Origin of the sequence: Enterobacter sp. GER_MD16_1505_Eko_090 (genome assembly GCF_003331015.1) — a bacterium.
Taxonomy (GTDB): Bacteria; Pseudomonadota; Gammaproteobacteria; order Enterobacterales; family Enterobacteriaceae; genus Enterobacter; species Enterobacter roggenkampii.
Map to the genome: position 1 here is coordinate 1 of NZ_PUQF01000018.1, position 57,671 is coordinate 57,671.

Sequence of the window (57,671 nt, forward strand, 5' to 3'; positions counted from 1 at the left end):
CAGAGTGTGGTGCGGATAGACTAAAAGTGTTACCTATGTTCCCGGTCTGATCTGTCACCTATGTATCCGGTCATACAGAAACGCCACCCGGCTTTTTTACACCTCAAAATCCAGTTCTTCCTCTTCCCGCAGCGGTATCAGCTGAACCTTCTGCACGCGATGGTTTTCAATCTGGAGCGTTTTAAGCCGATAGTCGCCGACCTGAACCTCTTCCCCCGGCTGTGGGATACGCTGCAAATACTCCATCAGCAGACCGGCAATGGTGTGGTATTCCCGTTTATCATCCAGCGGCAGCGGCACATACTGCACCAGGTCTTCCAGCGGCATATGGCCGTTAGCCGTCCACGAGCCGTCGGCGTTTTTCTGAATGTCGTGGCGGGCGTCTATCTCATCCACCTCGTTTGGCAGATTACCGGCAATGGTTTCCATCACGTCGCTGAGCGTGACCAGCCCTTCCACCGAACCAAACTCATCCACCACAAAGGCAAAGTGGGTGCGCGCGTTACGGAATTGCTCAAGGGCAGAAAGCAACGGCAGCCCCTCCGGGAAGACCAGCGGCTGGCGAACCAGGGCGCGGAGATTGAGCGGCTCACCGTGGAGCTGCTGCTGGAGCAGATCAATGACGTGTACCACGCCCAGCAGCTCCTCTTCCGCTTCCCCGCCGGTCACCACCACGCGGGTGTGCTGGTTTTTATCCAGCAGGGCGCGAATGTGCGCTTCCGGGGCCGTCAGGTCAATATGCTCAATGTCATGCCGCGACGTCATAATGCTGCTGACCGTACGCTGGTTCAGATTGAGCACTCGCTCAATCATCCGTCGTTCCTGCGGGTCAAAGATCTGCCCGTCGCTGTGGTCGGCCAGCATGGCGGAGGATTCGGCGTCCAGCTCCGCATCCTCTTTCTTGCCGCTTAACAGACGCATGACCGTGTCGGCTGTGCGCTGACGCAGAGTCTGATTGGCGGAAAGGAAACGACGGCGGTTGAATATCGCCAGCTGGTTAAGCGCTTCAATCATGACGGAGAACCCGATGGCGGCATACAGGTAGCCTTTCGGAATATGGAAGCCAAAACCGTCGGCCACCAGGCTGAAGCCAATCATCAGCAGGAAGCTCAGGCAAAGAATAACGATGGTCGGGTGACTGTTCACGAAGCGGGTCAGTGCCTTGCTGGCCATGACCATCAGCGTGATGGCAATAATGACCGCGGCCATCATCACCGCAAGGTGGTCCACCATCCCGACGGCGGTGATCACCGAGTCCAGGGAGAAGACCGCATCCAGCACCACGATTTGCGCGACCACCGGCCAGAATTTTGCTCCGCGGCGCTGGGTCGGGTTCTCGCTGTCTTTGCCTTCCAGCCGCTCGTTGAGCTCCACGGTGGCTTTGAACAGCAGGAATAGCCCGCCGAAGAGCATGATCAGATCGCGGGCGCTAAAGCTCAGACCGTGAATGGAGAACAGAGGCTGAGTGAGCGTGACCAGCCAGGAAATAGAGGCCAGCAGCAGTAAGCGCATCACCATCGCCAGCAGCAGCCCCGTTACGCGCGCGCGATCGCGCTGGGAAGGGGGCAGTTTTTCAGCGAGGATGGCGATAAAAACCAGATTATCAATCCCGAGCACCAGCTCGATGACAACCAGCGTAACCAGCCCGGCCCAGATTGAGGGATCGGCAATCCATTCCATAGTAGTAGCAATACCTTCTGTAACATGACTAATGACACAATTCGATCATGGATAAAGCTGTGGGAAAATGCAATGTCAGTATGAGATTTCTCTCAATAATCATTAAATTAAAACTGGCGGGTATAATAGTTTTAATTTATCCAGGAAATCTGTATTTATCCGAAATAACAAAATTAAGAAATATCGCATTAAAAGATGTTCAATCATAACGCTGTCAACATAAAGAAATTCTTAAAAATAAAGTGCATTTCTAAATAAATTCTTAAAAGTTGACGTTCGGAACCCGTTTTCTTGCCTGTTTTGGGATTAACTGTTACAAGATTATTAGCCTAAAAAAGGATATCTCCCGTTAAAGATTGATGTTTTTTTTGGGCGATTAACGAAATAGTGCCTGCGTATTTTGAATGCTTCATTTATTTCACCAGCAAAAAATTCTTGCGGTTTTTTTGCCTGTAATTCATTGTGTTATAGCGTATTGGTAGCTGGAAGCCAAGGGCGGTAGCGTGCCTGAATGTGTGTGGGTGGGCCATGATTACGTTGTCAACAGTGACTGGCCAAATAGCGTTTTTTTTAGGAATGATGCCACTTATATTTTTATTTAATTAGCTACATTCTTAATGCATTTTAGATTCACACGTATTTAAATTGCACAGGATAATTACTCTGCCAAAGTGATAAATAATCAATGATGAACTCCAAAATGAAATTGATGCCATTATTGGTGTCTGTGACCTTGATGAGCGGTTGCACGGTCTTTCCCGGAAGCAATATGTCTACAATGGGCAAGGATGTGATCAAGCAACAGGATGCCGATTTTGATCTCGACAAAATGGTGAATGTTTATCCACTTACGCCTCGTCTGGTCGAACAATTACGCCCACGTCCAAACGTTGCCCAGCCAAATATGTCACTGGACCAGGAAATTGCTTCCTACCAGTATCGCGTAGGGCCTGGAGACGTCATTAACGTGACCGTCTGGGATCACCCCGAACTGACCACGCCAGCGGGCCAGTACCGTAGCTCAAGCGACACCGGTAACTGGGTGCAGTCAGATGGCACCATGTTCTATCCCTACATTGGTAAAGTCCATGTAGCAGGGAAAACGCTTGCCGAGATCCGCAGTGATATTACCGGCCGCTTAGCGCAGTACATCGCCGATCCGCAGGTGGACGTTAATATCGCCGCATTCCGCTCGCAAAAAGCCTATATCTCCGGCCAGGTGAACAAATCTGGTCAGCAGGCCATCACCAACGTTCCTCTGACCGTGCTGGACGCCATTAACGCCGCAGGCGGGTTAACCGACGGCGCCGACTGGCGCAACGTGGTACTGACCCACAACGGGAAAGAGCAGCGCATTTCGCTGCAGGCGCTGATGCAAAACGGCGATCTGACCCAGAACCGCCTGCTTTATCCGGGCGACATCCTCTATGTACCACGCAATGACGATCTTAAAGTCTTCGTGATGGGTGAAGTGAAGAAACAGAGCACCCTCAAGATGGACTTCAGCGGTATGACGCTGACCGAAGCGCTGGGCAATGCTGAGGGTATCGATCTGACGACCTCTAACGCGACCGGTATCTTCGTGATCCGTCCGCTGAAAGGTGAGGGCAGCGCGAAAGGCAAGATTGCCAACATCTACCAGCTGGATATGTCCGATGCGACCTCTCTGGTGATGGCGACGGAGTTCCGTCTCCAGCCATACGACGTGGTGTATGTCACTACCGCACCGGTTGCCCGCTGGAACCGTCTGATCAACCAGTTGCTGCCAACCATCAGTGGCGTTCGCTACATGACGGATACGGCGCGCGACATTCATACCTGGTAATCCGCGATGTTTAACAAAATTCTGGTGGTATGCGTGGGGAACATTTGCCGTTCCCCTACGGCTGAACGGTTGTTGAAACACTACCAGCCCGAACTGACCGTTGATTCGGCAGGGCTGGGTGCACTGGTCGGTAAAGGTGCCGATGAGCGCGCAATGAGCGTGGCGCGGGACCATCACCTCTCTCTCGACGGGCATGTTGCCCGCCAGGTCACTGGCCGCATGTGCCGTGAGTATGACCTGATTCTGGCGATGGAAAAACGCCATATTCAAGCGCTGTGCGATATCGCTCCGGAGATGCGCGGTAAGGTGATGCTGTTTGGACACTGGGACAATGAGCGTGAAATTCCCGATCCATATCGCAAAAGCCATGAGGCTTTCGAGGCGGTTTACACCTTACTTGACCAGTCTGCCCAACAGTGGGCGCAGGCACTGAAAGCTCAGCAGGGATAACAATGACAGAAAAAACAAAACCTTCTGCCGCCCCGACTTCGGGCAGTGATGAAATTGATATTGGGCGCCTGGTTGGCACGGTTATCGAGGCAAAGTGGTGGGTGCTGGGCATTACCGCCGTGTTTGCCGCGGCGGCCGTCGTCTATACGCTGTTCGCCACCCCTATCTACAGCGCCGATGCGCTGGTGCAGATCGAGCAGAATACCGGTAACTCGCTGGTGCAGGACATTGGCTCTGCGCTGGCGAACAAGCCGCCGGCCTCTGACGCTGAAATCCAGCTCATCCAGTCACGTCTGGTGCTGGGTAAAACGGTTCACGACCTTGGGCTCGATATCTCCGTCACCAAAAATACCTTCCCAATCTTTGGTGCGGGCTGGGATCGGCTGATGGGCAGAAGCAACGACACGGTGAAGGTCACTGACTTCGTGCTGCCAAAAGGGGCAGCCGATCAGACCTTTACCCTGACGGTGCTTGGCCCGAAACAGTATCAGTTGACCAGCGACGCGGGCTTTAGTGCGCGCGGTGAAGTCGGACAGATGCTGAGCAAAGACGGCGTCAGCATGATGGTCAGTGCGATCAACGCCCAGGAGGGTGGGGAGTTTACCGTCACCAAATTCTCCACGCTGGGGATGATCAACAACCTGCAAAACAACCTGACCGTCACCGAAAACGGTAAGGACACCGGCGTGCTGAGCATGACCTTTACCGGGGAAGATAAGGATCAGATCCGCGACATCCTGAACAGCATTACCCGCAACTACCTTGAGCAGAACGTTGAGCGTAAGTCGGCTGAAGCGGCGAAAAGCCTGGCGTTCCTGTCGAAACAGCTCCCGGAAGTGCGCGCCCGCCTGGATGATGCCGAGAACAAGCTGAACGCCTACCGCCAGGATAAAGACTCTGTCGACCTGCCGCTGGAGGCGAAATCGGTCCTCGATTCGATGGTCAACATTGACGCTCAGCTCAACGAGCTGACCTTCAAAGAGGCGGAGATCTCCAAGCTTTACACCAAACGTCACCCGGCTTACCGCACGCTGCTGGAGAAACGCCGCACGCTGGAAGAGGAGAAGGCGAAGCTCAATGACCGTGTGACCGCGATGCCGAAAACGCAGCAGGAGATCGTGCGTCTGACCCGCGACGTGGAGTCAGGACAGCAGGTTTACATGCAGCTGCTGAACAAGCAGCAGGAGCTGAAAATCACCGAGGCAAGCACCGTGGGTGACGTGCGCATCGTCGACCCGGCGATTACTCAGCCTGGCGTGCTGAAGCCGAAGAAAGCGCTGATCATTCTCGGCAGCATTATTCTCGGCCTGATGCTCTCCATCGTTGGCGTGCTGCTGCGTTCGCTGTTCAACCGCGGTATCGAAAGCCCGCAGGTGCTGGAAGAGAACGGTATCAACGTCTATGCCAGCATTCCGCTGTCTGAGTGGCAAAAATCCCGTGACAGCGTGAAAACCATCAAAGGCGTTAAGCGTTACAAACAGAGCCAGCTGCTGGCGGTGGGTAACCCAACCGACCTGGCGATTGAAGCGATACGCAGCCTGCGTACCAGTCTGCACTTCGCCATGATGCAGGCTAAAAACAACGTCCTGATGTTAACCGGCGTCAGCCCGTCAATCGGTAAAACCTTCGTCTGCGCCAACCTGGCGGCGGTCGTTAGCCAGACCAACAAGCGCGTGCTGCTGATCGACTGCGATATGCGCAAGGGCTACACCCACGAGCTGCTGGGCACCAATAACGTCAACGGTCTGTCGGAGATCCTGCTTGGCAAAGGTGACATCAGCCAGAGCGCAAAACCGACTACCGTGCCGAAATTTGACCTGATCCCACGTGGTCAGGTACCGCCTAACCCGTCCGAGCTGCTGATGAGCGAACGCTTTACCGAGCTGGTGGAGTGGGCGAGCAAAAACTACGACCTGGTGCTGATCGATACGCCGCCGATTCTGGCCGTGACCGACGCTGCCGTTGTGGGGCGCCATGCGGGTACGACGCTGATGGTGGCGCGTTACGCGGTGAATACCCTGAAAGAGGTGGAAACCAGCCTGAGCCGCTTCGAGCAGAACGGGATTGAGGTGAAAGGGGTGATCCTGAACTCCATCTTCCGCCGTGCGACCGGGTACCAGGATTACGGGTATTACGAGTACGAATATAAGTCTGACAGCAAATAACAATCCCCCTCACCCTAACCCTCTCCCGAGGGGAGAGGGGCGGGGTGAGGGATCAGGGGAAGATCATGACCACACAACGCCCTTTAGTTTCAATCTATATGCCGACATGGAATCGTCAGCAGCTGGCGATCCGCGCAATCAAGTCGGTGTTACGTCAGGATTACGATAACTGGGAGCTGATCATCGTTGATGACTGCTCTTCCTCGTATGAACAGCTGCAAAAATTCGTGACTGACCTCAACGACCCGCGGGTGGTCTATACCCACAACGAGATTAACTCCGGCGCCTGCGCTGTACGAAATCAGGCGATTATGCAGGCCAAAGGTCAGTATCTGACCGGCATCGACGACGATGACGAATGGACGCCGAACCGCCTGTCTATTTTCCTGTCGCATAAAGAGCAGCTGGTCACGCACGCGTTCCTGTATGCCAACGACTATGTCTGTCAGGGCGAGGTGTACTCGCAGCCTGCCAGCCTGCCGCTCTATCCGAAATCACCGTACTCTCGACGCCTGTTCTACAAGCGCAACATCATTGGTAACCAGGTCTTCACCTGGGCGTGGCGCTTCAAGGAGTGCCTGTTCGATACCGAACTGAAGGCCGCGCAGGATTACGACATCTTCCTGCGGATGGTGGTGGAGTATGGCGAGCCGTGGAAAGTGGAAGAGGCCACGCAGATCCTGCACATCAACCACGGGGAGATGCAGATCACCTCGTCGCCGAAGAAGTTCTCGGGCTACTTCCATTTTTACCGCAAGCACAAGGACAAGTTTGACCGTGCCAGCCGTAAATATCAGCTCTTTACCCTCTATCAGATCCGCAATAAGCGCATGAACTGGCGCACGCTGCTGACGCTGTTGTCCATACGTAACGGCAAGCGCCTGGCTGATGGACTTCGGGGGAAATAATGTTTCTGGAAGATTGCCGCGCTAACAGCTGGAGCCTGCGCCCTTGCTGCATGGTTCTGGCGTACCGCATCGCGCATTTTTGCTCGGTGTGGCGTAAGAAAAATATCCTGAACAACATCTGGGCGGCCCCCGTGCTGGTGCTGTACCGCATCATTACCGAATGCTTTTTTGGCTATGAAATTCAGGCCGCTGCCACCATTGGCCGTCGCTTTACCATCCATCACGGCTATGCGGTGGTGATCAACAAGTTCGTGGTCGCCGGGGATGATTTCACCATCCGCCATGGGGTGACCATTGGCAACCGTGGGCCAGACAGCCTGGCCTGCCCGGTCATTGGCAATAACGTCGAGCTGGGCGCGAACGTGGTGATCATTGGCGACATTACGATTGGTAACAACGTCACGATTGGTGCGGGCAGCGTGGTGCTGGACACCATTCCGGATAACGCGCTGGTGGTGGGAGAAAAAGCCCGCGTGAAGGTGATTAAATGAATATTCTGCAATTTAACGTACGCCTCGCAGAAGGCGGAGCGGCAGGGGTGGCGCTGGATCTGCACCAGCGCGCGCTGCAAAAAGGACTACAGTCTCGTTTTATTTATGGCTATGGCAAGGGCGGCAAGAAAAGCGTCAGTCACGATAACTTCCCGCAGGTGCATAAGCACACGCCGCGCCTGACCTCGATTGCCAACATTGCGTTGTTCCGTCTGTTTAACCGCGATCTGTTTGGCAACCTGAATACGCTTTATCGCACGGTGACCCGCACTACCGGCCCGGTTGTGCTGCATTTTCACGTGCTCCACAGCTACTGGCTGAATCTGGAAGAGGTGGTGGCGTTTTGTCAGAAGGTGCAGGCCCACAAGCCCGACACCCGCTTCGTCTGGACGCTGCACGATCACTGGAGCGTAACCGGCCGTTGCGCGTTTACTGACGGCTGCGAAGGCTGGAAAAACAACTGCCAGAAATGCCCGACGCTGAGCAACTATCCGCCGGTGAAGGTGGATCGCGCGCACAAGCTGGTGGCCGGAAAGCGCCAGCTTTTCCGCGACATGCTCTCGCTCGGCTGTACGTTTATCTCCCCGAGCCAGCACGTGGCCGATGCCTTCAACAGCCTGTACGGGGCAGGGCGCTGCCAGATTATTAACAACGGTATCGACGTGGCGACGGAAGCCATTCTCGCCGACCTGACGCCGGTGGCGCAAACCACGGGCAAACCGAAAATCGCTATCGTTGCGCATGACCTGCGTTACGACGGGAAAACCAACCAGCAACTGGTGCGCGACATGATGGCGCTGGGTGACAAAATTGAGCTTCACACCTTCGGCAAATTTTCACCGTTCGAAGGGGCTAACGTGGTGAACCACGGGTTTGAAACCGATAAGCGAAAGCTGATGAGCGCGCTGAATGAAATGGATGCGCTGGTGTTCAGCTCCCGCGTGGATAACTACCCGCTGATCCTCTGTGAAGCGCTCTCTATCGGCGTGCCGGTGATTGCCACACACAGCGATGCGGCACGTGAGGTGCTGGAAAAATCCGGCGGGAAAACTTTTGCGGAGCAGGAGGTTCTGCCGCTGGTGCAATTGCCGAAGGCGCAGATCGCTCAGGCCGTTTTTGGCACCGACCTGGAATCGTTCCGCAACCGCAGCCGCAAGGCCTACAGTGGACAACAGATGCTGGAGGAGTATGTCTCGTTCTATCAGAATCTGTAGTTATCTGCTGCTGCCGCTGATTTACCTGCTGGTCAACGTTAAGATTGCCCAGCTCGGCGAAAGCTTCCCGATAACCATCGTCACCTTCTTGCCCGTTCTGCTTCTGCTGTATGTCGATAAAATCAACCTGAAGAAGCTGATGATTGCCTTAGGGTTGGGTACGGGCCTGACGCTTTTTAACTATATCTTCGGCCAGTCGCTGGATGCCAGTAAATACGTCACCTCGACCATGCTGTTTGTTTATATTGTCATTATTATCGGCATGGTCTGGAGTATTCGCTTTAAAACGATCTCTCCGCACAATTATCGGAAAATCCTCAGGTTCTTTTATATTGCCGTTGCGTTAATTGTTATGCTTGCTGCTATGGAGATGGCGCAAATTATTCTTACCGGCGGCAGCAGCCTGATGGAGATAATTTCGAAATATCTCATTTACAGCAACAGCTATGTATTGAACTTCATCAAGTTCGGCGGGAAGCGTACCACGGCCCTCTATTTTGAACCGGCGTTTTTCGCTTTGGCGTTAATCTCAATTTGGCTCAGCATCAAACAGTTTGGTATCAAAACGCCTAAGACCGATGCTATGATTCTTGCAGGAATCGTTCTGTCTGGATCGTTCTCAGGGGTAATGACATTTATCCTGTTTTACCTGCTGGAATGGGCGTTTCAGTACCTGAACAAAGATGCGATTAAGAAAAAACTGCCGCTGGCGATTATCTCTCTGACGGTATTTATGGTGGGCGTGATATTTGCCTTCCCCTACATCTCAGAACGTCTGGGTGATTTGGGAACGGAAGGGTCCTCGTCCTATTATCGCATCATTGGACCACTGGTGATGGTGGGTTATTCCTTAACCCATATTGATGGTGTAGTAAGATTCGGCTCACTTTACGAATATGTTGCATCATTCGGAATCTTTAACGGTGCGGATGTCGGTAAAACCATAGACAATGGTCTGTATCTGTTAATTATTTATTTTTCGTGGTTCGCCGTACTGTTGACGCTGTGGTATCTGTTTAAAGTTTTCAAAATGATGATTAACGCGTTTGGTGATAACCAGAACTTTCGCGTGCAGCTTTATCTGTTTACGCCGGTGTCGCTGTTTTTTACCGGGTCAATATTTAGCCCGGAATATGCTTTCTTGATTGTCTGTCCGTTTATTCTGCGCAAAGCGCTTAATATTACGCACGTATGACGAAATGAGGTGATTTATGTTTCTTAGCGTCATTACTGTCGCTTTTCGTAATTACGAAGGGGTGGTAAAAACCTGGCGCTCGCTGCGCAACCTGGCGCGCGATCCAAGCCTCACCTTTGAGTGGATTGTGGTCGACGGCGGCTCGAACGATGGTACGGCAGAGTTTCTGGAAAAACTCAACGGTGAGTTCAACTTACGCTACATCAGCGAGAAAGATAAAGGCATCTACGATGCAATGAACAAAGGCATTAACATGGCGCAAGGCCGTTATGCCATCTTCCTGAATTCGGGTGATATCTTCCATGACGACGTGGCGCTGTTTGCCCGCCAGCTGGCGCGCCAGAAAGAGGACGCCATGTATATTGGCGATGCGCTGCTTGATTTTGGCGACGGACATAAAGTGTGCCGCAGCGCGAAGCCGGGCTGGTATATCTACCACAGCTTACCCGCCAGCCATCAGGCCATTTTCTTTCCGGTAAAAGGTCTGAAAAAACAGCCTTACGATTTGCAGTATAAAGTGTCATCCGATTATGCACTGGCCGCCAGTCTGTATAAGTCAGGTTACCCGTTCCGCCGAATTAAAGGGCTGGTATCTGAGTTTTCAATGGGTGGTGTGTCAACCTCGAATAATCTGGAGTTGTGCCAGGATGCCAAAAACGTGCAGCGTAAAATATTACGTGTGCCGGGATTCTGGGCGGAATTATCTTATTTTTTACGCGTGCGCACCACGAGTAAAACGAAAGCCTTATATAACAAAGCCTGAATATAAGGAAACGTAATGCAGGATCTGAACGGTTTCTCCGTACCGAAAGGTTTTCGGGGGGCGGGCGGTATTAAAGTGCAGCTATGGTGGGCGGTTCAGTCCACCCTATTTGCCTGGTCACCGCAAATACTGTACCGCTGGCGAGCATTTTTATTGCGTCTGTTTGGCGCGAAAATAGGAAAAAACGTAGTCATTCGTCCTTCGGTGAAAATTACCTATCCCTGGAAATTAACGCTTGGGGATTACGCCTGGGTAGGGGATGACGCGGTGTTATATACCCTGGGCGAGATTACGATTGGCGCGAATTCGGTGGTTTCACAGAAATGTTATTTGTGCACCGGCAGCCACGACTTTATGAGTCAGCATTTTGATATTACCGCTTCGCCTATTGTGATCGGTGAAAAATGCTGGCTGGCAACGGATGTTTTTGTTGCACCGGGTGTTTCTGTTGGCGATGGCACGGTAGTCGGTGCCCGCAGCAGCGTTTTTAAATCGCTACCGGCAAATAAAATTTGTCGTGGCAACCCCGCAGTGGTGATACGCGAACGCGTTGAAACTGATTAAATTCATAAGTAGAGGAATATAAACATGTCTAAAGTCGCTCTCATCACCGGCGTTACCGGGCAGGATGGTTCTTACCTGGCAGAGTTACTGCTGGAAAAAGGTTATGAAGTACACGGTATTAAACGTCGTGCGTCTTCATTTAACACCGAACGTGTCGATCATATTTATCAGGATCCTCACGCGGCGAACCCGAAATTCCACCTGCACTACGGCGACCTGACCGATACCTCCAACCTGACCCGTATCCTGCAGGAAGTGCAGCCGGATGAAGTGTACAACCTGGGCGCGATGAGCCACGTTGCGGTCTCCTTCGAGTCTCCGGAATACACCGCTGACGTGGACGCCATGGGTACCCTGCGTCTGCTGGAGGCTATCCGCTTCCTGGGTCTTGAGAAGAAAACCCGTTTCTACCAGGCATCCACCTCTGAGCTGTACGGCCTGGTGCAGGAAATCCCACAGAAAGAGACCACGCCGTTCTACCCACGTTCTCCGTATGCGGTAGCGAAACTGTACGCCTACTGGATCACCGTGAACTACCGTGAATCCTACGGCATGTACGCCTGTAACGGCATTCTGTTCAACCACGAATCTCCACGTCGCGGCGAAACCTTCGTGACCCGCAAAATCACCCGCGCTATCGCCAACATTGCGCAGGGTCTGGAATCGTGCCTGCACCTCGGCAACATGGACTCCCTGCGTGACTGGGGCCATGCCAAAGACTACGTGAAAATGCAGTGGATGATGCTGCAGCAGGAACAGCCAGAAGACTTCGTGATTGCGACCGGCGTGCAGTACTCCGTTCGTCAGTTCGTCGAAATGGCTGCCGCTCAATTGGGCATTAAGCTGCGCTTCGAAGGCACCGGCGTAGAAGAGAAGGGCATCGTGGTTTCCGTGACCGGCCACGACGCACCGGGCGTGAAGCCAGGCGACGTGATTGTGCAGGTTGACCCACGCTACTTCCGTCCTGCTGAAGTGGAAACCCTGCTGGGCGACCCAACCAAAGCGCACGAGAAGCTGGGCTGGAAACCAGAAACCACTCTGCAGGAGATGGTTTCCGAGATGGTAGCCAAAGATCTTGAAGCAGCGAAAAAACACTCCCTGCTCAAATCTCATGGCTACGAGGTTGCCATCGCGCTGGAGTCCTGAGAATGACAAAACAACGTATTTTTGTCGCCGGTCATCGCGGAATGGTGGGTTCCGCGATTGTTCGCCAGCTCGAACAGCGCGGTGACGTCGAAGTGGTTGTCCGCACGCGCGACGAGCTGAACCTGCTCGACAGCCGTGCTGTACAGGACTTCTTTGCGAACGAACGTATTGACCAGGTGTATCTGGCGGCGGCGAAGGTGGGCGGCATTGTAGCCAACAACACCTACCCGGCGGATTTCATCTACGAAAACATGATGATTGAGAGCAACATCATTCACGCGGCGCATCTGCACAACGTGAACAAGCTGCTGTTCCTCGGCTCATCCTGTATTTACCCGAAAATGGCAAAACAGCCGATCGCTGAAAGCGAGCTGCTGCAGGGCACGCTTGAAGCCACCAACGAGCCGTACGCGATTGCCAAAATTGCCGGGATCAAGCTGTGCGAGTCCTACAACCGTCAGTACAACCGCGACTATCGCTCGGTGATGCCGACCAACCTTTACGGGCCGCACGACAACTTCCACCCGAGCAACTCGCACGTGATCCCGGCGCTGCTGCGCCGCTTCCACGAGGCGACCGCCGAGAACGCGCCGGATGTGGTGGTGTGGGGCAGCGGTACGCCGATGCGCGAATTCCTGCACGTGGACGACATGGCTGCGGCCAGCATTCACGTGATGGAGCTGGATCGCGAGGTGTGGCAGGAGAACACCGAGCCGATGCTGTCGCACATCAACGTGGGCACCGGCGTGGACTGCACCATTCGCGAGCTGGCGCAGACCATCGCGCAGGTGGTGGGCTACAAAGGCCGCGTGGTGTTTGACGCCACGAAACCGGACGGCACGCCGCGCAAACTGCTGGACGTGACCCGTCTGCATCAGCTGGGCTGGTATCACGAGGTGTCACTGGAGCAGGGGCTGGCCAGCACCTATCAGTGGTTCCTGGAAAACCAGCATCGCTTCCGGGGGTAACGATGTTTTTAAGTCAGGAAGATTTTGCCACGGTAGTGCGTTCCACTCCGCTCATCTCAATTGATTTGATCGTGGAGAACGAACGCGGCGAGTTCTTGCTGGGGAAACGAACCAACCGTCCTGCACAGGGCTTCTGGTTCGTGCCCGGCGGGCGCGTGCAAAAGGATGAGACGCTGACCGATGCGTTTGAGCGTCTCACTCTGGCGGAACTGGGCCTGCAGTTGCCGATGGCAGCGGGCCGGTTTTACGGGGTCTGGCAGCACTTCTATGACGATAACTTTTCGGGCACCGGGTTCTCCACGCACTACATCGTGCTGGGGTTCCGCCTGAAGGTGAGTGAGGCAGACCTGCGTCTGCCTGATTCTCAGCATGACGACTACCGCTGGCAGACGCCAGAGGCGCTGCTGGCGAGCGACAATGTGCATGACAACAGCCGTGCCTATTTCCTCGCTGAACGTCAGTCCGGGGTGCCGGGCTTATGAAGATCCTCGTATACGGAATCAACTACTCGCCGGAATTAACCGGCATTGGAAAATACACCGGCGAGATGGTCGAGTGGATGGCGAGCCAGGGACATGACGTGCGGGTCATTACCGCGCCGCCGTACTACCCGGAGTGGAAAGTGGGGGAGCGCTACTCAAGCTGGCGCTACCGTCGCGAAGAGGGTGCAGCGACCGTCTGGCGCTGCCCGCTGTATGTGCCTAAGCAGCCCTCGACGCTGAAGCGCTTGATTCATCTCGGCAGCTTTGCCCTGAGCAGCTTCTTCCCGCTGATGGCGCAGCGTCGCTGGAAGCCGGATCGCATTATCGGCGTGGTGCCGACGCTGTTTTGCACGCCGGGCATGCGCCTGCTGGGCAAACTCTCCGGCGCGCGCACCCTGCTGCACATTCAGGATTATGAAGTGGACGCCATGCTGGGCCTGGGGATGGCAGGCAAAAGCAAAGGCGGCAAGGTGGCGAAGCTCGCCAGCGCGTTTGAGCGCAGTGGCTTACACAACGTGGACTACGTCTCAACGATCTCGCGCTCCATGATGAACAAAGCGCAGGAGAAAGGTGTCCCGGCGGAGAAGGTGATCTTCTTCCCGAACTGGTCCGAAGTGGCGCGTTTTCGCGACGTGACTGAGCAAGACGCTCAGGCGCTGCGCGCGCAGCTCGGTTTGCCTGAAGATCAAAAAATCATTCTTTACTCAGGCAATATCGGCGAAAAGCAGGGGCTGGAGAGCGTGATCGAGGCGGCTCAACTGCTGAACGAACATCCATGGATGTTTGTGATTGTCGGGCAGGGCGGTGGAAAAGCGCGGCTGGAAAAAATGGTAAGCGTTCGCGGCCTGACCAACGTGAAATTCTTCCCGCTTCAGTCTTACGAGGCATTGCCTGCGCTGTTGAAGATGGGCGACTGCCATCTGGTGGTGCAAAAGCGCGGCGCGGCGGATGCGGTGCTGCCGTCCAAGCTGACCAACATTCTGGCCGTGGGCGGTAACGCGGTGATTACGGCCGAAGCCGAAACTGAATTAGGCCAGCTGTGTGACAGCTATCCGGGGATTGCGGTGTGCGTAGAGCCGGAATCGGTTCCGGCGCTGGTCACCGGCATTGAACAGGCACTTGCCATGCCAAAAGTGAACACGGTGGCACGTGAATATGCCGAACGCACGCTCGAGAAAGAGAACGTGCTGAGCCAATTTATTGCAGATATACGGGGATAAATCATGAGTCAAACCACTTTGTATCCGGTTGTGATGGCTGGTGGCTCTGGTAGCCGGTTGTGGCCGCTGTCCCGCGTGCTCTATCCAAAACAGTTCCTCTGCCTGAAAGGGGATCTCACCATGCTGCAGACGACGGTAAACCGTCTCCACGGCGTGGAGTGTGAAAGCCCGGTGGTGATCTGTAACGAACAGCACCGCTTTATTGTTGCCGAGCAGCTGCGCCAGCTGAACAAACTCACAGAAAATATCATCCTGGAGCCTGCCGGACGCAATACCGCACCGGCTATCGCCCTGGCGGCGCTGGCGGCAAAACGCAGTAGCCCGGACTGTGACCCGCTGATGCTGGTGCTGGCGGCAGACCATGTGATCCAGCAGGAAGAGGCCTTCCGCGACGCGGTGCGGAAGGCCATTCCTTACGCTGAGCGCGGCAAGCTGGTGACCTTCGGCATCGTGCCGGATCTGCCGGAAACCGGCTACGGCTACATCCGTCGCGGCAACGTGACGCCGGGTGAAGGCGACAGCGTGGCGTTTGACGTAGCGCAGTTCGTTGAAAAACCGAATCTGGAAACCGCGCAGGCGTATGTCGCCAGCGGGGAATATTACTGGAACAGCGGGATGTTCCTGTTCCGCGCCGGACGCTATCTGGAAGAGCTGCGCAAATATCGCCCGGATATTCTGAGCGCCTGCGAGAAAGCGATGGCGGTTGTGGATCCGGATCTCGACTTCATCCGCGTGGATGAAGAGGCCTTCCTCGCCTGTCCGGAAGAGTCCATTGACTATGCGGTAATGGAACGCACGGCTGACGCCGTCGTGGTACCGATGGATGCGGGCTGGAGCGATGTTGGATCCTGGTCCTCCCTGTGGGAGATCAGCGCCCATACCCCGGAGGGTAACGTCCATCACGGCGATGTCATTAGCCACAAAACGGAAAACAGCTACGTCTACGCCGAGTCCGGCCTGGTCACCACGGTTGGGGTAAAAGATCTTGTTGTGGTCCAGACCAAAGACGCCGTGCTGATTGCCGACCGTAACGCCGTGCAGGACGTTAAAAAAGTGGTGGAGAAGATCAAGGCGGATGGCCGTCACGAGCACCATATTCATCGCGAAGTCTACCGTCCGTGGGGCAAATATGACTCCATTGACGCCGGTGACCGCTATCAGGTGAAACGCATCACCGTGAAGCCGGGCGAGGGGCTGTCGGTGCAGATGCACCATCACCGCGCCGAGCACTGGGTGGTGGTCGCGGGTACCGCCAAAGTCACCATCGATGGTGAAGTGAAACTGCTGGGCGAAAACGAGTCCATCTATATTCCGCTGGGGGCGACGCACTGTCTGGAGAACCCGGGGAAAATTCCTCTCGACTTAATTGAGGTGCGCTCCGGCTCGTATCTGGAAGAAGACGATATCGTGCGCTTCCAGGACCGCTACGGGCGAGTGTAGCTCTCTGCATCATGCCCGGTGGCGCTGCGCTTACCGGGCCTACGAATGACAAAAAAATTAATTTGGCCATTTAGTGGTCAGGACCGACTGTTGCCTGAAAAAGGGGTCATCATGGATAAATTAACCTGTTTTAAAGCCTACGATATTCGCGGCAAGCTGGGCGAAGAGCTGAATGAAGACATTGCGTGGCGCATTGGCCGCGCGTACGGCGAATACTTAAAACCGCAGACCATCGTGCTGGGCGGCGACGTGCGTCTGACCAGTGAATCCCTCAAGCTGGCGCTGGCGAAAGGGCTGCAGGACGCGGGCGTGGACGTGCTGGACATCGGTCTTTCCGGAACCGAAGAGATTTACTTTGCCACCTTCCACCTGGGCGTGGACGGCGGTATTGAAGTGACGGCCAGCCACAATCCGATGGATTACAACGGCATGAAGCTGGTGCGCAAGGGCGCCCGTCCTATCAGCGGCGACACCGGCCTGCGCGACGTGCAGCGTCTGGCGGAAGCCAATGATTTCCCGCCGGTGAACGAGGCGAAGCGCGGCAGCTACAAAAAAATCAACCTGCAGAAAGAGTACATCGACCACCTGCTGGGCTACATCAACGTGGCAAACCTGAAGCCGTTGAAGCTGGTGATTAACTCCGGCAACGGCGCGGCTGGCCCGGTTGTCGATGCCCTAGAAGCGCGCTTTAAAGCACTGAACGTGCCGGTGACCTTCGTCAAAGTGCACAACACCCCGGACGGCAACTTCCCGAACGGCATTCCTAACCCGCTGCTGCCGGAGTGCCGTGACGACACCCGCAACGCGGTGATTGAACACGGCGCGGACATGGGTATCGCCTTTGACGGCGATTTTGACCGCTGCTTCCTGTTCGACGAGAAAGGGCAGTTCATCGAGGGCTACTACATTGTCGGCCTGCTGGCGGAAGCGTTCCTCGAGAAAAACCCTGGCGCGAAGATCATTCATGACCCGCGCCTCTCCTGGAACACCGTCGACGTGGTTTCTGCCGCAGGCGGCACGCCGGTGATGTCCAAAACCGGTCACGCCTTCATCAAAGAGCGCATGCGCGAAGAAGACGCCATCTACGGCGGCGAGATGAGCGCCCATCACTACTTCCGTGACTTTGCCTACTGCGACAGCGGGATGATCCCGTGGCTGCTGGTGACTGAACTGCTGTGCCTGAAGGGGAAAACCCTGGGCGAGCTGGTGCGTGACCGTATGGCGGCGTTCCCGGCGAGCGGAGAGATCAACAGCAAGCTGGCACAGCCTGCCGAGGCGATTGCCCGCGTGGAGCAGCACTTTGCCATCCACGCGCTGGAAATTGACCGTACCGACGGCATCAGCATGGCGTTCCCGCAGTGGCGCTTTAACCTGCGCTCGTCCAATACCGAGCCGGTGGTGCGCCTGAACGTGGAGTCCCGCGCTGACACCGCGCTGATGGAAGCCCGAACGAAGGACATTCTGGCGCTGTTGAATCAGTAATAACTGCCCCTCCCGGTGGGAGGTGGAACCGAATACAGGAACAACGATGACGAATCTAAAAAAACGCGAACGAGCGAGAACGAATGCATCGTTAATCTCTATGGTGCAGCGTTTTTCTGATATCACCATCATGGTCGGTGGATTGTGGGCGGTGTGTCGGATCAGCGGGCTGCCGTTCTTATATATGCATCTGCTGATGGCCCTGATTGCGCTGGTCGTGTTTCAAATGATCGGCGGTATGACCGATTTCTACCGCTCGTGGCGCGGCGTCAAAATGACCACTGAACTGATGCTGCTGCTGCAGAACTGGACCCTGAGCCTGATCTTCAGCGCAGGCCTGGTGGCATTTAGCCATGATTTTGATAATCGCCTCGTGACCTATCTGAGCTGGTATCTGTTGACCAGCGTCGGCATGGTGGTGTGCCGTTCCCTGATCCGCTTTGGCGCGGGTTGGCTGCGCAACCGGGGCTATAACCGTCGCTTCGTGGCGGTGGCAGGCGATCTGCCGGTTGGGAAAGTGCTGCTCGACAGCTTCCGCAAAGAGCCGTGGTTAGGCTTTGAAGTGGTCGGGATTTATCACGACGCAAAGCCTGGCGGCGTGCCTGCCGACTGGGCGGGCAACTACGATCAGCTGATTGACGATGCTAAAGCCGGCAAAATTCACAACGTCTACATCGCCATGCAGATGAAAGACGAATCCCGCATTAAGCAGCTGATGCGCGAGCTGGCGGATACCACCTGTTCAGTGATCCTGATCCCGGACGTGTTTACCTTCAACATTCTTCATTCCCGTATTGAAGAGGTGAACGGGGTGCCGGTCGTACCGTTGTACGACACGCCGCTGTCCGGTATTAACCGCGTGCTGAAGCGTCTGGAAGATATCGTGCTCTCTTCGCTGATTTTGCTGCTCATCTCCCCGGTGCTGTGCTGCATTGCCCTCGCGGTGAAGCTGAGCTCGCCAGGACCGGTTATCTTCCGTCAGACCCGCTACGGCATGGACGGTAAGCCGATTATGGTGTGGAAATTCCGCTCCATGAAGGTGATGGAGAACGACAAGGTCGTGACCCAGGCCACGCAGAACGATCCGCGCGTCACCCGCGTGGGGAACTTCTTGCGCCGCACCTCGCTGGACGAGCTGCCGCAGTTTATCAACGTCTTTACCGGCGGGATGTCGATTGTTGGCCCGCGTCCGCACGCGGTGGCGCACAACGAGCAGTACCGCTCGCTGATTGAAGGCTACATGCTGCGCCATAAGGTGAAGCCGGGCATCACCGGCTGGGCGCAAATCAACGGCTGGCGCGGCGAAACCGACACGCTGGAAAAAATGGAAAAACGCATCGAGTTCGATCTGGAGTACATCCGCGAGTGGAGCCTCTGGTTCGATATCAAGATTGTTTTTCTGACCATCTTCAAAGGTTTCGTGAACAAAGCGGCGTACTAAGATGAGCTTACGTGAAAAAACCATCAGCGGCGCCAAGTGGTCAGCGATGGCGACCATCGTCATCATTGGCCTCGGCCTGGTGCAGATGACGGTGCTGGCGCGCATTATCGATAATCACCAGTTCGGCCTGCTGACCGTCTCGCTGGTGATCATTGCGCTGGCCGATACGCTGTCTGACTTTGGTATCGCCAACTCGATTATCCAGCGCAAAGAGATCAGCCATCTTGAGCTGACCACGCTCTACTGGCTGAACGTGGGGCTGGGGATTTTCGTGTTTGTGCTGGTGTTCCTGCTGAGCGATACCATCGCCAGCGTGCTGCACAACCCGGATCTCGCCCCGCTGATGCGTACGCTGTCGTTTGCGTTCGTAGTGATCCCCCACGGGCAGCAGTTCCGCGCGCTGATGCAGAAAGAGCTGGAGTTCAATAAGATCGGCATGATCGAGACCAGCGCCGTGCTGGCGGGCTTTACCTTTACCGTCGTGAGCGCCCATTTCTGGCCGCTGGCGATGACCGCCATCCTCGGTTACCTGGTGAACTCTGCCGTGCGTACGCTGCTGTTCGGCTACTTTGGGCGTAAAATTTACCGCCCGGGACTGCATTTCTCTCTTGCGTCCGTCTCGTCCAACCTGCGCTTTGGCGCGTGGCTGACGGCGGACAGCATTATCAACTACGTGAACACCAACCTTTCGACGCTGGTGCTGGCACGTATTCTCGGCGCGAGCGTGGCGGGGGGCTACAACCTGGCCTACAACGTCGCGGTGGTGCCGCCGATGAAGCTGAACCCGATTATCACCCGCGTCCTGTTCCCGGCGTTTGCCAAGATTCAGGACGACACCGAGAAGCTGCGCATTAACTTCTACAAGCTGCTTTCCGTGGTGGGGATTATTAACTTCCCGGTGCTGCTGGGGCTGATGGTGGTGTCCAGCAACGTCGTGCCGCTGGTGTTTGGTGAGAAATGGAACGGCATTATCCCGATCCTGCAGCTGCTGTGCGTGGTAGGGCTGCTGCGCTCCGTGGGGAACCCGATTGGGTCCCTGCTGATGGCAAAAGCGCGCGTGGACATCAGCTTTAAATTCAACGTATTCAAAACCTTCCTGTTTATTCCGGCAATTATCGTCGGCGGGCACATGGCGGGCGCTATTGGCGTGACGCTGGGCTTCCTGCTGGTGCAGATCGTCAATACCGTCCTGAGCTACTTCATCATGATTAAACCGGTGCTGGGCTCCAGCTACCGTCAGTACATCCTGAGCCTGTGGCTGCCGTTCTATCTCTCATTGCCGACCCTGGCGGTGAGCTACGGCCTGGGCATTATCCTCAGCGGGCATCTGCCGCTGGCCGCGCTGCTGGCGGTGCAGGTTGCCGCGGGGGCGCTGGCCTTCGTCGTGATGATCGTACTTTCGCGCAATGCGCTGGTCGTTGAGATGAAGCGCCAGTTTTGCCGTAACGAAAAAATGAAAACGCTGCTTCGCGCAGGCTAGTTCTTTAAGAGGCCATTATGAAATTATTAATTCTTGGCAACCATACCTGCGGCAACCGTGGCGACAGCGCCATCCTGCGCGGTTTACTGGATGCAATTAACACCCTTAAGCCTGAGACCGAAGTGGACGTGATGAGCCGTTATCCTGTCAGCTCATCCTGGTTACTGAACCGCCCGGTGATGGGCGATCCGCTCTACAGCCAGATGAAACAGCATAACAACGCCGCGGGCGTGATGGGCCGCGTGAAGAAAGTACTGCGTCGTCGCTACCAGCATCAGGTGCTGCTTTCCCGGGTGACCGATACCGGCAAGCTGCGCAACATCGCCATCGCGCAGGGCTTTACCGACTTTGTTCGTCTGCTGTCCGGCTATGATGCCATTATTCAGGTCGGCGGTTCGTTCTTCGTCGATCTCTACGGCGTGCCGCAGTTTGAGCATGCGCTTTGTACGTTCATGGCGAAAAAGCCGCTGTTTATGATTGGCCACAGCGTGGGGCCTTTCCAGGATCCGCAGTTTAACCAGCTGGCGAACTATGTGTTTGGCCACTGCGATGCCCTGATCCTGCGTGAGTCGGTCAGCCTTGACATGATGAAGCGCAGCGAGATTGACACGTCGAAAGTTGAGCACGGCGTGGATACCGCCTGGCTGGTGGATCACCAGGACGACAGCTTCCAGCCGAGCTACGCGGTGCAGCACTGGCTCGACGTGGCGGCGAAACAGAAAACCGTCGCGATCACCCTGCGCGAGCTGGCGCCATTCGATAAACGTTTAGGCACGACGCAGGCGGCGTATGAGCAAGCGTTCGCCGACGTGGTGAACCGCGTGCTGGACAGCGGGTACCAGGTGCTGGCGCTATCCACCTGTACCGGTATCGACAGCTACAACAAAGATGACCGCATGGTGGCGCTCAACCTGCGCAACCTGGTGAACGATCCGTCCCGCTATCACGTGGTGATGGACGAGCTGAACGACCTGGAGATGGGCAAACTGCTCTCCGCCTGCGACCTGACCGTGGGCACCCGACTGCACTCGGCCATTATCTCCATGAACTTTGGCACGCCAGCCATCGCTATTAACTACGAGCACAAGTCCGCGGGCATTATGCAGCAGCTCGGTATGCCGGAAATGGCGGTGGATATCCGTCATCTGCTGGACGGATCGCTCGGCGCCATGGTGGGCGACACGCTCGGCCAACTGCCTGCGATCAATGAACGTCTGGCGGTGGCGGTGAAAGCCGAGCGCGAGAAGGGCATTGGAATGGTGAAATCGGTACTCGATCGCGTGCGGGAGGGGAAATGAAGGTTGGTTTCTTCTTACTGAAATTTCCGCTGTCGTCTGAGACCTTTGTTCTGAACCAAATCACCGCGTTTATCGATATGGGATATGACGTGGAGATTATCGCCCTGCAAAAGGGCGATACCCAAAACACCCACGCGGCGTATACCCAGTATGGGCTGCAGGCAAAAACCCGCTGGCTGCAGAATGAGCCGTCCGGGAAGCTGAGTAAGCTGCGCCACCGCGCCAGCCAGACCTTACGTGGGATCCATCGCGCGTCGACGTGGCGGGCGCTGAACGTTTCCCGCTATGGGTCGGAATCACGCAATTTAATTCTCTCGGCCATCTGCGGGCAAACGGCGCAGCCGTATCGTGCTGACGTGTTTATCGCCCACTTTGGCCCGGCAGGCGTGACCGCCGCGAAGCTACGCGAACTGGGCGTGATTGACGGTAAAATTGCGACCATTTTCCACGGTATCGACATCTCCAGCCGTGAAGTGCTGAACCATTATACGCCGGAGTACCAGCAGCTTTTCCGCCGCGGCGACATGATGCTGCCCATCAGCGAACTGTGGGCCGGACGCCTGAAAAGAATGGGCTGCCCGGGAGAGAAAATTGCCGTGTCGCGCATGGGCGTGGATTTAACGCGCTTTACCCGCCGTCCGGTGAAGGTGCCGGGCAAGCCGCTGCAGATCATCTCCGTCGCGCGTCTGACCGAGAAGAAAGGCCTGCATGTGGCGATTGAAGCCTGCCGCCAGCTGAAAGCGCGCGGGGTGGATTTCCACTACCGCATTCTCGGGATTGGGCCGTGGGAGCGTCGTCTGCGCACGCTTATCGAACAGTATCAGCTGGAAGATGTTGTAGAGATGCCGGGCTTCAAGCCAAGCCACGAGGTCAAGGCCATGCTTGATGAGGCAGATGTGTTCTTGTTGCCTTCCGTAACGGGAGCCGATGGCGATATGGAGGGCATTCCGGTGGCGCTGATGGAGGCGATGGCCGTCGGGATACCGGTGGTCTCGACCATTCACAGCGGGATCCCGGAGCTGATTAAGTCTGACTATTCCGGCTGGCTGGTGCCGGAGAATAACGCAATTGCGCTCGCCGATCGCTTAGCTGCCTTCAGCGATATCGACCAGCAGGCGCTGGAGCCCGTGCTCCATAATGCCCGACAAAAAGTTGAAGCCGATTTTAACCAGCAGGTGATTAACCGTCAGTTAGCCAGCCTGCTGCAAACGTTGTAACGCCGAGGATGTATGCTGAAAAAGATTACCCGACGCACCTTTGTCTCGTCTCTGTCCGTTCTGGCGGCTACGCCGCTGCTGTCGTCCCGGATTGCGCGGGCGGCGAGTGGAAGAACGGTCTCTGTTAATCAGTACAATAACAACGACTGGATCGCGGCCTTTAAGCAGGCGTTTAATGACGGGGACACGGTCGTTGTCCCTGCCGGGCTGACCTGTGAAAACATCAACACGGGTATTTTCATTCCCGACGGTAAAACGCTGCTGATCCGCGGGGCGTTAACCGGCAATGGCCGTGGCCGCTTTGTTCTGCAGGAAGGCAGCAAAGTGATAGGCGAAGGCGCTGGCCGCACGGAGAACATTACGCTCGACGTTCGCGGCTCTAACTGCGTCATCAAAGGGCTGGCCATGAGCGGTTTTGGCCCTGTGACGCAAATCTACATCGGCGGTAAGAAACCGAGCGTGATGCGCAATCTGGTGATTGATAACATCAGCGTGAGTCAGGCCAACTACGCCATCCTGCGCCAGGGTTTCCACAACCAGGTGGACGGCGCCCGCATCACCAACAGCAAATTTAGCCATCTGCAGGGCGATGCGATCGAATGGAACGTCGCCATCAACGATCGCAATATCCTGATCTCCGATCATGTCATCGACAACATCAACTGCACCAACGGCAAGATCAACTGGGGCATCGGCATTGGCCTTGCCGGGAGCACCTACGACAACGACTACCCGGAAAAGCAAACCGTTAAGAACTTCGTGGTGGCCAACATCACCGGCAGCAACTGTCGTCAGCTGGTGCATGTGGAAAACGGGAAGCACTTTGTTATCCGCAATATTAAGGCCAAAAATATCACCCCAGACTTCAGTAAAAAGGCGGGAATAGACAACGCCACGGTGGCGATTTATGGCTGTGATAATTTCATTATTGATAATGTCGACATGGTCAACAGCGCGGGAATGTTAATCGGCTATGGGGTCATAAAAGGCGATTATTTGTCCATCCCGCAGAACTTCAAGCTCAATAATATTCATCTCGATAACCGCCAGCTCGCCTATAAATTGCGCGGAATACAGATTTCATCCGGTAATGCGACGTCGTTTGTGGCGATTACTAATGTGGAAATGCAGCGTGCAACGCTGGAACTGCACAACAAGCCGCAGCATCTTTTCTTACGTAATATCAATGTGATGCAGGAAGCTGCCGTGGGGCCTGCCCTGAAGATAAACTTCGATCTGCGCAAGGATGTGCGAGGAAAATTCATGGCGAAAGACGAGACGCTGCTGTCGCTGGCGAACATAAAAGCCGTTAATGAGAAGGGGCAAAGCTCGGTGGATATTGACCGGGTCGACCAGCAGGTGGTGAATGTGGAAAGGCTGAACTTTGCGCTGCCGCACAGATAATCGACAATAATCTGTTTTGAGACTATTCCTGGCATAAAAGCGCGATCGAATCAGATTACAACTACAGAAATATGTGATGCTAAGGCGTAACATTGCTTCAGGATTACGGCAAATCATGCTGGCGAAAACAGGTTTAAGAGCTATAATTCGTCAACCATTTTAAGGTGGAAGAAATAATGATTAATTTGAAAGCAGTCATTCCGGTAGCAGGCCTGGGCATGCATATGCTGCCCGCCACAAAAGCCATTCCTAAAGAGATGCTGCCGATCGTCGATAAGCCAATGATTCAGTACATTGTCGACGAGATTGTTGCTGCAGGGATCAAAGAAATCGTCTTGGTTACGCACTCGTCCAAGAATGCGGTAGAAAACCACTTCGACACCTCTTACGAACTCGAAGCGTTGCTTGAGCAGCGCGTTAAGCGTCAGCTGCTGGCGGAAGTGCAGTCTATTTGTCCGCCGGGCGTGACCATCATGAACGTGCGTCAGGCGCAGCCGCTGGGTCTGGGACACTCTATTCTTTGTGCCCGTCCGGTGGTGGGTGATAACCCGTTCATCGTTGTGCTGCCAGATATTATTATTGATAACGCGTCTGCCGATCCGCTGCGATACAACCTGGCGGCAATGGTGGCACGTTTCAACGAAACGGGCCGCAGCCAGGTGCTGGCGAAGCGCATGAAAGGCGATCTCTCCGAGTACTCCGTAATTCAGACGAAAGAAGCGCTGGAGACGGAAGGGCAGGTGAGCCGCATCGTTGAGTTCATCGAAAAGCCGGATCAGCCGCAGACGCTGGATTCTGACCTGATGGCAGTGGGTCGTTATGTTCTGAATGCCGATATCTGGGCGGAACTGGAAAAAACCGAGCCAGGCGCCTGGGACCGTATTCAGCTCACCGACGCGATTGCCGAGCTGGCGAAGAAGCAGTCTGTCGATGCGATGCTGATGACCGGTGAGAGCTATGACTGCGGTAAGAAGATGGGCTATATGCAGGCGTTCGTGAACTACGGGCTGCGTAACCTAAAGGAAGGGGCGAAGTTTAGAAACCGGATTGAGAAGTTGCTGGCTAACGACTGATATTCCTGCCACAAATTGAACAAGCGGCAGTCATTATTTTGGTGTATTAATCTATAACCAAAATGATGGCTGCCGTTTTTTGTTATTAATGTAATGATTACATAGGGTTATGTGATTTAAATCTCAACAGCTTTGTAGCGATTTGTGCTTGTTTCTGAGGTCGTTTAGGACGACAATTAACGCCAGTTTTTTGTCTGTATCCAGACAAGAAAAATCATTTAATCAAGCATCGCTCAGTGCATTGGTAGCTGTTAAGCCAGGGGCGGTAGCGTGCTCAATTTCTGAAACCGTCAGTTAATAAGTACTCAGGTTTCAGAGCGGCAGTATCCAGACATTTCCAACATACGGAACAGATAACGTGAAAATTCTTGTGACGGGCGGGGCCGGCTTTATCGGCTCAGCGGTTGTACGACATATTATTAAAAATACCCAGGACGACATCGTCAACGTGGACAAGCTGACCTATGCCGGCAACCTTGAGTCGCTTAGTGAAGTCAGCGATAGCGACCGCTATGTTTTTGAGCATGCGGATATTTGTGACAAAGATGCCATGGATCGTATTTTCGCAAAGCATAAGCCTGACGCGGTGATGCACCTGGCCGCTGAAAGTCACGTCGATCGTTCAATTACCGGCCCGGCTGCTTTTATCGAAACCAATATCGTCGGCACTTATGTGCTTCTGGAAGCCGCTCGTGCATACTGGTCAACGTTGGATGAGCAGGCGAAGAACGCCTTCCGTTTCCATCACATCTCTACCGACGAAGTGTATGGTGATTTACCGCATCCGGATGAGCATCCGGCATCAACTGAGCTGCCACTCTTCACTGAAACTACCGCGTATGCGCCCAGCAGCCCTTACTCAGCGTCGAAAGCCTCCAGTGACCATCTCGTGCGTGCCTGGCTGCGTACCTACGGTTTCCCGACTATCGTCACCAACTGTTCGAATAACTATGGCCCGTACCATTTCCCGGAAAAACTGATCCCGCTGGTCATCCTGAATGCGCTGGACGGCAAAGCACTGCCTATTTATGGGAAGGGTGACCAGATTCGTGACTGGTTGTATGTAGAAGATCATGCGCGTGCACTCTACACCGTTGTTACTCAAGGAAAACCGGGTGAAACGTATAATATTGGCGGCCATAACGAGAAGCAGAACCTGGACGTAGTGCATACGATTTGCGATCTGCTTGATGAGATAGTGCCTAAAGAGGGGTCATATCGCGATCAGATTACGTATGTTGCTGACCGTCCGGGGCATGACCGTCGCTATGCGATTGATGCACATAAAATTGGCGTTGAACTGGGCTGGAAGCCTGAGGAGACGTTCGAAAGCGGCATTCGTAAAACGGTGGAGTGGTATCTGAGCAATATCGATTGGGTGGAAAACGTAAAAAGCGGGGCTTATAAAACCTGGATTGAGCAGAATTATGGAGAACGTAAATAATGAATATTCTGTTGTTCGGGAAAAATGGTCAGGTAGGCTGGGAGCTACAACGGGCACTCGCGCCCCTGGGAAATATTATCGCCCTTGATGTGCATTCTACCGATTTCTGTGGCGACTTTAGTAATCCTGAAGGTGTTGCTGAAACCGTACGAAAAATACGTCCAGATGTGGTTGTGAACGCTGCTGCACACACTGCTGTGGATAAAGCTGAATCCGAAGTGGACTTTGCACAATTGCTTAACTCCACAAGCGTAGAGGCTATTGCCAAAGCTGCTGCTGAAATAGGCGCGTGGGTTGTGCATTACTCAACTGATTACGTTTTTCCGGGTACCGGTGATGCGCCTTGGCTTGAAGAAGATGCCACTGCACCATTAAATGTTTATGGCAAAACGAAACTGGCCGGTGAAAGAGCATTACAAGAGCATTGTCCAAAGCACCTTATTTTTCGTACCAGTTGGGTTTATGCTGGCAAAGGCAATAACTTTGCAAAAACCATGTTACGTTTGGCTAAAGAGAAAACTGAACTTTCCGTCATTAACGATCAGTTTGGTGCGCCTACGGGTGCAGAATTATTGGCGGATTGTACCGCTCATGCTATTCGGATTGCACAGAAAAATCAGGAAGTTGCTGGCCTTTATCACCTCGTAGCGAGTGGTGTCACTACATGGTATGATTATGCTGCACTGGTATTTTCCGAAGCCAGAAAAGCTGATGTTGCACTTGCAATCAAGCAGTTAAATAAAGTACCAACCAGCGCTTACCCAACCCCTGCATGCCGACCAAATAACTCTCGTCTTAATAATGAAAAATTCCAGCGTACCTTTGGGCTTGTTCTTCCCAATTGGGAGAAAGGAGTTAAACGTATGCTGAATGAATTGTTTGCTGCGACAGCAATCTGAATATAATGTTAGTGCCCGTCACTGGGTACTTTTGCGTATAAAGAGATAATGAAATGAAAACCCGTAAAGGCATTATTTTAGCTGGTGGTTCTGGTACCCGTTTATATCCAGTGACCATGGCTGTCAGCAAGCAATTGTTGCCCATATATGACAAACCAATGATCTATTACCCGCTCTCAACGCTAATGTTAGCGGGTATTCGTGATATTTTGATCATTAGCACTCCGCAGGATACACCTCGTTTTGAGCAATTACTGGGTGATGGCAGCCAATGGGGTTTAAATCTACATTATAAGGTTCAGCCTTCGCCGGATGGTTTAGCCCAGGCATTTATCATCGGTGAAGACTTTATCGGAAATGATGACTGCGCGTTGGTACTCGGCGATAATATTTTTTACGGACATGATCTGCCTAAATTAATGGAAACGGCGGTCAATCGAGAAAGTGGTGCGACCGTATTCGCATACCACGTTAACGATCCTGAACGTTATGGTGTCGTTGAATTTGATAAGAATGGAACTGCCATCAGCCTTGAAGAAAAACCGCTAGAACCGAAAAGTAATTATGCGGTCACCGGATTATATTTCTATGATAACGATGTTGTAGAACTGGCTAAAAACCTGAAGCCTTCCGCGCGGGGCGAGCTTGAAATTACTGATATCAATCGAATTTATATGGAGCAAGGACGTTTGTCTGTAGCAATGATGGGGCGCGGTTATGCCTGGTTGGACACGGGGACGCATCAGAGTTTGATTGAAGCCAGTAACTTCATTGCCACTATTGAGGAGCGTCAAGGCCTTAAAGTTTCTTGTCCAGAAGAAATTGCTTACCGCAAAGGATTTATAAATGCTGAGCAAGTTAAAAAATTAGCTGTTCCGCTATCAAAGAATGCTTATGGGCAATATTTGTACAAAATGATTAAAGGCTACTAGTAATGAATGTTATCAAAACAAATATTCCTGACGTATTATTGATTGAGCCAAAAGTGTTTAGTGATGACAGAGGCTTCTTTTATGAAAGCTACAATCATACGAAACTTGAGGCCTGTGTCGGTCGTACCCTTACGTTTGTTCAGGATAATCATTCCAGATCAAAACGAGGAGTATTGCGTGGATTACATTATCAGACTGGGCCTCATGAGCAGGGAAAATTGGTCCGTTGCATTGTAGGTGAAGTTTTTGATGTTGCAGTAGATATCCGGCCGGATTCAGAAACTTATGGTAAGTGGGTTGGCGTTATATTATCTGCAGAAAACAAACGACAGTTATGGATTCCTGAAGGTTTCGCACACGGTTTTGCCGTATTAAGCGATAATGCAGAGTTTTTATATAAGACTACTGACTATTATGCACCCACAGCAGAAAGAAGTATTGCGTGGAACGATCCCACGTTAAATATCGAGTGGCCTTTAGACGAAAATGAAATAATACTTTCTGTCAAAGATATGAAAGCTGGCAGTTTTGCAGATTTAAAATAAAGGAAAAAAAATGATTCCATTCAATAAACCCTATTTACATGGGGATGAATTAGTTTATATTGCACAAGCTGCAAAAGACGGAAAGATTTCAGGGGACGGAAAATTTACTAAGAAATGTCACGAGTTCTTTGAAAAAAAATACAATTTTAAAAAAGTATTACTTACTACTTCTTGTACTGACGCACTTGAAATGGCAGCAATATTGCTGGACATTAAACCAGGAGATGAAGTAATTGCACCTTCGTATACATTTGTATCGACTGTTAACGCTTTCTCATTAAGAGGAGCAAAAGTTGTATTTGCTGATAGCTATACTAACAATCCAAATGTTGATCCAGACTCAATACGTGCTTTAATTACACCACAAACAAAAGCGATAGTAGTAGTTCATTATGCTGGAATTGCATGTGATATGGATAAATTATTGGCTATATCTAAGCAATATAATATTCCTATTGTCGAAGATGCTGCTCAAGCGATTGATTCATATTATAAGGAACGCCCACTGGGAAGTATTGGAGCATTTGGAACGTTTTCGTTTCATGAAACAAAAAATATAATTTCTGGTGAAGGCGGCATGCTTGTTATTAATGATGACAAATATGTCAAACGAGCCGAAATAATTCGTGAAAAGGGGACTAACAGATCTTCATTTTTCAGAGGTGAGGTTAATAAATATGGCTGGGTTGATATTGGTTCTTCATTTCTCCCTTCTGATATCAACGCTGCTTATTTATATGCACAACTCGAAAATATGGATGATATTCAGAACAAACGTAAAGAGCTTTGGCAACGTTATCAAGAAAAATTAACACCACTTGCACAGCTAGGACTTATCAATCTACCTGTGGTTCCTGAGTATGCCACTAACAATGCTCATATGTTTTATATCGTATGCAGCAATATCAACGTTCGTACTGATTTAATTAAACATTTGAAGGATAATGGTATACATGCTGTTTTCCATTATTTATCATTAAATAAAAGTGATTTTTATTTATCTACTAACGAAGATGTAAACTTAAAAAATAGCGATTTGTTCACTGACAACTTGCTGCGCCTTCCCTTATTTTATGAATTAACTTTAGAACAAGTTGATTATATATGCTCCAATATAACTGATTTCTTCCGATAGAAAGAAAAGACGAGTTGATACTTTGTGAGTTGGTATGTTCAAAAAAATATCTATACTATATGCATCTCAATTATATCGAGCTGCATTTCCGTTATTGTTAGTACCTTTGATTATAGGATTATTAGGCACGGAGCGATATGGAATAGTTTCATTCTTTACTATGCTTATAACACTTATGGGGTTGTTAGATGCAGGTATCAGTGGAACATTTGTGAAATTAATAGCGACAAATAAGTATCAACTCGTAAGTTTCGCTAAAGTAATTAGTTTGTTTTTGAGAGTCTTTTGTGGCTTTGTTTTTATTGCTTGCATAGTTGCATTTATTTTTAACTATTTCTCACTATTTATAGTAAATGATTGGTTGAAAACAACTTTATCTAACAACGAAACATTATTTTGCATAAAATTGATAGGTATAATTTTAGCACTATTATATTTGCGATCTTATTTACAAAGTTTCATAAATGGAATGGAAAGGCAAGATCTCATAGCCCTATGGGGAATGGTCTATACAACTTGTTTTTATGGTGGCGGTTATATTGTTCTTGCCTATTACTCGAATTCATTAGCTGCTTTCTTTAAAGTATTGCTGGCTTTATCTGTTTTAGACGTCATCGTTACGGCTTATTGTGTTTACTACGTTATGCGCAAACATAATAAGCAACTGGAAGAAAAAGACAATAATAATAGCCTATATGAAGACGATGATCTTTCATTTGGAAAAGTAATAAAGTTTTCTCTACAACTTTCAGGCTTATCAATGATATGGGTTATAGCAAGTCAAGTTGATAAGATAGCTTTATCGACATATACAACATTAACAAATTACACACAATACCAAATCGGTGGCCAACTTAGTGCGGTAATCTTGACTCTAGTTATTCCCTTGTCACAAATTTTATTGCCACGATTGAGTGCGTTAATAAAAGAAAAAAACGAAAAGCAATTCATATCATTGTTCAGCTATAGTTCTATCGCATATGTTCTTCTCCTTGCACCATTAGTTCCGTATATGAATGTGTTTGGTAATGAACTGATTGCCTTGTGGCTTAAAAACGATGAGTTAGGCATTACCGTAAATCTTTATGCTAAATGGCTCGTGTCAGCTACTTTTTTTGCCGGTATAATGAATTTTATATTCATTCTGTTATACTCTATTGGAAAGTTAAAATATCATTTTTATGCATATGCTAGTTATTCAGCATTAACAATTCCATTGACAATAATTATTGCTAAGTATTTTGGTCCACATTGGTCTAGTATTTTCTATCTAATTCATACCGTTCTATTTCTTCTTATATGGGGTGGTTATTGTCTTCACAAAGAAATGGGCTCTTTTGTGATAACATTGACCCTTCTAACATTCTTTATATTATTATTGTCAACGCTTATTTTTGAGAGTATAAAGCGTTTCTCTTTATTTTCTGATTATAAATATGTTTACATATTTGGGTCTCCGCTAATAAATTTTGTTGTTTTGTCCGTTGGGATATTGGTTCTACGTAATTATATTTTTCAAGCGATAGCTAAAGTTAATTTAAAAAATATTAATATTTAAATCAGTGAGATGGAAAATGAAAATCTTACATTTGTCGACCGGTGATAGCAAAGGTGCATTCTATGGCGCTTATCGTACACATACAAACCTTAAAAAATATAATCATGACTCTGTAATGTGTGTATTAGATAAAACATCAAATGACCCTGATGTTATCGAGCTATCACAAACTAAAAGAAAGATATTTAGTTTTATAAATAAATTACTTCGCCGTTTGATTGTTAATCGTGATATAAATGAAGATAAAACCTATCTAATATATAACACAACATTCAGCGTTAATGACATATTTAAGAAATACACACAAAAGCCTGATTTGATAATTGTATACTATGTAGCTGATTTTCTCTCTGATAAGGACCTGCACAAAATACAAAGATATTATCAATGTCCAATCGCTTTCTACCTCATGGATGCAGGGATGATCACTGGTGGTTGCCATTATCCGTGGCAATGTGAAGGCTTTAAAAGTGAATGTAAAAATTGTCCTGCAATGCTGTATCCTAAACTTATAAAAATGCCACAGCGTGTGCTCAATAACAGAAAAAAATATTATTCAGAAATGGACTGTTTTTACTTATCTGCAAGTAAATGGCTAGATGAGCGCTGTTCGATGAGTGCAATAAAAACCAGGCATGGAATGAAAAAAGCGCTGATTGGCATTGATGAAACTATTTTTACTCCACGACCGGCACACATAGCAAGTAAGCATCTCGGCATTAGCATTCCGGAAAAAAATCGGGTTATTTTTTTAGGAGCTCAGTCATTAAATGATCCAAGAAAAGGCGTTAAGTATGTTCAGCAATCGCTAGAATATATTAAAAAAACTTATCCAGAACTTTTGCAAAATGTAACTATTTTAACTGTTGGCGCCCAGTCTCAAAATATGATTATAGAAGATGTATCATTAGTCAATATTGATTTTATCCATGATAAGACTAAATATCCATATCTATATAACATTGCTGATGGATTCATTTGTTCCTCCGTTGAGGATGCAGGACCGATGATGATAAACGAAGCTTTAATGTCCGGCACGCCTGTTATTTCATTTAAAATTGGTGTGGCCGAAGATCTTATAATTAACGGGGAAAATGGTTTTCTTGCTGACAACATTAGTGCTAATGCACTGGCAGATGCTATAGTTAATTTTTTAAAAATATCTGTTTCTGAATTAACAGTAATGAAAAATTCCAGCAGAAATGGAGCTCAAAAAAAATGCTCATCATTATCACAAGTAGAAGCAATTGAGTCATTGCTAACAGGTACATTAAATTAAAAACAATCCATTTATGTGCAATGAATTTTAAAGAGAAAAAAGTTAATCAAATAAGGTTGGTATATGATTGGTTATAAATTACGTATAAAATTGATTAGCCTTATTTTTCTTGCATCGAAGTGTAAAAGAAAATTAAATGCGCTTTGTTTTAATATGATCACTGGGCATAAATTCAAAACGGTTGGGAAAAACTTTAAACTCAATGTTAAGCCTTATAATAAGAATAAAGATGGTGACACCAGATGGATAGATGGGCGAATCGGCGACAATTGTTGGATAGAGGCTGTATATTATTACGGTGAGCAATGTCTAGATCCACGAATGAATATTGGCAAACGATTATGCTTAAGTGATAATGTTCATATTTCATGCGCTGATGAAATAACTCTTGGCGATGATATACTTATTGGAAGTAAAGTATACATTGGAGATCACAGCCATGGAAGTTATAAAAAAGATCATTATGAATTTGCTCCTCCTGCCACAAAAATTTTAGGAGATGCAGCAGCTGTAAAAATCGGGAATTGTTGTTGGATTGGTGATAATGCCGTTATTTTGGCAGGAAGTGAAATATCTGATGGCAGTGTGATTGCTGCTAATTCAGTTGTTAAAGGATTGAAAGTTAGTAAACCAAGTTTAATTGGTGGGATCCCCGCTAAAGTTCTTAAGGTATTTTAACATGAATGTTTTTATCAGTATCTGTATACCGTCATATAATCGCGCAGAATTTTTAGAGCCTTTATTGGAAAGCATATATAACCAAGATTATGCTATTAATAATACAGACTTTGAGGTGATTCTTTGTGAAGACAAGTCTCCACAAAGGGAACAAATAGCTCATATTGTTGAAGAATATAAAATAAAAAACAATAGAACAAACTTACATCTTAATTTAAATAAAGATAATCTTGGTTATGATAAAAACTTAAAAAATTGCATAAGTTCTGCTACTGGTAAATATTGTATGATTATGGGTAACGACGATCTTCTGGCAGAAGGAGCATTATCAAAAATCGTTAGTGTCTTGAAAGCTAATCCTGAAATCGTATTGGCTACTCGTGCTTATGGCTGGTTTAAGGAAAACCCGAATGAATTATGTGATACCGTCCGTCATTTAACACAAGATACATTATTCCAACCTGGTGCTGAGGCCATTAAATTTTTCTTCCGAAGAGTTGGTGTAATTTCCGGTTTTATTGTTAACGCTGAAAAAGCAAATAAATTATCTTGTGATAAATTTGATGGCCGTTTGTATTATCAAATGTATCTTGCTGGAATGCTCATGGCTGAAGGACAGGGTTACTATTTCAGCGATGTTATTACTTTATCCCGAGATACAGAGGCTCCAGATTTTGGGAATGCAGGAACAGAAAAAGGCATTTTCACCCCGGGTGGTTATAAACCTGAGGGGCGAATACATATGGTTGAGGGACTTCTCCTTATCGCAAAACATATCGAAGATGCAACAAAAATAGATGGGGTTTATGATGGGATTAAAAAGGACTTAGCCAACTATTTCTATCCTTATATCCGCGATCAACTTAATCTACCATTTTTAGTCTATTTAAAAATGATAAATAGCTTTCGTAAAATCGGATTCTCAAATGAAAAGTTTTTCTATATACATGCCTTTTTGGGGTATATCTTGAAACGGAGAGGCTATGATGCATTAATTAAATACATTCGTAGTAAAAATGGCGGCACACCGCGTCTCGGTATTTAACCTTACAAAATTAAAATAGTAGTTATATGAATATATTCTTTGCTGCGATATTATGTATTAATTTATTTTCTCCATACATCAGTTCATGGATGGTCGGAATCTTGCCATTTCCTCCTGGTGCCATCCTTAGAGATGTGTTGAACGCACTGTTTGTATTATCTGTACTTTTGCGTTTTGTCATTGATAGAAAAAAATCTCCTGTATCACTGATTTTTACCATCTTTGTATGGATAGCATTAATTTCATGGGTTGCAGCATTGATTATTTTTTCATATGACAAAGTACAAGCAATAATGGGAGCTAGAAGTTATATTTTATTCCCCGCAGTCTTCATCTCTTTAGCAATATTGAACGTATCGTACCCAGAATCGTTAAATGTTAAAAAAATTGTTGTCTATATTATCCTTTTAATGTCTGCTGTTGCCGTCATATCGATTATCGATGTGTTAATGAAAGGTGAGTTCGTTAAATTACTTGGTTATGATGAGCATTATGCTGGTGATCAATTAAATCTTATTAACAGCTATGATGGAATGATTCGGGCCACTGGTGGCTTTAGCGATGCACTGAATTTCGGATATATGTTGGCGCTAGGTATCTTGTTATGTATGGAGTGTTTTTCGCAAGGATATAAAAGGACATGGATGCTAATTGTTAGCTTGGTTATTTTTACTGCAATCTGTATGACCCTAACAAGAGGGGCTATCCTTGTTGCGGTTATCATCTATGCTTTTTACATTATTTCAAATCGAAAGATGCTACTAAGCGGTATTACGTTATTTGTGATCTTTATACCTATTCTGGTCGTGTCCACAAATATCTTTGACAATTATATTGATACCTTAGTGGGCAGGTTTACAGACTCCTCGCAGAGTTCTCGTGGATCGACACAGGGACGAATAGATATGGCGATAAATTCATTGAGTTATCTTTCAGAGCATCCATCAGGTATAGGCTTAGGCACACAAGGTTCTGGAAATATGCTTTCAGAAAAAGATAATAGACTGAATACTGATAACTACTTTTTCTGGATGGCACTCGAAACTGGTATTGTTGGTTTATTTATAAATATGTTCTATATGGCAAGCCAATTTTATTCTTCGGTTTTTTTGGATAAAAAATATGGTTCACATCGAAACTATACTCATTTAAGAATCTATTTTTTGCTTGGAGTCGCTTTCTTTATAAGTGCTGCGTTAAGTTCTGCCCCTTCATCATCAACTTTTTCAATTTTTTATTGGTCGGTTCTTGCATTAATACCTTTTCTTAACCTAACCAACAACAGGTTCAATACTAATGAATAATAAAAAAATATTTATGGATGTTAGTTGGTCTAACATGGGCGGGATTGGGCGTTTTACTGATGAGATCGCTAAAAGACTCCCGGATATATCTCTCAAAAAAATATATAAAAAATGTGCTTCTCCTATAGCTCCCTTGGGCTTGGCTATTAATATTGCCTTACTTAATAAAGCCGATTTGATTTTTCTTCCTGGCTATATACCTCCTTTATTCTCCTCAAAAAGGTATATTGTGACAATTCATGATTTAAATCATCTTGATATAGATGATAACTCATCTTTTTTTAAAAAATTATTTTATAATTATTTTATTAAGCGTGGATGTCATAAAGCCTATAAGATTTTCACGGTTTCTGAATTTTCTAAAGAAAGAATAGCAAAGTGGTCAGGTGTTGAACCGGATAAAATTATAACTGTATTTAATGGCGTTTCTGAGGAATTTAATATTGATGTCCGACCAATGGAACTTGGATATGAATATCTATTATGCATTGGAAATAGGAAAACTCATAAGAATGAGCACCGTATAATTTCCGCTTTTGCTAAAGCAGAAATTAATCCTTCTATTAAACTCGTTTTTTCAGGAAATCCAAGCGATAATTTAGAAAAACTAATAATGGAGTGTGGGTTAGGTGAGCGTGTTAATTTTTTGGGGTTTATTTCCGACCATGACTTACCATCATTATATAAAGGCTCGAAAGGGTTAGTTTTCCCTTCATTATATGAAGGATTTGGATTACCAGTAGTTGAGGCTATGGCTTGTGGTGTCCCCGTATTAACTTCAACTACTTCATCCTTGCCAGAGGTCGCAGGAAACGCTGCTATACTGGTAGAACCTACTTCGGTAGATGCTATTACAGATGGCATTACAAAATTAGTTAATGATTCGATACTACGCGAGCAATTAATCTCTGAAGGCCTTATTCGTGCCCAAAAGTTTACTTGGCAAAACGTTATAAATAAGATCGAAATGGCATTTAAAGAGGCATGCAATGAAAGTAAATGAGGCGAAAATATCTCTTGTTCATGAATGGTTATTAAGCTACGCGGGTTCTGAACAGGTCTCATCAGCGATATTACATGCTTTTCCTGAGGCTGAACTTTTTTCAGTTGTTGATTTCTTAACAGAAGAACAAAGAAAGAATTTTCTGGGGAAACATGCAACGACATCATTTATTCAAAAGTTACCAAAAGCTAAAAAATACTATCAAAAATACCTTCCATTGATGCCTTTAGCTATTGAACAGTTGGATGTTTCTGAAGCAGATATTATCATTAGTAGTGCTCATTCTGTTGCGAAAGGAGTTATTACAGGGCCAGATCAACTACATATTAGCTATGTTCACTCTCCAATTAGATATGCATGGGATTTACAGCATCAATATCTGCGAGAGTCTGGTCTGAATACTGGCGTTAAAGGGTGGTTAGCTAAATGGTTTCTTCACAAAATACGGATTTGGGACTATCGTACAGCTCATGGAGTTGATCACTTTATTGCTAATTCACAATACATCGCACGTAGAATAAAAAAAGTATACGGACGAGAAGCTTCTGTAATATATCCACCTGTAGATGTTGAAAATTTTGAAGTAAATAACGAAAAGCAGGATTATTACTTTACTGCCTCTCGTATGGTTCCGTATAAGCGTATTGATCTCATTGTCGAAACTTTCAGCCAAATGCCAGATAAGAAATTGATAGTTATTGGTGATGGACCTGAAATGAAGAAAATACAAAGCAAGGTAAAAGATAATATAACTTTGCTTGGATACCAGCCATTTTCTGTTTTAAAAGAACATATGCAGAATGCGAAAGCGTTTGTGTTTGCAGCAGAAGAAGATTTTGGAATAATTCCTGTTGAAGCTCAGGCCTGTGGGACACCTGTCATTGCATTTGGCAAAGGTGGTGCTTTGGAAACTGTTAGACCGGTCGGTATCGAAAATCCAACAGGTATCTTCTTTAAGCAACAGACAGTTACTTCATTGCATGACGCAATCGATGAGTTTGAGAAGACACAATCACTATTCACACCTAATGCATGTAGAGAAAATGCCGAAAGATTTTCGCGTGCAAGATTTGATCAGGAATTCAGAAACTTTGTACAAGAAAAGTGGAGTCTTTTCACTACAGAGAAAATTATTAAACGTAAATAATGGTTTATTACATGTCTAAATTAGTACCAGTAATTATGGCTGGGGGGACGGGTAGTCGCTTGTGGCCACTTTCGCGTGAACATCATCCGAAACAGTTTTTAACTGTAGAGGGTGAATATTCGATGTTACAAAATACCATCAGACGGCTGTCTCCACTTTTAGCTAGTGATCCTATTGTCATCTGTAACGACAAACATCGCTTCCTCGTTGCTGAACAACTTCGTGCACTTGATAAACTAGCTAATAATATTATTCTTGAGCCTGTTGGGCGTAATACAGCGCCTGCTATTGCCCTTGCCGCCTTTTGTGCTCTCCAAAATTCAGATGTGGAAAATCCACTCTTGCTGATTCTGGCTGCGGATCACGTCATCCAGAATGAGGAAGCCTTTATCGAAGCTATTAACCATGCTGAATCTCTGGCTGCTCTCGGTAAGTTGGTCACGTTCGGTATAGTCCCAACACATGCTGAAACGGGTTATGGCTATATTCGTAGAGGTGATGCAATTGGGGGCGATGCATTTGCTGTAGCGGAATTTGTTGAAAAACCAGATTATGATACCGCACGTGATTATATCGAATCAGGGCAATATTACTGGAATAGTGGAATGTTTTTATTCAGTGCAAAATGTTATCTGAATGAATTAAAACATCTATCACCCGAAATATATGATGCTTGCCAGAAAGCTGTAAGACATATCAACCCGGATCTGGATTTTATTCGTATCGATAAAGAGGCGTTTACTGCATGCCCAAGTGATTCAATAGACTATGCAGTCATGGAACATACACAGCATGCAGCGGTTGTACCTATGGATGCCGGCTGGTCAGATGTAGGATCGTGGTCTTCATTATGGGATATATCAAAAAAAGATCAGCAAAAGAATGTTTTGCACGGAGATGTGTTTGCACACTGCAGTGAAGGTAACTACATATATTCCGAAAACTCCTTTATTAGCACGATTGGTGTAAATAATTTAGTTATTGTTCAGACCTCTGATGCTTTATTGGTCGCCAATAAAGACTCAGTACAAGATGTTAAAAAAATTGTTGATTATCTAAAAGATAATAACAGAAAAGAGCATGTACATCATTTAGAAGTGTTTCGCCCGTGGGGCAAATATACTGTAATTGACAATGGTGTTAATTACCTTGTCCGACGTATAAATGTTAAACCGGGTGAAAAATTTGTCGCACAATTGCATAAGCATAGAGCAGAACACTGGATAGTCGTGTCGGGTACCGCTCGTGTTACAAAAGACGAAAAGACTTTTTTAGTTTCAGAAAATGAATCAACATTTATACCCGTTAATACTCTCCATGCACTTGAAAACGCAGGCTTAATCCCGTTAGAGCTTATTGAGATCCAGTCAGGAAATTACCTTGGCGAGGATGATATTATTCGCATGGAAACGCGTTTTGGATATTCAGAGTGAGAGATAAATGAACCTGGTTTATAATAGTCGAGATATTATCAAAAATTCAGGCATTGCTTTTGGAACTAGCGGTGCCCGTGGTCTTGTTAGCGATTTTACACCTGAGGTTTGTGCTGCTTTTACTGTTTCATTCCTGACCGTAATGCAGCAACAATTTTCGTTCGATACTATAGCACTTGCAATTGATAATAGACCAAGTAGCTACCAAATGGCTCAGGCTTGTGCCGCGGCGCTAAAGGGCAAAGGAATTGATACTGTATTCTATGGAGTTGTACCTACTCCAGCCTTAGCTTATCAATCTATGTCTGATTATGTGCCTGCGATCATGATCACGGGTAGTCATATCCCGTTTGATCGCAATGGCCTAAAGTTTTATAGACCTGACGGTGAAATTACTAAAGAGGATGAAAATGCTATTGTTCAAGCTGAAGCTTCATTCGGATACATTAAGAAAGAAGAGTTGTTGACTTCCTCGCTTGCCGCTGAAAATTATATTGCACGATATACCTCGTTATTTTCAACACCATTCCTGAAAAATAAACGTATTGGCATTTATGAGCATTCAAGTGCGGGCCGGGATCTTTATAAGCCTTTGTTTATTGCTTTGGGTGCTACTGTTATCAGTTTAGCCAGAAGTGATGAATTTGTCCCTATTGATACTGAAGCAGTAAGTGAAGATGATAGTCGTAAGGCAATAAAATGGGCAAAGGAATTACAGCTAGATGCAATATTTTCTACTGATGGAGATGGTGACAGGCCTCTTATCGCAGATGAAAATGGAAATTGGTTGCGAGGTGATGTTTTAGGCTTATTATGTTCACTGGAATTAACAGCGGATGCTGTAGCGGTTCCTGTAAGTTGTAATAGTATCATTTCTTCACATAATTACTTTAAGCATGTGATGCGAACCAAAATTGGTTCTCCTTATGTTATTGCTGCATTTGCGGAGCTAGCTGCAAATTATAATTGTGTTGTAGGTTTTGAAGCTAATGGTGGTTTTTTATTGGGCAGTGATGTCTTTATTAACCAGCACTTGCTTAGAGCGTTACCAACTCGTGATGCAGTCCTCCCTGCTATTATGCTACTTTATAGAGCAAAAGATTATGGCATCGGTGAACTTGTTTCACAGCTGCCAGCACGTTATACCCATTCCAATAGATTACAGAATGTAGATTCTCTAACAAGCGTGTCATTAATTAATTTAGGACTATCAGACCCCGTTAAGTTTATGGATTATATCGGATTAGATGATTGTCAGATATTGAACTCAGATATTACTGATGGGTTGCGAATTACATTGGACAATAATAGTATTGTACATTTGCGCCCTTCAGGCAATGCTCCTGAGCTACGTTGTTATGCAGAGGCTGACACTCAAGACGCAGCATACAAACTTGTTGAAACTGTCCTTGCTAATATCGAAAAGCAGGTTGGGTAAAATCTTTAAATATAGTAGACCTTAAGCGTTTATCTTGTGAACGCTTAACTTGGCTATTTGGTACCCATTTAGAGGGCGTGAGTTTAATGGATAGTATTGATAACAAGTATAATCCACAGTTATGTAAGATGTTATTGGCTATTTCAGATTTATTTTTTTTCAATGTAGCGTTGTGGCTATCTTTAGGGTGCGTATATTTAATTTTTAATGAGGTTCAGCGTTTTATTCCGCAAGAACAATTAGACTCGCGCTTCATTTCGCATTTCATACTTTCAATCGTCTGTGTAGGATGGTTTTGGATACGTTTGCGTCATTACACTTATCGCAAACCATTTTGGTATGAATTAAAAGAAATTATTCGGACAATTGTTATTTTTGCCGTGTTTGATTTGGCCCTGATTGCGTTTACAAAATGGCAGTTTTCTCGTTATGTTTGGGTGTTCTGCTGGTCGTTTGCGCTGATTTTGGTGCCCTTATTCCGTGTTCTAACAAAACACTTGCTAAATAAATTAGGTATCTGGAAAAAAACAACCGTCATTTTTGGATGCGGTGAAAATGCAATCGGCGCATACAATGCCTTGCAGAGCGAAGAGATGATGGGTTTTAATGTTGTGGCTTTCTTTGATACTGATGCTGCATCATCTGAGATTTGTTCCCTACCTGTAATACAAGATGTAGAAAAAATTTGGAGTTTAAATCGCACCGGAGATATTCACTATATACTTGCCTATGAATATACCGAGCCTGATAAAACACAATTATGGCTTCGTGAGTTATCTAAACACCATTGTCGTTCAGTTACAGTTGTGCCTTCTTTCCGCGGATTGCCCTTATATAATACCGATATGTCCTTCATTTTTAGCCATGAAGTGATGTTATTGAGGATACAAAACAATCTTGCCAAAAGGACCTCTCGTTTTCTTAAACGTACTTTCGATATTGTTTGCTCTTCATTAATATTGTTGGTCGCATCACCACTTATGATTTACCTGTGGTACAAAGTGACTCGTGATGGTGGGCCAGCCATTTATGGTCATCAGCGCGTAGGACGAAACGGTAAGTTGTTCCCGTGCTACAAATTTCGCTCAATGGTGATGAATTCTCAGGAAGTGTTAAAAGAGCTTCTTGATAGCGATCCGGAGGCGAGGGCTGAGTGGGAAAAAGATTTTAAATTAAAGAATGATCCACGTATTACCGCTGTGGGGCGTTTTATTCGTAAAACCAGCCTTGATGAATTACCGCAATTATTTAATGTGCTTAAAGGCGAAATGAGCCTTGTCGGACCGCGGCCTATCATTTCTGACGAGTTGGAGCGGTACTGTGATGATGTTGACTATTATCTCATGGCGAAGCCTGGCATGACGGGCTTATGGCAGGTGAGTGGCCGTAATGATGTTGATTATGATACACGCGTCTATTTTGATGCCTGGTACGTCAAGAACTGGACACTATGGAATGACATAGCCATTTTGTTTAAGACGGTGAAAGTTGTGTTACATCGTGATGGTGCATACTGAGATCCTCAGACGATAATTTACTAGAAAATATGCAGTTTTGTGATGAGTGCATCAATTGCTACCCTCTTACCTCTCCCTTGAGTTAACATGTTTTTTACTTAACCCGTCGCTTTCATTCCGGCGGGGTATCCACACCTGACAGGAGTATGTAATGTCCAAGCAACAGATCGGCGTTGTCGGTATGGCAGTAATGGGGCGCAACCTGGCGCTCAACATCGAAAGCCGTGGTTATACCGTCTCCGTTTTCAACCGCTCCCGTGATAAGACCGAAGAAGTGATTGCCGAGAACCCAGGCAAGAAACTGGTTCCTTTCTATACGGTTAAAGAGTTTGTTGAGTCTCTGGAAACGCCTCGTCGTATCCTGTTAATGGTGAAAGCAGGCGCAGGTACCGATGCAGCTATCGACTCCCTGAAGCCTTACCTCGAAAAAGGTGACATCATCATTGATGGCGGTAATACCTTCTTCCAGGACACCATTCGTCGTAACCGTGAACTGTCCGCTGAAGGTTTCAACTTCATCGGTACCGGTGTATCCGGTGGCGAAGAGGGCGCGCTGAAAGGCCCATCCATCATGCCTGGCGGCCAGAAAGAAGCATACGAACTTGTTGCGCCTATTCTGACCAAAATCGCTGCTGTTGCAGAAGATGGTGAGCCGTGCGTGACTTATATCGGTCCGGACGGTGCGGGTCACTATGTGAAAATGGTGCACAACGGTATTGAATACGGCGATATGCAGCTGATTGCTGAAGCCTACTCCTTGCTGAAAGGTGGCCTGAACCTTTCTAACGAAGAGCTTGCTGAAACCTTCACTGAATGGAATAAAGGCGAGCTGAACAGCTACCTGATCGACATCACCAAAGATATCTTCACGAAGAAAGATGAAGAGGGTAAATACCTGGTTGATGTGATTCTGGATGAAGCAGCGAACAAAGGCACCGGTAAATGGACCAGCCAGAGCTCTCTGGATCTGGGCGAGCCGCTGTCACTGATCACCGAATCTGTCTTCGCGCGTTACATCTCTTCTCTGAAAGAGCAGCGCGTCGCGGCATCTAAAGTACTGTCTGGCCCACAGGCTAAACCAGCGGGTGATAAAGCCGAATTCGTTGAAAAAGTGCGTCGTGCACTGTACCTGGGTAAAATCGTTTCTTACGCGCAGGGCTTCTCTCAGCTGCGTGCGGCATCAGACGAGAACAACTGGGATCTGAACTACGGTGAGATTGCGAAGATCTTCCGTGCGGGTTGCATCATTCGCGCGCAGTTCCTGCAGAAAATCACCGATGCCTATGCTGAAAACGCCGGTATCGCCAACCTGCTGCTGGCACCGTACTTCAAGAAGATTGCGGACGAATATCAGCAGGCGCTGCGTGATGTAGTTGCCTATGCTGTTCAGAACGGTATTCCGGTTCCAACCTTCTCTGCTGCAGTAGCCTACTACGACAGCTACCGTGCTGCCGTTCTGCCTGCTAACCTGATTCAGGCCCAGCGTGACTACTTCGGTGCGCATACCTACAAGCGTACCGATAAAGAAGGCGTATTCCATACCGAATGGATGGAATAAGTTAACTGACTCGCTGTCACCGAAACCCGGAGCCTGTCTCCGGGTTTTTTTATGCAAAAACTGCCGCCTGTTACTCGAAGTAGTCTGAATCTCATTCTCCTCGCAGTGATTACTCCTGGTTTGCCTTGACAGCTCAGTTTGTCAGGAGGTACAAAGCCCAACAGTTATGTTTATCGCGATGGTCTGGCGACCATCAGTACAGTTAACTCACAGAAGTCATTAGCGAATGAAAATAACAATCTCCGGAACAGGGTATGTCGGTCTTTCTAACGGCATTTTGATTGCTCAAAATCATGAAGTGGTTGCGCTGGATATCGTGCAGGCCAAAGTGGACATGCTCAATCAGAAAAAATCGCCGATTGTCGATAAAGAAATCCAGGACTATCTCAGCAATAAACCGCTGAATTTCCGCGCCACGACTGATAAAGAAGATGCATACCGCGATGCGGATTACGTCATCATTGCGACGCCTACTGACTACGATCCCAAAACCAACTACTTCAACACCTCAACTGTGGAAGCGGTGATTGGGGATGTTATCGCGATAAATCCGGATGCGGTGATGGTCATTAAATCGACCATTCCTGTCGGTTTTACCAAATCCATCAAAGAAAAGTTCGGTATTGAAAATATCTTCTTCTCACCGGAATTCCTGCGTGAGGGAAGAGCGCTTTACGATAACCTGCATCCTTCGCGTATCGTTATTGGCGAACGTTCTGAGCGCGCTGAACGCTTTGCTGCGTTGCTACAGGAGGGGGCGCTCAAGAAAGATATTCAGGTGCTGTTTACCGACTCCACTGAAGCTGAGGCGATCAAGCTCTTCGCGAATACCTATCTGGCGATGCGAGTGGCTTATTTTAATGAGCTCGACAGCTACGCAGAAAGCCTCGGACTGAATACTCGCCAGATTATTGAAGGGGTGTGCCTCGACCCGCGCATTGGCAATCACTACAACAACCCGTCATTTGGCTATGGTGGCTATTGCCTGCCAAAAGATACGAAGCAGCTGCTGGCAAACTATCAGGCGGTGCCGAATAACCTCATCTCGGCGATTGTTGATGCCAACCGTACGCGTAAAGACTTCATCTCCGATTCTATCCTTGCACGTCAGCCGAAAGTGGTCGGTGTGTATCGTCTGATCATGAAGAGTGGTTCCGATAACTTCCGTGCCTCTTCCATTCAGGGGATCATGAAGCGTATCAAGGCAAAAGGCGTTGAGGTTATTATCTATGAACCTGCCATGTCGGACGATCAGTTCTTTAATTCACGCGTGATCCGCGATCTGGATGCCTTCAAAAAGGAAGCGGATGTCATTATCTCGAACCGAATGGCCGAAGAACTGGCTGACGTCGCTGACAAAGTCTATACCCGCGATCTCTTCGGTAGTGACTAAGTCTTTTCGTGATAAAAAACCCGGCTGATTTGCCGGGTTTTTTATTTTCAGACGTTGTAAAACTTGCGATACCAGTCAACGAAGTTCTTTACTCCGTCTTTGACTGAGGTTTGCGGTTTAAAACCAATCACGTCATACAGCGCTTTAGTGTCGGCGCTGGTTTCCAGCACGTCTCCTGGCTGGAGAGGCAGCATGTTTTTCTCTGCTTGTTTACCCAGCGCGTCTTCAAGCGCGGTAATGTAATCCATCAGCTCGACTGGTGAACTGTTACCGATGTTGTAAACACGATAAGGCGCTGAACTGGTTGCCGGTGAGCCAGTCTCAACGGTCCAGTTTGGATCTGACTGAGGAATAATATCCTGCAGACGAATAATGGCTTCAGCGATATCATCAATATACGTAAAGTCGCGCTTCATCTTACCGTAGTTATAGACATCAATGCTTTTGCCTTCAATCATCGCCTTGGTAAACTTAAACAGCGCCATGTCCGGGCGTCCCCACGGACCGTATACGGTAAAGAAGCGCAGCCCAGTTGTCGGCAGGTTGTAGAGATGCGAATAGGTGTGCGACATCAGCTCATTGGCTTTTTTGGTCGCGGCATAAAGCGAAACCGGGTGATCCACGGAATCGTCAGTGGAGAAGGGCATCTTGCGATTGAGGCCATATACGGAGCTGGATGAGGCATACAACAGATGCTGAACGTTGTTATGGCGGCAGCCTTCCAGTACGTTGAGGTGGCCGATAAGGTTGGCGTCCGCGTACGCATGGGGGTTTTCCAGGGAGTAACGAACACCCGCCTGCGCGGCCAGATGAATCACACGATCAAACTTCTCAGTAGCGAAAAGCGCAGCCATGCCTTCACGGTCTGCTAACTCCAGCTTGTGAAAGGTGAAACGCTCTGATTTCAACAGTTCCAGGCGCGCCAGCTTCAGGCTTACATCGTAGTAGTCATTGAGGTTATCGATACCAACAACCTGATGTCCGGCCTCAAGGAGGCGTTTACTGACATTTGCACCGATAAAACCCGCTGCACCCGTTACCAAAAATTTCATAGCGTTCCTCATAATGCTATATTCTTACCGATGCCATAACGCATCGCACTGCATCTATCATAGCGCGAAGGGGGTAAGTTACATAACCTATCTTTCCGATATTACTCATCGGATTCTTATAGAAAAATCGCCAGTAATCGATAAACTATGCAAACTTAATTATGTTCCGCCCTTTTTCATCTGTTAGGGATTGTATGACGCAAAACAACAATAGCCAGGTCGGTCGAAATCATGACCCTGAGCAAATTGATTTACTTGATTTAATGCTGCAACTTTGGCGTGGAAAGTGGATGATAGCAACCTTTGTTATTGTTTTTATTGCCCTTGCTGTCGGATATCTGTTTGTTGCTAAAGAAAAGTGGACCTCAAGTGCAATTATTGCGCAACCCGATGCGGCTCAGATAGCACCCTATTCAAATGCATTGAATATCCTTTATGGTACCGCCGCACCTTCAATGCTGGATATTCAAACGCGCGCTATTGACCGTTTTAATGCATCTTTCTCAGCGTTATCGCAGGCGCTGGACAATCAGGCTGTGCCTGAAAAACTCACCATCGAGCCTGCGGTTAAAGGGCAAGCGCTGCCATTAAGCGTCACCTATACCAGTACATCAGCAGAGGCGGCTCAGAAGCAGCTGGCGCAGTACATTCAGCAAGTCGATGAGCAGACCGCAAAAGAACTAGCCCTTGATCTTAAGGACAATATTAAGGAGCAGATCAAAACCCTGAATGATTCCCTGCAAAACCAGGAGAAGGTCGCGCAGGAACAAAAAGATCTGCGTATCAAACAGATTGCTGAGGCACTGAAAAACGCTGAGGCAGCGAAAATTACTTCGCCACAGCTCCAGCAAACCCAGGATGTCACACAGGAAACATTATTCCTGCTTGGCAGCGAAGGGCTTAAATCGATGATTGACAACGAAGCATCGCGCCCACTGGTTTTCCCCACCGCCTATTATCAGACCAGGCGAAATCTCTTGGATATCCAGAATCTGAACGTAAACCCGGACACAATCCACGTCTATCGTTACGTTATGAAGCCGGATCTTCCTGTCCGCCGTGACAGCCCGAAAAAAGCCGTGATTCTGGTCCTCGCCGTGCTACTTGGCGGAATGATTGGTTCAGGTGTGGTACTTGGCCGTAACGCCTTACGAAACTACAAACCAAAAGCCTGATTTGCAGATTAAAAAAACCGGGGATATACCCCGGTTTTTTTATTTGTGACGTTTGCGAAGGTTTTCTATCACCGCCGTCAAATCCAGCGCCTGATCTTGCAGCAGCACCAGCAGGTGATACATCAAATCAGACGCTTCGTTCGTCAGCTCCTCGCGGTCATGCACGGTCGCGGCCAGCGCCGTCTCAACGCCTTCTTCACCCACCTTCTGCGCAATACGCTTGGTTCCGCTGGCGTACAGCTTCGCGGTATAAGAACTCTCCGGATCCGCCGTTTTACGCTCCGCCAGCAGCTGCTCCAGTTGATACAGGAACAGCCACTGGTGACTCGCCTCGCCGAAGCAGCTGCTGGTGCCCTTATGGCAGGTCGGACCGATGGGGTTTGCCAGCACCAGCAGGGTATCGTTATCGCAGTCCGGCGTAATGCTTACTACATTCAGGAAATGGCCCGAGGTTTCGCCTTTGGTCCACAGGCGCTGTTTCGTGCGGGAGTAAAACGTCACTTTGCCGCTGTCGATCGTTTTCGCCAGCGCGTCCTGGTTCATATAGCCCAGCATCAGCACTTCGCCTGAGACGGCATGCTGGACAACTACCGGCAGTAATCCGTCCGTTTTTTTCCAGTCCAGCTGCGCCTGTTGTTGCTCTGTTAACATACCCTGATCTCCACGCCCTGGTCGGCCAGGTACGTTTTTAACTCACCAATATTAATAATCTGTTTGTGGAACACGGAAGCGGCCAGCGCGCCGTCCACGTTCGCATCGCGGAAGGCTTCGAGGAAATGTTCCATGGTGCCCGCGCCGCCGGAGGCAATCAGCGGAACGTGGCAGACCGCACGAACTTTTTTCAGCTGCTCGAGATCATACCCGTTACGCACGCCGTCCTGGTTCATCATGTTGAGGACAATCTCGCCAGCGCCACGCTTCTGCACTTCCTGCACCCAGTCGAGCGTTTCCCACTGCGTCACGCGAGTGCGGCTTTCATCCCCCGTGTACTGGTTGACGTGATACTTGCCCGTTGCGGCGTCATACCAGGTGTCGATCCCAACCACAATACACTGCACGCCAAAACGATCGGCGAGGCGGGTGATCAGCTCCGGGTCGGCCAGGGCAGGAGAGTTGATGGAAATCTTGTCGGCACCAAACGAGAGAATTTTGGACGCATCGTCAGCGGATTTAATCCCGCCCGCCACGCAGAACGGAATATCGATCACTTCCGCCACGCGCGCGACCCAGCTTTTGTCGACTACGCGGCCATCGCTGGACGCGGTAATATCGTAGAACACCAGCTCATCTGCGCCTTCATCGGCATAGCGTTTTGCCAGCGGAACGATGTCGCCAATGATCTCGTGGTTGCGGAACTGCACGCCTTTCACGACCTGGCCGTTACGTACGTCCAGGCAAGGGATTATCCGTTTTGCCAGCATTGAATCGCCTCCGTCACCGTAAATTTACCTTCCAGCAGGGCCCGGCCCACAATCACGCCCTGTACCCCCGTTCCGCGCAGCGCAGCAATATCGGCTAAGTCACCGATGCCGCCAGATGACTGGAACGCTACCTGCGGATAATGGGCGCAAACTTCTTCATATAAAGAAACGTTGGAGCCCGCCAGCGTGCCGTCACGGGAGATATCCGTGCACAGCACGTGCTTGAGGCCAACGGGCAGATAGGTATCAACTAGCGCCTCCAGCGTCACGCCGGAGTTTTCCTGCCAGCCGCTGACCGCCACCTGTTTATTACCCTGTTCGTCAATGCGCACGTCCAGCGCCAGCACCAGCGCGTCGGCGCCAAAGCGGCGGAACCAGCCCTTCACCGTCTCAGGATCTTTGACGGCGGTTGAACCGACCACCACGCGCGCCACGCCCGCGTCCAGCAGCGCCGCCACGTCATCTTCCGTACGCACGCCGCCGCCGACCTGTACCGGCACATCAACACCGGCAACCAGATTTTTCAGCAGCGGGATCTGGCGTTTTGCCGGGTCTTTCGCGCCCGTCAAATCCACCAGATGCAGCACCTGTGCACCCTGAGCGGCATAATCCTGCAGGCGCGGCAGCGGGTCCTTTCCGTAGTCGCGCTGTTGACCGTAATCGCCCTGATGAAGACGGACAACCGTGCCGTCAATTAAATCTAACGCGGGAATAATCATCACATCTCCAGGAAGTTTTTCAGCAGCTGCGCGCCCGCGGCGCCAGATCGCTCCGGGTGGAACTGTACGCCGAAGAAATTGTCTTTCTGCACCGCCGCGGTAAACGCCTCGCCGTAAGTGCACTGGGCGATGGTATTGACGTTCACCGGCATGGCGTAACTGTGCACGAAGTAAAAATACGCGCCGTCTTCAATGCCGCGAAACAGCCGGTCGCCCGCTTTGGCGTACACGCGGTTCCAGCCCATATGCGGCAGAGGCAGACCGTGGTCGGTCATTTTCGGCACGTCTTCGTTGATAATGCCCAGCAGGTCAACGCCGTTGCTCTCTTCGCTGCGGCGGCCCAGGATCTGCATACCCAGGCAAATGCCCAGCACCGGTTGGGTACAGGCTTTGATCAGATCGACCAGCTCGCGCTCGCGAATCTGATCCATCGCGGCCTGCGCAGTGCCCACGCCCGGCAGAAATAACTTGTCGGCACGCAGCACCACGTCAGGGTCACGGCTGACCACCGGTTCGTAGCCGTGGCGGGTGATGGCCGACTTTACGGAGTTCAGGTTGGCGCATCCGGTATCCAGAATCACCACGTTCATTACAGCACTCCTTTTGATGAGGGCAGGGCGTCGCCTTCCACGCGAATTGCCTGGCGCAGCGTGCGGCCAAAGGCCTTGAAGAGACTCTCCACGCGGTGGTGGTCGTTCTTGCCTTTGGTTTTCAGGTGCAGCGTCAGGCCCATGGTGTAGGACAATGAACGGAAGAAGTGCTCCACCATTTCGGTGCTCAGATCGCCCACGCGCTGGTAATTGAAGTCTGCTTTGTATTCCAGGTGCGGACGACCGGAGATATCCATCGCGCAGCGCGCCAGACACTCGTCCATCGGCAGGACAAAGCCAAAACGGTTAATGCCGCGTTTATCGCCGAGCGCCAGCTTAAGGGCTTCACCCAGCGCCAGGCCGGTATCTTCCACGGTGTGGTGATCGTCAATATACAGGTCGCCTTTTACCGCGATCTCCATGCGGAAACCGCCGTGGGTGGCAATCTGGTCCAGCATGTGGTCGAAGAAACCCACGCCGGTGTGGATCTTGCTGCCGCCTTCGCGGTCCAGCCAGACCTTCACATCAATCTGTGTCTCTTTGGTGTTGCGTTCAACGTGCGAGTAGCGGTCACGTTTTGTCAGCTGCTCGCCAATCATCGCCCAGTTAAGGTTGTTGCGGTCATAGCGCAGCCCCGCGATGCCCATGTTCTCCGCCAGCGTAATATCGGTAATGCGATCGCCGATGACATAGCTGTTAGTCTTATCCAGCACATCCTCCGCCAGATAGTGCTCGACCAGCTTCACCTTTGGCTTACGGCAGTCGCACTCGTCGGCTGGCATGTGCGGGCAAATCAGCACTTCATCAAACACCACACCCTGAGAGGTCAGCACCTGCATCATTAAATTATGCGGGCCGTCAAAGTCTGCCTGCGGGAAGCTGTCGGTACCCAGACCGTCCTGGTTGGTGATCATCACCAGCTTGTACCCGGCTTTTTGCAGCTTGAGCAGCACCGGGATCACGTCAGGTTCAAACGCCAGCTTGTCGAATCGGTCGACCTGAAAATCAGCTGGTGGCTCCGAAATAAGGGTGCCGTCACGATCGATGAAAAGGATCTTCTGGGTCATACTTTCTCCGCTTTCAGGGCGTCAATCACGCGCTGGCTCTCTGCACGGGTGCCGACGGTAATGCGCAGGCATCCGCTCAGAGAAGGTTGTTTATTCTGGTCTCGTAAGATAATGCCCTGATCCCATAAAGATTTAAATACGGCGCTGGAGGCGGTAAAGCGCACCAGGATGTAGTTGGTTTCCGAGTCGAACACCTGCTCCACGCACGGTATATCCTTCAGGGCGGTCACCAGGTACTGACGTTCCTCCAGGATTTGCGCCACGCGCTCGCGCATCGCGTTAATCCCCTCAGGCGTCAGCGCCTGTGCCGCAATATCGGCAACCGGCGTCGAGAGCGGGTACGGGGCGATCACCTTCAGCAGCAGGTCGATGACCTCTTTATTTGCCAGGGTGAATCCGCAGCGCAGACCCGCGAGAGCAAAGGCTTTTGACAGCGTACGCAGTACCACCAGGTGCGGATATTCTTCCAGCCAGCCAGCCAGCGTCGCCTGCGGGCAGAACTCGATGTAGGCTTCGTCCGCGACCACCAGGGCTTTACCGCGCGTCATCTCCAGCAGGGTGCGGATATCCTGCGGGTTAATAATCTGCCCGGTCGGGTTGTTCGGGCTACAGACAAAAACGACTTTTACGCCGTCAAGATTGTCGGCAATCCCCTGCAGATCCAGCTGCCAGTTCTCCAGTGAGAGCACGTTGCGACACGCCACCCCGAAGGTCTCCGCGCTGACGCTGTACATGCCGTAGGTCGGCTGGCAGTACATCACCGCGTCTTTGCCCGGCTCGCAGAAGGCGCGGATCAGCAGTTCAATGCCCTCATCCGCGCCGCGGCTGACCAGCACCTGCTCTGGCTTCACGCCAGCGTACTGCGCGTAGTTCTCAATAACCGCCTTCGGCTGACACTCCGGATAGCGGTTCAGCGTCTGCTGCGACAGCTCAAACTGCACCGCCGTAGGATATTCGTTGGCGTTCAGCCAGACATCCCCTTTACCGCCCAGACGACGCGCAGACTGGTAAGGCGTCAGGCGACGGACATTTTCGCGGGCTAATTCTTCAATGTTCATGCTTGCTCCTTCAGGGCTGCAACGCGCAGCGTAACGGCGTTTTTGTGAGCGGTCAGGCGCTCGGCGGCGGCCAGGGTTTCAATGGTGGACGCCAGCGAGGCAAACCCTTCGCGGGAGAGCTCCTGCACGGTCATGCGTTTCTGGAAATCCGCCAGCCCCAGGCTGGAACAGGTTGAGGTATAGCCATACGTTGGCAGCACGTGGTTGGTGCCGGAGGCGTAATCGCCCGCGGATTCCGGTGACCAGTCGCCGAGGAACACCGAGCCCGCGCTGGTAATGCTGTCGACCAGATCGCGCGCATTTCGGGTCTGAATAATCAGGTGCTCCGGACCGTACTGGTTAGAAATGGCAATGCACTGCTCGAGATCGCGCGCCACAATCAGTCGGCTGGCCGCTAACGCCTGGCGTGCCGTGTCGGCGCGGGGCAGGTCGGCAAGCTGACGCTCCACGGCTTCGCCCACGCGTTTCGCCATATCGGCATCCGGCGTCAGCAGGATAACCTGCGAGTCCGGGCCGTGTTCCGCCTGTGAAAGCAGGTCAGACGCGACGAAATCTGGCGTTGCGCCGCTGTCGGCAATCACCAGCACTTCAGACGGGCCGGCAGGCATATCGATGGCCGCGCCGTCCAGACGCTGGCTGACCTGACGCTTAGCCTCGGTCACATACGCATTGCCCGGGCCAAAGATTTTGTCGACCTTGGGAATGGATTCCGTGCCGAACGCCAGGGCGGATATCGCCTGCGCGCCGCCCACTTTATAGACCGCCTGCACGCCGCACAGCTTCGCCGCGTACAGGATCTCGTCGGCAATCGGTGGCGGTGAGCACAGCACCACTTTCTGACACCCGGCAATGCGTGCGGGAGTCGCCAGCATTAGCACGGTGGAGAAAAGCGGGGCAGAGCCGCCGGGAATATAGAGGCCGACGGACGCAACCGGGCGCGTCACCTGCTGGCAACGCACGCCGGGCAGGGTTTCGACATCCACGGTCTGCAGCTTTTGCGCGGTGTGGAAGGTATCAATGTTTTTCACCGCGACGGCCATCGCCTGCTTGATGTCATCCCCCAGGCGATTGCTGGCATCAATGATTTCCTGCTCGGTAACCTCTAATGCGCCGACGTCCGTCTTATCAAACTTCGCGCTGTATTCACGCAACGCGTCATCGCCGCGGGCTTTGACGTTATCCAGGATCTCCGCCACGGTGCGCGAGATACTTTCAGAGGCGGAAATCGCCGGGCGCATCAGCAGCTCGCGCTGCTGTGCGTCGCTACAGGTATTCCAGTCGATGATTGTGTTAAAGCTCATGGCCATTACTCCATCATCTTCTCAATCGGCAGCACCAGGATGGAGCTTGCGCCCAGCGCCTTCAGTTTTTCCATGGTTTCCCAGAACAGGGTTTCGCTGCTCACCATGTGCATCGCCACGCGCTGCTGATCGCCTGCCAGCGGCAGGATGGTTGGGCGCTCGGCGCCCGGCAGCAGGGCAATCACTTCATCCAGACGCTCGGTTGGGGCGTGCATCATGATGTATTTGGATTCACGCGCCTGAATCACGCCCTGAATACGGGTCAGCAGCTTGTCGATCAGCTGCTGCTTAGCGTCGGCCATCTCGCCGTCACGCTGGATCAGGCACGCTTTGGAGCGGTAGATCACCTCCACTTCGCGCAGACCGTTCGCTTCCAGCGTCGCGCCGGTAGAGACCAGGTCACAGATGGCGTCCGCCAGACCCGCACGCGGCGCCACTTCTACAGAACCGTTCAGCAGACAGGATTTAAACTGCACGCCTTTCTGATCCAGATAGCGCTTTAGCAGGTGAGGGTAGGAAGTGGCGATACGTTTGCCGTTCAGCGCGGCCGGGCCGTCCCACGCTTCATCAACCGGCGTCGCCAGCGACAGGCGGCAGCCGCCGAAGTCCAGACGACGCAGGGTGAAGTAACGCGGGTCTTCGCCCTGCGCGCGGCGGGTCAGCAGCTCTTCTTCCAGCACGTTTTCACCGATGATGCCGAGGTCAACGACGCCATCCATGACCAGGCCGGGAATATCGTCATCACGCACGCGCAGAATGTCGATGGGCATGTTTTCAGCCAGAGCAATCAGGCGCTGGGTGTGCAGGTTGATTTTAATCCCGCAGCGGGCCAGCAGTTCGCGTGAATCGTCACTCAAACGGCCTGATTTTTGAATAGCTATGCGTAAGCGTGAGTTATCTAACATTCTTTATTCCTCGTTAACCTGTTTTAACCTGTCTGAATTCGGTCCAAAAAAAAGCCCCCGGAAGAAGATCTTCCGGGGGCTTTTTCATGCGTTCATGCACCACTGGAAGATCCAAACGTCTTCCAGCACACATCGCCTGAAAGACTAGTCAGGATGATGGTGATGATGGTGGTGTTTAAATTGAACGCGTGTCATATAAATTCTCGATGAATGCTTATTCATTTGATGTCTTTTAACCTAAACCAGTTGTGCGACATATTGCAAGGGCTTTTTTTGATCATTAATTCATTTCATATTGATGCTATGAATTGTGTGTTCTGCCGGGCTGGCGTAGCCTTATGAAAGACGAGTGAGAGTCAGGAGAATTCGCATGAAAAAGGTCGCGATTGTCGGTTTAGGATGGCTGGGAATGCCGCTGGCGATGTCATTAGCCGCGAAAGGCTGGCAGGTGACCGGGAGCAAGACCACCCGAGATGGGGTTGAAGCGGCGCGCATGTGCGGTATTGAGGGCGTTGAACTGCGTCTGGAGCCGGAACTGGTGTGTGATGCGGACGATCTGGACACGCTGATGAACGTCGATGCGCTGGTGATTACGCTACCCGCGCGGCGCAGCGGCCCGGGTGAATCATTTTATCTGCAGGCGATGCAGGAGATAGTCGACAGCGCGCTGGCGCATCACGTACCGCGCATTGTTTTTACCAGCTCGACGTCGGTCTATGGTGAGGTTGAAGGCGTAGTGAAAGAGACTTCCGAGCGCCGTCCCGTTACCGCGAGCGGTCAGATCCTGAAAGAGCTGGAAGACTGGCTGCACAATCTTCCCGGCACGCAGGTCGATATCGTTCGTCTGGCGGGGCTGGTGGGCCCTGGCCGCCATCCGGGACGCTTCTTTGCCGGAAAGACTGCGCCAGACGGCCAGCATGGCGTGAATCTTGTCCATATTGAGGATGTTATTGGCGCAATTGAGCTACTCTTACAGGCTCCGAAAGGCGGACACATCTATAATATATGTGCACCGACTCATCCGGCGCGCAGCACCTTTTACCCGCTGATGGCACGTCAGCTGGGCCTGGCTCCGCCGGTCTTTGGTGAGGCAAAAGATGGCAGTAAAGGCAAAATTGTTGATGGCAATCGCATTTGTCATGAGCTGGGGTTTGAGTATCAGTATCCCGATCCGCTGGTGATGCCCATGGAATAAGTTCCGCAGCGGAGACGATCGCACACCAGAAGGGGGCGACATGAAACCGCTGCTGGATGTTCTTATTATTCTGGATGCACTGGAAAAAGAGGGGAGCTTTGCCGCTGCGTCGGCAAAGCTCTACAAAACCCCTTCGGCCCTGAGCTATACCGTCCAAAAACTGGAAAGCGACCTCAATATCCAGATCCTCGATCGCTCCGGGCATCGCGCACGCTTTACCCGCACCGGACAGATGCTGCTGGAAAAAGGCCGCGAAGTCCTGCATACCGTTCGCGAGCTGGAAAAACAGGCCGTCAAGCTGCATCAGGGATGGGAAAACGAGCTGGTGATTGGGGTGGATGACACCTTTCCGTTTTCTCTCCTGACGCCGCTGATTGAAATGTTTTACCAGCATCACAGCGTCACCCGGCTTATTTTCATCAACGGCGTGCTGGGCGGTTCCTGGGATGCCTTAACCCAGGGCAGGGCGGACATTTTTGTCGGTGCATTGCATGAGCCTCCCCAACTCAGTGAATTTGGTTTTGCCCGCCTTGGCGTGCTGGAGCAGGTATTTGCCGTGGCGCCTCATCATCCGCTGGCTCAGGAGCCCGAGCCGCTTAACCGCCGCGTGATTAAAGGCTACCGCGCGATTGTAGTGGGTGACAGCTCTCGCCCGGAATGTGCGGTCTCCTCGCAGCTGCTTGATGAGCAGGAAGCGATTACCGTTTTCGACTTTAAAACCAAGCTTGAGCTGCAAATTAGCGGTCTGGGCTGCGGCTATTTACCCCGCTATCTGGCGCAGCGCTTTATTGACAGCGGTGCGCTTGTTGAAAAACAGGTACTTGCTCAAAACAGCCATGAATCGGTGTGGGTGGGCTGGAATGAACAGACCGCCGGGCTGGCGAGTGCCTGGTGGCGGGACGAAATTTTAGCAAATAGTGCTATCGCTGCTGTATATGCTCAGGGCAGCGTCGAGAAATCAGCCAGTTAGCAAA

The 57,671-nt window shown here is 49.9% G+C and carries 52 protein-coding genes and 1 other annotated feature; of the genes, 41 read left to right on the forward strand and 11 right to left on the reverse strand.

Going from position 1 to position 57,671, the window contains the following annotated elements:
- Positions 1-96: 96 nt before the first annotated feature.
- Positions 97-1,680: a TerC family protein gene (locus tag C6A40_RS18675; protein ID WP_008499412.1), complete on the reverse strand. Its 1,584-nt coding sequence runs from the start codon at positions 1,678-1,680 to the stop codon at positions 97-99.
- 685 nt (positions 1,681-2,365) lie between these two features.
- On the opposite strand from C6A40_RS18675, the gene C6A40_RS18680 reads away from it, so the two are divergent.
- From C6A40_RS18680 to ugd, 38 genes are all read left to right on the forward strand, one after another.
- The gene (locus tag C6A40_RS18680) at positions 2,366-3,505 is read left to right on the forward strand and encodes a polysaccharide export protein (RefSeq protein WP_008499413.1); all 1,140 of its coding nucleotides are present in this window, start codon (positions 2,366-2,368) and stop codon (positions 3,503-3,505) included.
- 6 nt (positions 3,506-3,511) lie between these two features.
- Positions 3,512-3,955, forward strand: a complete 444-nt coding sequence (gene wzb / locus C6A40_RS18685; protein ID WP_021241460.1) for a low molecular weight protein-tyrosine-phosphatase Wzb — start codon at positions 3,512-3,514, stop codon at positions 3,953-3,955.
- A 2-nt stretch (positions 3,956-3,957) separates the two neighbouring features.
- A complete protein-coding gene (gene wzc, locus C6A40_RS18690; protein ID WP_008499415.1) occupies positions 3,958-6,120 on the forward strand; it encodes a tyrosine-protein kinase Wzc in 2,163 nt (720 codons plus the stop codon).
- Between the two features lie 65 nt (positions 6,121-6,185).
- The gene (gene wcaA, locus C6A40_RS18695) at positions 6,186-7,028 is read left to right on the forward strand and encodes a colanic acid biosynthesis glycosyltransferase WcaA (protein ID WP_021241458.1); all 843 of its coding nucleotides are present in this window, start codon (positions 6,186-6,188) and stop codon (positions 7,026-7,028) included.
- Entirely contained in the window at positions 7,028-7,519 is a 492-nt protein-coding gene (gene wcaB, locus C6A40_RS18700; RefSeq protein ID WP_008499417.1) for a colanic acid biosynthesis acetyltransferase WcaB, read from the forward strand. Before wcaA ends, wcaB begins: the two co-directional genes overlap by 1 nt.
- Positions 7,516-8,733, forward strand: coding sequence for a colanic acid biosynthesis glycosyltransferase WcaC (wcaC, locus tag C6A40_RS18705; protein ID WP_023293848.1), 1,218 nt, complete (start codon positions 7,516-7,518; stop codon positions 8,731-8,733). Before wcaB ends, wcaC begins: the two co-directional genes overlap by 4 nt.
- Positions 8,708-9,928 carry a colanic acid polymerase WcaD gene (gene wcaD / locus C6A40_RS18710; protein ID WP_008499419.1) on the forward strand — a complete coding sequence of 407 codons (1,221 nt, stop codon included), beginning with the start codon at positions 8,708-8,710 and terminating at the stop codon, positions 9,926-9,928. Before wcaC ends, wcaD begins: the two co-directional genes overlap by 26 nt.
- Before the next feature lie 16 nt (positions 9,929-9,944).
- Positions 9,945-10,691, forward strand: coding sequence for a colanic acid biosynthesis glycosyltransferase WcaE (gene wcaE, locus C6A40_RS18715; protein WP_008499420.1), 747 nt, complete (start codon positions 9,945-9,947; stop codon positions 10,689-10,691).
- A gap of 15 nt (positions 10,692-10,706) precedes the next feature.
- On the forward strand, positions 10,707-11,255 hold the full coding sequence (gene wcaF / locus C6A40_RS18720; protein WP_023293849.1) for a colanic acid biosynthesis acetyltransferase WcaF: 549 nt from the start codon (positions 10,707-10,709) through the stop codon (positions 11,253-11,255).
- A 24-nt stretch (positions 11,256-11,279) separates the two neighbouring features.
- Complete coding sequence (gmd, locus tag C6A40_RS18725; RefSeq protein ID WP_003863514.1) at positions 11,280-12,401, forward strand: GDP-mannose 4,6-dehydratase; 1,122 nt, start codon at positions 11,280-11,282, stop codon at positions 12,399-12,401.
- Positions 12,402-12,403: 2 nt separating this feature from the next.
- Positions 12,404-13,369 carry a GDP-L-fucose synthase gene (gene fcl, locus C6A40_RS18730; RefSeq protein WP_013097874.1) on the forward strand — a complete coding sequence of 322 codons (966 nt, stop codon included), beginning with the start codon at positions 12,404-12,406 and terminating at the stop codon, positions 13,367-13,369.
- Between the two features lie 2 nt (positions 13,370-13,371).
- Complete coding sequence (locus tag C6A40_RS18735; protein ID WP_045337044.1) at positions 13,372-13,851, forward strand: GDP-mannose mannosyl hydrolase; 480 nt, start codon at positions 13,372-13,374, stop codon at positions 13,849-13,851.
- Positions 13,848-15,071 (forward strand): colanic acid biosynthesis fucosyltransferase WcaI, encoded by a 1,224-nt coding sequence (gene wcaI / locus C6A40_RS18740; protein ID WP_032652672.1) that lies wholly within the window; start codon positions 13,848-13,850, stop codon positions 15,069-15,071. The genes C6A40_RS18735 and wcaI overlap by 4 nt, the downstream gene beginning before the upstream one ends.
- Positions 15,072-15,074: 3 nt before the next feature.
- A complete protein-coding gene (gene cpsB / locus C6A40_RS18745) occupies positions 15,075-16,511 on the forward strand; it encodes a mannose-1-phosphate guanyltransferase (RefSeq protein WP_114191329.1) in 1,437 nt (478 codons plus the stop codon).
- A gap of 111 nt (positions 16,512-16,622) precedes the next feature.
- Complete coding sequence (gene cpsG, locus C6A40_RS18750) at positions 16,623-17,993, forward strand: colanic acid biosynthesis phosphomannomutase CpsG (protein WP_032622651.1); 1,371 nt, start codon at positions 16,623-16,625, stop codon at positions 17,991-17,993.
- A gap of 46 nt (positions 17,994-18,039) precedes the next feature.
- Positions 18,040-19,434 (forward strand): undecaprenyl-phosphate glucose phosphotransferase, encoded by a 1,395-nt coding sequence (wcaJ, locus tag C6A40_RS18755; protein ID WP_008499429.1) that lies wholly within the window; start codon positions 18,040-18,042, stop codon positions 19,432-19,434.
- A 1-nt stretch (position 19,435) separates the two neighbouring features.
- Positions 19,436-20,914 carry a colanic acid undecaprenyl disphosphate flippase WzxC gene (gene wzxC / locus C6A40_RS18760; RefSeq protein ID WP_023325628.1) on the forward strand — a complete coding sequence of 493 codons (1,479 nt, stop codon included), beginning with the start codon at positions 19,436-19,438 and terminating at the stop codon, positions 20,912-20,914.
- 17 nt (positions 20,915-20,931) lie between these two features.
- Positions 20,932-22,212, forward strand: a complete 1,281-nt coding sequence (gene wcaK / locus C6A40_RS18765; RefSeq protein WP_045337046.1) for a colanic acid biosynthesis pyruvyl transferase WcaK — start codon at positions 20,932-20,934, stop codon at positions 22,210-22,212.
- Positions 22,209-23,429: a colanic acid biosynthesis glycosyltransferase WcaL gene (gene wcaL / locus C6A40_RS18770; RefSeq protein WP_045337048.1), complete on the forward strand. Its 1,221-nt coding sequence runs from the start codon at positions 22,209-22,211 to the stop codon at positions 23,427-23,429. The genes wcaK and wcaL overlap by 4 nt, the downstream gene beginning before the upstream one ends.
- Positions 23,430-23,441: 12 nt before the next feature.
- Positions 23,442-24,833 (forward strand): colanic acid biosynthesis protein WcaM, encoded by a 1,392-nt coding sequence (wcaM, locus tag C6A40_RS18775; protein ID WP_045337049.1) that lies wholly within the window; start codon positions 23,442-23,444, stop codon positions 24,831-24,833.
- A gap of 176 nt (positions 24,834-25,009) precedes the next feature.
- Positions 25,010-25,906, forward strand: coding sequence for a GalU regulator GalF (galF, locus tag C6A40_RS18780; protein ID WP_032652665.1), 897 nt, complete (start codon positions 25,010-25,012; stop codon positions 25,904-25,906).
- A 358-nt stretch (positions 25,907-26,264) separates the two neighbouring features.
- Positions 26,265-27,350 carry a dTDP-glucose 4,6-dehydratase gene (gene rfbB, locus C6A40_RS18785; protein ID WP_045337051.1) on the forward strand — a complete coding sequence of 362 codons (1,086 nt, stop codon included), beginning with the start codon at positions 26,265-26,267 and terminating at the stop codon, positions 27,348-27,350.
- On the forward strand, positions 27,350-28,249 hold the full coding sequence (gene rfbD, locus C6A40_RS18790; RefSeq protein WP_045337052.1) for a dTDP-4-dehydrorhamnose reductase: 900 nt from the start codon (positions 27,350-27,352) through the stop codon (positions 28,247-28,249). Before rfbB ends, rfbD begins: the two co-directional genes overlap by 1 nt.
- A 53-nt stretch (positions 28,250-28,302) precedes the next feature.
- A complete protein-coding gene (rfbA, locus tag C6A40_RS18795; RefSeq protein WP_045337054.1) occupies positions 28,303-29,181 on the forward strand; it encodes a glucose-1-phosphate thymidylyltransferase RfbA in 879 nt (292 codons plus the stop codon).
- 2 nt (positions 29,182-29,183) lie between these two features.
- Positions 29,184-29,726 (forward strand): dTDP-4-dehydrorhamnose 3,5-epimerase, encoded by a 543-nt coding sequence (gene rfbC / locus C6A40_RS18800; RefSeq protein WP_032646464.1) that lies wholly within the window; start codon positions 29,184-29,186, stop codon positions 29,724-29,726.
- Between the two features lie 10 nt (positions 29,727-29,736).
- The gene (rffA, locus tag C6A40_RS18805) at positions 29,737-30,861 is read left to right on the forward strand and encodes a dTDP-4-amino-4,6-dideoxygalactose transaminase (RefSeq protein ID WP_045337056.1); all 1,125 of its coding nucleotides are present in this window, start codon (positions 29,737-29,739) and stop codon (positions 30,859-30,861) included.
- Between the two features lie 34 nt (positions 30,862-30,895).
- Positions 30,896-32,419: a lipopolysaccharide biosynthesis protein gene (locus tag C6A40_RS18810; protein WP_114191330.1), complete on the forward strand. Its 1,524-nt coding sequence runs from the start codon at positions 30,896-30,898 to the stop codon at positions 32,417-32,419.
- Positions 32,420-32,435: 16 nt separating this feature from the next.
- Positions 32,436-33,698, forward strand: coding sequence for a glycosyltransferase (locus C6A40_RS18815; RefSeq protein WP_058657525.1), 1,263 nt, complete (start codon positions 32,436-32,438; stop codon positions 33,696-33,698).
- 63 nt (positions 33,699-33,761) lie between these two features.
- Positions 33,762-34,376 carry an acyltransferase gene (locus C6A40_RS18820; protein WP_032646459.1) on the forward strand — a complete coding sequence of 205 codons (615 nt, stop codon included), beginning with the start codon at positions 33,762-33,764 and terminating at the stop codon, positions 34,374-34,376.
- 1 nt (position 34,377) lies between these two features.
- On the forward strand, positions 34,378-35,421 hold the full coding sequence (locus C6A40_RS18825; protein ID WP_032646458.1) for a glycosyltransferase family 2 protein: 1,044 nt from the start codon (positions 34,378-34,380) through the stop codon (positions 35,419-35,421).
- Between the two features lie 26 nt (positions 35,422-35,447).
- The gene (locus C6A40_RS18830) at positions 35,448-36,725 is read left to right on the forward strand and encodes an O-antigen ligase family protein (protein ID WP_269802220.1); all 1,278 of its coding nucleotides are present in this window, start codon (positions 35,448-35,450) and stop codon (positions 36,723-36,725) included.
- Positions 36,718-37,728, forward strand: a complete 1,011-nt coding sequence (locus tag C6A40_RS18835) for a glycosyltransferase family 4 protein (RefSeq protein WP_045337061.1) — start codon at positions 36,718-36,720, stop codon at positions 37,726-37,728. Before C6A40_RS18830 ends, C6A40_RS18835 begins: the two co-directional genes overlap by 8 nt.
- Positions 37,715-38,875 carry a glycosyltransferase family 4 protein gene (locus C6A40_RS18840; RefSeq protein WP_045337063.1) on the forward strand — a complete coding sequence of 387 codons (1,161 nt, stop codon included), beginning with the start codon at positions 37,715-37,717 and terminating at the stop codon, positions 38,873-38,875. The genes C6A40_RS18835 and C6A40_RS18840 overlap by 14 nt, the downstream gene beginning before the upstream one ends.
- Positions 38,876-38,886: 11 nt before the next feature.
- Positions 38,887-40,308, forward strand: coding sequence for a mannose-1-phosphate guanylyltransferase/mannose-6-phosphate isomerase (locus C6A40_RS18845; protein WP_045337080.1), 1,422 nt, complete (start codon positions 38,887-38,889; stop codon positions 40,306-40,308).
- Between the two features lie 7 nt (positions 40,309-40,315).
- Positions 40,316-41,746 carry a phosphomannomutase gene (locus tag C6A40_RS18850; protein WP_045337065.1) on the forward strand — a complete coding sequence of 477 codons (1,431 nt, stop codon included), beginning with the start codon at positions 40,316-40,318 and terminating at the stop codon, positions 41,744-41,746.
- Positions 41,747-41,832: 86 nt separating this feature from the next.
- Positions 41,833-43,263 carry an undecaprenyl-phosphate galactose phosphotransferase gene (locus C6A40_RS18855; protein ID WP_114191332.1) on the forward strand — a complete coding sequence of 477 codons (1,431 nt, stop codon included), beginning with the start codon at positions 41,833-41,835 and terminating at the stop codon, positions 43,261-43,263.
- 151 nt (positions 43,264-43,414) lie between these two features.
- Positions 43,415-44,821 carry an NADP-dependent phosphogluconate dehydrogenase gene (gene gndA, locus C6A40_RS18860; protein ID WP_028013772.1) on the forward strand — a complete coding sequence of 469 codons (1,407 nt, stop codon included), beginning with the start codon at positions 43,415-43,417 and terminating at the stop codon, positions 44,819-44,821.
- A gap of 226 nt (positions 44,822-45,047) precedes the next feature.
- Positions 45,048-46,214, forward strand: a complete 1,167-nt coding sequence (gene ugd / locus C6A40_RS18865) for a UDP-glucose 6-dehydrogenase (protein ID WP_045337069.1) — start codon at positions 45,048-45,050, stop codon at positions 46,212-46,214.
- Positions 46,215-46,261: 47 nt separating this feature from the next.
- Here the strand turns inward: ugd and C6A40_RS18870 are convergent, their stop codons facing one another.
- Positions 46,262-47,266: an NAD-dependent epimerase gene (locus C6A40_RS18870; protein ID WP_045337070.1), complete on the reverse strand. Its 1,005-nt coding sequence runs from the start codon at positions 47,264-47,266 to the stop codon at positions 46,262-46,264.
- Between the two features lie 194 nt (positions 47,267-47,460).
- Between C6A40_RS18870 and wzzB the strand changes: the two genes are divergently transcribed.
- On the forward strand, positions 47,461-48,441 hold the full coding sequence (gene wzzB, locus C6A40_RS18875) for an LPS O-antigen chain length determinant protein WzzB (RefSeq protein ID WP_045337071.1): 981 nt from the start codon (positions 47,461-47,463) through the stop codon (positions 48,439-48,441).
- Between the two features lie 39 nt (positions 48,442-48,480).
- Here wzzB and hisIE read toward each other — a convergent pair whose 3' ends face one another.
- The 9 genes from hisIE to hisL all read right to left on the reverse strand — a co-directional run bounded on the left by hisIE (position 48,481) and on the right by hisL (position 55,697).
- Complete coding sequence (gene hisIE, locus C6A40_RS18880; RefSeq protein WP_045337072.1) at positions 48,481-49,092, reverse strand: bifunctional phosphoribosyl-AMP cyclohydrolase/phosphoribosyl-ATP diphosphatase HisIE; 612 nt, start codon at positions 49,090-49,092, stop codon at positions 48,481-48,483.
- Positions 49,086-49,862, reverse strand: a complete 777-nt coding sequence (hisF, locus tag C6A40_RS18885; protein WP_045337073.1) for an imidazole glycerol phosphate synthase subunit HisF — start codon at positions 49,860-49,862, stop codon at positions 49,086-49,088. Before hisF ends, hisIE begins: the two co-directional genes overlap by 7 nt.
- Positions 49,844-50,581: a 1-(5-phosphoribosyl)-5-[(5-phosphoribosylamino)methylideneamino]imidazole-4-carboxamide isomerase gene (gene hisA, locus C6A40_RS18890; RefSeq protein WP_045337075.1), complete on the reverse strand. Its 738-nt coding sequence runs from the start codon at positions 50,579-50,581 to the stop codon at positions 49,844-49,846. Before hisA ends, hisF begins: the two co-directional genes overlap by 19 nt.
- Positions 50,581-51,171, reverse strand: a complete 591-nt coding sequence (gene hisH / locus C6A40_RS18895) for an imidazole glycerol phosphate synthase subunit HisH (RefSeq protein ID WP_023294783.1) — start codon at positions 51,169-51,171, stop codon at positions 50,581-50,583. Before hisH ends, hisA begins: the two co-directional genes overlap by 1 nt.
- On the reverse strand, positions 51,171-52,238 hold the full coding sequence (gene hisB, locus C6A40_RS18900; RefSeq protein ID WP_021241432.1) for a bifunctional histidinol-phosphatase/imidazoleglycerol-phosphate dehydratase HisB: 1,068 nt from the start codon (positions 52,236-52,238) through the stop codon (positions 51,171-51,173). The genes hisH and hisB overlap by 1 nt, the downstream gene beginning before the upstream one ends.
- Positions 52,235-53,296 (reverse strand): histidinol-phosphate transaminase, encoded by a 1,062-nt coding sequence (gene hisC, locus C6A40_RS18905; RefSeq protein ID WP_023344482.1) that lies wholly within the window; start codon positions 53,294-53,296, stop codon positions 52,235-52,237. The genes hisB and hisC overlap by 4 nt, the downstream gene beginning before the upstream one ends.
- Complete coding sequence (gene hisD, locus C6A40_RS18910; protein ID WP_023294782.1) at positions 53,293-54,597, reverse strand: histidinol dehydrogenase; 1,305 nt, start codon at positions 54,595-54,597, stop codon at positions 53,293-53,295. Before hisD ends, hisC begins: the two co-directional genes overlap by 4 nt.
- A gap of 5 nt (positions 54,598-54,602) precedes the next feature.
- The gene (gene hisG, locus C6A40_RS18915; protein ID WP_000886595.1) at positions 54,603-55,502 is read right to left on the reverse strand and encodes an ATP phosphoribosyltransferase; all 900 of its coding nucleotides are present in this window, start codon (positions 55,500-55,502) and stop codon (positions 54,603-54,605) included.
- Between the two features lie 45 nt (positions 55,503-55,547).
- Positions 55,548-55,671 (reverse strand) — a sequence feature (His leader region).
- A complete protein-coding gene (hisL, locus tag C6A40_RS18920) occupies positions 55,647-55,697 on the reverse strand; it encodes a his operon leader peptide (protein ID WP_001364200.1) in 51 nt (16 codons plus the stop codon). It overlaps the preceding feature by 25 nt.
- Before the next feature lie 175 nt (positions 55,698-55,872).
- On the opposite strand from hisL, the gene C6A40_RS18925 reads away from it, so the two are divergent.
- On the forward strand, positions 55,873-56,697 hold the full coding sequence (locus C6A40_RS18925) for an SDR family oxidoreductase (RefSeq protein WP_045337077.1): 825 nt from the start codon (positions 55,873-55,875) through the stop codon (positions 56,695-56,697).
- Positions 56,698-56,737: 40 nt separating this feature from the next.
- Complete coding sequence (locus C6A40_RS18930) at positions 56,738-57,667, forward strand: LysR substrate-binding domain-containing protein (RefSeq protein ID WP_021241428.1); 930 nt, start codon at positions 56,738-56,740, stop codon at positions 57,665-57,667.
- The last annotated feature ends 4 nt before the right edge of the window (positions 57,668-57,671 follow it).

What these genes read in the sequence shown, in the direction of transcription:
- wcaD (WP_008499419.1), top strand. Translation starts at nt 8,708, where the DNA reads ATGTCTCGTTCTATCAGAATCTGTAGTTATCTGCTGCTGCCGCTGATT.
- C6A40_RS18835 (WP_045337061.1), top strand. Translation starts at nt 36,718, where the DNA reads ATGAATAATAAAAAAATATTTATGGATGTTAGTTGGTCTAACATGGGC.
- C6A40_RS18870 (WP_045337070.1), bottom strand. Translation starts at nt 47,266, where the DNA reads ATGAAATTTTTGGTAACGGGTGCAGCGGGTTTTATCGGTGCAAATGTC.
- hisG (WP_000886595.1), bottom strand. Translation starts at nt 55,502, where the DNA reads ATGTTAGATAACTCACGCTTACGCATAGCTATTCAAAAATCAGGCCGT.
- wcaK (WP_045337046.1), top strand. Translation starts at nt 20,932, where the DNA reads ATGAAATTATTAATTCTTGGCAACCATACCTGCGGCAACCGTGGCGAC.
- ugd (WP_045337069.1), top strand. Translation starts at nt 45,048, where the DNA reads ATGAAAATAACAATCTCCGGAACAGGGTATGTCGGTCTTTCTAACGGC.
- wcaB (WP_008499417.1), top strand. Translation starts at nt 7,028, where the DNA reads ATGTTTCTGGAAGATTGCCGCGCTAACAGCTGGAGCCTGCGCCCTTGC.
- C6A40_RS18810 (WP_114191330.1), top strand. Translation starts at nt 30,896, where the DNA reads ATGTTCAAAAAAATATCTATACTATATGCATCTCAATTATATCGAGCT.
- wcaA (WP_021241458.1), top strand. Translation starts at nt 6,186, where the DNA reads ATGACCACACAACGCCCTTTAGTTTCAATCTATATGCCGACATGGAAT.
- rfbD (WP_045337052.1), top strand. Translation starts at nt 27,350, where the DNA reads ATGAATATTCTGTTGTTCGGGAAAAATGGTCAGGTAGGCTGGGAGCTA.
- cpsG (WP_032622651.1), top strand. Translation starts at nt 16,623, where the DNA reads ATGGATAAATTAACCTGTTTTAAAGCCTACGATATTCGCGGCAAGCTG.
- C6A40_RS18930 (WP_021241428.1), top strand. Translation starts at nt 56,738, where the DNA reads ATGAAACCGCTGCTGGATGTTCTTATTATTCTGGATGCACTGGAAAAA.
- hisC (WP_023344482.1), bottom strand. Translation starts at nt 53,296, where the DNA reads ATGAACATTGAAGAATTAGCCCGCGAAAATGTCCGTCGCCTGACGCCT.
- C6A40_RS18840 (WP_045337063.1), top strand. Translation starts at nt 37,715, where the DNA reads ATGAAAGTAAATGAGGCGAAAATATCTCTTGTTCATGAATGGTTATTA.
- wcaC (WP_023293848.1), top strand. Translation starts at nt 7,516, where the DNA reads ATGAATATTCTGCAATTTAACGTACGCCTCGCAGAAGGCGGAGCGGCA.
- hisIE (WP_045337072.1), bottom strand. Translation starts at nt 49,092, where the DNA reads ATGTTAACAGAGCAACAACAGGCGCAGCTGGACTGGAAAAAAACGGAC.
- rfbC (WP_032646464.1), top strand. Translation starts at nt 29,184, where the DNA reads ATGAATGTTATCAAAACAAATATTCCTGACGTATTATTGATTGAGCCA.
- wcaI (WP_032652672.1), top strand. Translation starts at nt 13,848, where the DNA reads ATGAAGATCCTCGTATACGGAATCAACTACTCGCCGGAATTAACCGGC.
- rfbA (WP_045337054.1), top strand. Translation starts at nt 28,303, where the DNA reads ATGAAAACCCGTAAAGGCATTATTTTAGCTGGTGGTTCTGGTACCCGT.
- wcaF (WP_023293849.1), top strand. Translation starts at nt 10,707, where the DNA reads ATGCAGGATCTGAACGGTTTCTCCGTACCGAAAGGTTTTCGGGGGGCG.
- wcaJ (WP_008499429.1), top strand. Translation starts at nt 18,040, where the DNA reads ATGACGAATCTAAAAAAACGCGAACGAGCGAGAACGAATGCATCGTTA.
- hisB (WP_021241432.1), bottom strand. Translation starts at nt 52,238, where the DNA reads ATGACCCAGAAGATCCTTTTCATCGATCGTGACGGCACCCTTATTTCG.
- wcaM (WP_045337049.1), top strand. Translation starts at nt 23,442, where the DNA reads ATGCTGAAAAAGATTACCCGACGCACCTTTGTCTCGTCTCTGTCCGTT.
- C6A40_RS18855 (WP_114191332.1), top strand. Translation starts at nt 41,833, where the DNA reads ATGGATAGTATTGATAACAAGTATAATCCACAGTTATGTAAGATGTTA.
- gmd (WP_003863514.1), top strand. Translation starts at nt 11,280, where the DNA reads ATGTCTAAAGTCGCTCTCATCACCGGCGTTACCGGGCAGGATGGTTCT.
- hisA (WP_045337075.1), bottom strand. Translation starts at nt 50,581, where the DNA reads ATGATTATTCCCGCGTTAGATTTAATTGACGGCACGGTTGTCCGTCTT.
- wcaE (WP_008499420.1), top strand. Translation starts at nt 9,945, where the DNA reads ATGTTTCTTAGCGTCATTACTGTCGCTTTTCGTAATTACGAAGGGGTG.
- gndA (WP_028013772.1), top strand. Translation starts at nt 43,415, where the DNA reads ATGTCCAAGCAACAGATCGGCGTTGTCGGTATGGCAGTAATGGGGCGC.
- C6A40_RS18825 (WP_032646458.1), top strand. Translation starts at nt 34,378, where the DNA reads ATGAATGTTTTTATCAGTATCTGTATACCGTCATATAATCGCGCAGAA.
- hisH (WP_023294783.1), bottom strand. Translation starts at nt 51,171, where the DNA reads ATGAACGTGGTGATTCTGGATACCGGATGCGCCAACCTGAACTCCGTA.
- rffA (WP_045337056.1), top strand. Translation starts at nt 29,737, where the DNA reads ATGATTCCATTCAATAAACCCTATTTACATGGGGATGAATTAGTTTAT.
- cpsB (WP_114191329.1), top strand. Translation starts at nt 15,075, where the DNA reads ATGAGTCAAACCACTTTGTATCCGGTTGTGATGGCTGGTGGCTCTGGT.
- wzc (WP_008499415.1), top strand. Translation starts at nt 3,958, where the DNA reads ATGACAGAAAAAACAAAACCTTCTGCCGCCCCGACTTCGGGCAGTGAT.
- wzxC (WP_023325628.1), top strand. Translation starts at nt 19,436, where the DNA reads ATGAGCTTACGTGAAAAAACCATCAGCGGCGCCAAGTGGTCAGCGATG.
- fcl (WP_013097874.1), top strand. Translation starts at nt 12,404, where the DNA reads ATGACAAAACAACGTATTTTTGTCGCCGGTCATCGCGGAATGGTGGGT.
- C6A40_RS18815 (WP_058657525.1), top strand. Translation starts at nt 32,436, where the DNA reads ATGAAAATCTTACATTTGTCGACCGGTGATAGCAAAGGTGCATTCTAT.
- C6A40_RS18680 (WP_008499413.1), top strand. Translation starts at nt 2,366, where the DNA reads ATGATGAACTCCAAAATGAAATTGATGCCATTATTGGTGTCTGTGACC.
- C6A40_RS18850 (WP_045337065.1), top strand. Translation starts at nt 40,316, where the DNA reads ATGAACCTGGTTTATAATAGTCGAGATATTATCAAAAATTCAGGCATT.
- C6A40_RS18820 (WP_032646459.1), top strand. Translation starts at nt 33,762, where the DNA reads ATGATTGGTTATAAATTACGTATAAAATTGATTAGCCTTATTTTTCTT.
- C6A40_RS18830 (WP_269802220.1), top strand. Translation starts at nt 35,448, where the DNA reads ATGAATATATTCTTTGCTGCGATATTATGTATTAATTTATTTTCTCCA.
- wzb (WP_021241460.1), top strand. Translation starts at nt 3,512, where the DNA reads ATGTTTAACAAAATTCTGGTGGTATGCGTGGGGAACATTTGCCGTTCC.
- C6A40_RS18735 (WP_045337044.1), top strand. Translation starts at nt 13,372, where the DNA reads ATGTTTTTAAGTCAGGAAGATTTTGCCACGGTAGTGCGTTCCACTCCG.
- wzzB (WP_045337071.1), top strand. Translation starts at nt 47,461, where the DNA reads ATGACGCAAAACAACAATAGCCAGGTCGGTCGAAATCATGACCCTGAG.
- hisF (WP_045337073.1), bottom strand. Translation starts at nt 49,862, where the DNA reads ATGCTGGCAAAACGGATAATCCCTTGCCTGGACGTACGTAACGGCCAG.
- wcaL (WP_045337048.1), top strand. Translation starts at nt 22,209, where the DNA reads ATGAAGGTTGGTTTCTTCTTACTGAAATTTCCGCTGTCGTCTGAGACC.
- hisD (WP_023294782.1), bottom strand. Translation starts at nt 54,597, where the DNA reads ATGAGCTTTAACACAATCATCGACTGGAATACCTGTAGCGACGCACAG.
- galF (WP_032652665.1), top strand. Translation starts at nt 25,010, where the DNA reads ATGATTAATTTGAAAGCAGTCATTCCGGTAGCAGGCCTGGGCATGCAT.
- C6A40_RS18675 (WP_008499412.1), bottom strand. Translation starts at nt 1,680, where the DNA reads ATGGAATGGATTGCCGATCCCTCAATCTGGGCCGGGCTGGTTACGCTG.
- C6A40_RS18845 (WP_045337080.1), top strand. Translation starts at nt 38,887, where the DNA reads ATGTCTAAATTAGTACCAGTAATTATGGCTGGGGGGACGGGTAGTCGC.
- C6A40_RS18925 (WP_045337077.1), top strand. Translation starts at nt 55,873, where the DNA reads ATGAAAAAGGTCGCGATTGTCGGTTTAGGATGGCTGGGAATGCCGCTG.